The sequence below is a fragment of the Lonepinella sp. BR2271 genome (assembly GCF_051851515.1).
Taxonomy (GTDB): Bacteria; Pseudomonadota; Gammaproteobacteria; order Enterobacterales; family Pasteurellaceae; genus Lonepinella.
This window is the reverse complement of record NZ_JBPDVF010000004.1, coordinates 1-57,671: the sequence shown is the minus strand read 5'-3', so window position 1 is coordinate 57,671 and position 57,671 is coordinate 1. Positions and strand designations below refer to the sequence as shown.

Here is a 57,671-nt window from a genome sequence, read left to right as displayed (position 1 = left end):
AATGATTCGTAAAATGCAAGCCAGTACGGAAGTGTTAGCCCATGTGACAGGCAAAGTGGATACCAAAGAAAAATTTGAGGCCCATCGTTTAGAAATGGCTGAGCGTGAATGGGCGAGAATGAAAGCCAATAATTCGCAGGAATGTCGAAACTGTCATAATTTTGAAGATATGGACTTTACGCAACAAAAAGCGGTCGCCCAACAAATGCACGCCATGGCACAAGAACAGGGCAAAACCTGTATTGATTGCCATAAAGGCATTGCCCATCAGTTACCGCAAATGAAAGATGTGCAAAAAAGTTTTGTACCTGAAGATATGTTGAAAAAAGAACAATAAAATTCAATAAAAAATCACCGCACTTTTTTATCCATAACAATCCATACGTAACAGTATGGATTGTTATTATTCCCCCCGTGTCTGATACAACCGATACCCCACCATACCCGTAATTTTTTCCTTTAACAACTGCCAATTTTCTGGTGTTGTTAACTGTTTTTCTTTTTCGGTTTCCACATAAATTAAAGCGTTTTCTTTTAGCCAGTTATTTTGCTCTAATAAAATTATTGCTTGTTCCGCCAAACCAAAATGAAATGGTGGATCCAAAAATACCACATCAAACTGCGGTGTTTTTTGCGGTTGTTTTAGGTAATCTAAACTGTTTTGGTTAAGTACAACAGATTGATCTGTATCGCATTTCAAGGTGGCGAGATTTTTTTTCAGTTGGTTGGCAACGGTTTTATCCAACTCCACAAAAGTCACCTGTTTCGCTCCTCTTGATAGGCTTTCAAAACCCAGTGAGCCGCTGCCCGCAAAGCAGTCTAAACAGTGGCTATTCACAATGTAAGGTATTAACCAATTAAACAGCGTTTCTTTCACTCGATCACCCGTAGGGCGTAAACCTTGGGCGTTGAGTACGGGCAATTTTCGCCCCCGAAAACGGCCTGCGATAATGCGAACTTCGCCTTTCGTCGATTGAGTGGTCGATTTTGTGCTTTTTTTCATACAGATGTAAATAAAAAATGATAAACTATATAGATTTTGTATAGTTTAACAGATATTGAGAGATTTTTATGGCAGATGAGAAGAAAAAGGGCGGATTTTGGTCATGGTTGGGGCTTGGGAAAAAGCAACCTGAAAACCATGTTGATGAACCAATATCACCAACGGAAAAACAACAAGCTGTTGAAGAAGTTGTTGAGCAAACCACCCAACAAACAGAAAATATTGTTGATATCATTGAAGAAAAAATCGAAAACATCAGCGAAAATATCGATCATGCCATTGAAACGGTAAGCGAAAATTTAAGCGAAGACACCTTAAATTTAGTCGAAAATTTTGTTCATTCTGAAACCGCATTTATTTCTGAACAAAATAATACCGCACTTGAACCGGTCAAAACGGAACAAATTATTGCAGAGGTTATTGCTCCAGAAGAAAAGGATAATGCAGAAGATGGTGTTGAAGATATTGTTAAAGAAAGTGCGGTGGAATTTGAGCCTATTTTAGCGCAAGTTGAACAATCAGAAGAAATCACCGAACAAGAAAATAAAAGCGCTAAACCTGACATTCCAGAAACTGCCGTTACCCAAGAAAAACCAAGCGAGGGCGGTTTTTTCAGTCGTTTACTCAAAGGGTTAGTGAAAACCAAACAGAATATCGGTTCGGGTTTTCGTGCTTTCTTTTTAGGCAAAAAAATTGATGATGAACTGTTTGAAGAACTCGAAGAACAACTATTAATTGCCGATATTGGCGTGCCGACCACCAGCAAAATTATCCAAAATTTAGAACAACATGCCACTCGTCAACAGTTGAAAGATGCGGATTTGTTGTATCAACAACTCAAACAAGAAATGGCGGATATTCTTGCTCCAGTAGCACAACCTTTGCACATTGACACCAACAAAAAACCTTATGTGATTTTAATGGTCGGCGTGAACGGCGTGGGCAAAACCACCACAATCGGTAAACTCGCTCGTCAGTTCCAACAACAAGGTAAATCCGTGATGTTAGCGGCGGGTGACACGTTCCGTGCGGCGGCGGTAGAACAGTTGCAAGTGTGGGGCGAGCGTAATCATATTCCAGTGGTGGCACAAGCGACTGGCTCGGATTCAGCATCCGTCATTTTTGATGCCATGCAATCAGCGGCAGCGAAAAATATTGATATATTGATTGCTGATACTGCAGGGCGTTTGCAAAATAAAAATAATTTGATGGACGAGTTGAAAAAAATCGTGCGTGTGATGAAAAAATATGATGACACCGCACCGCACGAAATTATGCTCACTTTGGACGCAGGCACAGGGCAAAATGCCATTAGTCAGGCAAAATTATTTAATGAGGCTGTAGGACTGACTGGACTTTGTTTAACCAAATTAGATGGCACCGCCAAAGGTGGCGTGATTTTTGCTATTGCGGATCAATTTAATTTACCCATTCGTTATATTGGGGTGGGTGAAAAAATTGAAGATTTACGCACGTTTGATGCCAATGAATTCATTGATGCGTTATTTACGCAAGAAGATTAAGGGAAAGCCAAATGATCTATTTTCAAGATGTGAGCAAAGCCTATTTAGGGAGCAAACAATCTGCGTTACAAGGGATAAATTTTCATTTACCTGTGGGCAGCATGACCTATTTAACTGGGCATTCTGGAGCGGGTAAAAGCACGTTGTTAAAACTCATTATGGGCATGGAACGTGTTAATGGTGGGGAAATTTGGTTTAATGGTCATAAAATTTCTCGCCTTTCTAGCCATGAATTGCCATTTTTACGCCGTCAAATCGGCATGGTTCATCAAGATTATCGTTTATTGCCCGATCGTTCTATTTTAGATAATGTGGCATTGCCTTTAATTATTGCAGGCATGCACCCCAAAACGGCAAAAGAACGCGCATTGGCCATGTTAGACAGAGTGGGATTATACGACCGAGCCAATCATCAGCCGTTACATTTATCGGGCGGTGAACAGCAACGTGTCGATATTGCTCGAGCGGTGGTGCATAAACCGCAATTATTGCTGGCTGATGAACCCACTGGAAATCTTGACAATGCTCTTTCTTTTGATATTTTTAGCTTATTTGAAGAATTTAATAAAACCGGCATGACGGTGTTAATTGCCACCCACAATATTGGCTTAATTCAACAAAAACCAAAACCTTGCCTTGTGTTAGAACAAGGCTACTTGCGAGCATAGGGGAAAGCAAATGAGTTCAACACAAAAAGCCCCATTTTGGGTACAAATGCAATATGTTCTACGCAATGTGTGGGCCGATCTCTGCTTGAGAAAATACGGTACCTTATTGACAATTTTGGTGATTGCCGTGTCACTGACCATTCCGACCGTGAGTTTTTTACTCTGGAAAAACACCCACTTAGCCACCACCAAATTCTATCCAGAAACCGAATTAACGGTCTATTTGCATAAAAATCTGAATGCAGATGACGCTAACAATGTGGTGGAAAAAATCCGTGAGCAAAATGGCGTAGAAAGCCTAAATTATGTGTCTCGCCAAGAAAGTTTAAAAGAGTTTAAGGCTTGGTCTGGCTTTAATGAAGAGTTGGATATTTTAGATGATAACCCCTTACCGGCCGTGGTGATGATCCATCCAACATCAGAATTTCAAGGTTCCGAAAAACGTCAAGAATTACATAATAATTTAATGAACATCAAAGGGGTAGATGAAGTCCGCATGGATAATGATTGGCTGGAAAAACTCACGGCGATTACATGGCTGATTGCTCATGTGGCGATTTTTAGTGCGGTGTTAATGACCTTGGCGGTCTTTTTAGTGATCGGGAACAGTATTCGTTCTGATGTATATAGTAGCAAGGCGAATATTCAAGTGATGAAATTACTGGGTGCCACCGATCAATTTGTGCTACGTCCTTTCCTGTACACAGGCATTATCTACGGCTTTTTAGGTGCTTTATTTGCCTGTATTTTCAGTAGTTTCGTCATTGGTTATTTCACTAGTGCGGTGAAATATGTGACCGATATTTTTGCAGTCCAATTTGAATTGAATGGCTTAGGATTCGTAGAATTTGTATTCTTGTTGATTATTTGCTCCATTGTAGGTTATGCGTCAGCATGGATTGCGGCGACACGGCATATAAAAATGTTAGGAAAATGATAAAATATCTAATTTTTAAAGCCTAGTTTTAAAAATTGTTCTAACATAAATACTTATTTAATGATGAAAATTAACCAAAACCTAATTTTCATCATTTTTTATATAAAAAATACTTGATTTTATCAAGGTTATCTGTAATTTTATAACCATCAAACACAACATAACTTAAAGGAAATGCAAATATGAAAAATGTCGGTTTTATCGGTTGGCGTGGTATGGTTGGCTCGGTGTTAATGGATCGTATGGTTCAGGAAAACGATTTTGCCAATTTAAATCCTGTGTTCTTTACCACTTCGCAAGCAGGGCAAAAAGCCCCTGTGTTTGCAGGCAAAGAGGCAGGCGAATTGAAAAATGCCTTTGATATTGATGAACTCAAAAAATTAGATATTATCGTCACCTGTCAAGGGGGCGACTACACCAATGAAGTCTATCCAAAATTAAAGGCGACAGGTTGGGACGGCTATTGGGTGGATGCGGCATCCGCATTGCGTATGCAAGATGATGCGATTATTGTATTAGACCCTGTAAACCAACACGTGATCACCGACGGCTTGAAAAAAGGCATTAAAACTTTTGTAGGCGGTAACTGTACCGTGAGCTTGATGTTAATGGCAATTGGTGGCTTATTTGAAAAAAATTTAGTGGAATGGATTTCGGTCGCCACTTATCAAGCGGCTTCTGGTGCAGGGGCGAAAAATATGCGTGAGTTACTTGTACAAATGGGTCAATTAGAAGATTCAGTGAAAGCTGAGCTTGCTGATCCAGCGTCGTCTATTTTAGATATTGAACGCAAAGTCACCGCCAAAATGCGTGCTGACGATTTCCCTACGGATAACTTCGGGGCAGCGTTGGGTGGTAGCTTAATTCCATGGATTGATAAATTGTTACCAGAAAGTGGACAAACCAAAGAAGAATGGAAAGGTTATGCGGAAACTAATAAAATTTTAGGATTAAGCGATAATCCTATTCCTGTGGACGGTTTATGTGTCCGTATCGGCGCATTGCGTTGCCACAGCCAAGCGTTCACCATTAAACTCAAAAAAGACTTGCCATTAAGCGAAATTGAACAAATTTTAGCAAGCCATAATGAATGGGTGAAAGTGATTCCAAATGATAAAGAAACCACCTTGCGTGAGTTGACACCAGCGAAAGTCACAGGGACATTAAGCGTACCAGTAGGACGTTTACGTAAATTAGCCATGGGGCCTGAATATTTAGCGGCATTCACCGTGGGCGACCAATTATTATGGGGTGCGGCAGAGCCAGTACGCCGTATTTTAAATCAGTTGGTTTAATTTGACTTCTGGGGCGATATTCGCCCCTTTTTTAGAGAGGATAACAAAGATGAAAACAAAAATTAAGCATTTATTGGCCGCAGGTTTGGTGGCATTAACGCTAACGGCTTGTAATGAAGAAAGCAAGGATTATAGCGGTTCTTATGTGAATGAAGATACGATTATTACGTTTTCCAAATTAGGTAATAATGAATACAAGATGAATTTTAAATCAGATTTTGTAGATGTTAATAATTCAGGGTACGTGAAAGATAATAAATTCTACCATAGTAATAATTCCGTAATGGGTACTTTTAATAATAATACTTACGAGGTATTAAACGGAAAAACATACACAAAACAATAAAATCAACGTTACCAAAACAATGCAACGAGAACCCCATTTTTGCCAATTTGCGTTAGCTGAACTGTATCCTTTTGCACAACAATTCCCCATTCAATATCTTGTTGGAAAAAGGCATTGTCAGCTAGCCTATCGTCATTTTACCCAACCCCAAAGCGATCAACGAAAGTTGATCGTTCTGGTCAATGGTCGGGCTGAAAATATTTTGAAATGGTCTGAACTTGCCTATGATTTTTATCAGCAAGGGTTTGATGTCTTGGTTTTTGATCACCGTGGACAAGGTTATTCACAGCGGTTATTAACCGATCCTGAAAAAGGCCATTTAGATGAATTTCGCTTTTATGCAGACGATATGGCAAAAATTATCGAAAAATGCACCGCAGATTTTGCTTATCAACACCAATATATTGTGGCCCATTCTTTAGGCTGTTTAATTTCAAGTTATTATCTGGCCAACTATGATCACCAGATTAAAAGTGCGGTGCTTTCTTCGCCTTTTTTTGGCTTACCCTTAAAAAAACCGTTACGTGATGAAATGTTATTGAGTTTGATGATATTATTGGGCATGGGAGAACGTTATGTGTTTGGCAAAACAGCTTATAAACCTGCGGATTTAAAACAAAATGAACTCAGTTTCTGCAAAACTCGCATGAAATGGATGAATCGGATTAATCGCAAATTTAAACAAATTCATTTAGGCGGTCCGACTTTCCGTTGGGCACATTTATGTTTGCAAGCGATAAAACGCTTGCCTAAAATTCTGCCACAAATTGAAATTCCTGTGTTGATCTTGCAGGCGGAAAAAGACAACATTGTGGAGAATAAAAATATCGAAAAATTCACCGCACTTTTGCCAAAAGGGCAATTAATTCCAATCAACCAAGCCAAACATGAGATTTTATTTGAACGTGATGAGATTCGAAATGTGGCGTTAGAGCATATTTTTCAATTTATTCGTTAGTGCGTTCATCAATAGACAAAAAACCGCACATGATTTCTTAATCTAACAAGCATAAAATGTGCGGTGATTTATTTGCGATTAATTTAATTTTCCTTAATCAAATCGTAAATCTCATTATCTTTACGATCTAAATAATGGGTTGAAATAATCCGACGAATGGTGCGAGATTTGCCTCGGATTAGCAAAGTTTCCGTGGTCGCCAAATTACCCTCTCGTTGAATCCCTTTTAGCAATTCACCGTTGGTGATGCCGGTGGCTACAAAGGCAAGATTGTCATCTTTGGCTAAATCTTCTAAACGTAGAATCTGATTCACGGCAACGCCTTGTTGTTCACAACGGCGAATTTCCTCCTCGCCAATTTTTCGATTTTCGGGGCTGTCGCCTTTCACTTGATGACGTGGCAATAAACGGGCTTGCATATCGCCACCCAAAGCACGCACCGCTGCTGCTGTGACCACGCCCTCAGGGGCGCCGCCAATGCCATAAAGCATGTCCACACCGCCATTGGGCAAGCAACATAATAATGCGCCCGCTACATCACCATCAGGAATCGCAAACACTCGGGTGCCCACTTGCTGAATTTTCTTAATCACCTCATCATGACGAGGTTTAGCCAATACCATCACGGTTACTTGGCTCATGGATTTCCCCAATTTTTGCGCCACACGGCGGAGGTTTTGTTCAATCGGCAGACTTAAATCAATCATGCCTTGCATTTCCGGCCCCACCACCAATTTTTCCATATACATATCGGGCGCCCGCAAGAACGTCTCTTTTCCACCCGCTGCCAACACAGAAATGGCGTTTGCTTGCCCCATGGCGGTCATTCGGGTGCCATCAATCGGGTCTACCGCAATGGCCACTTGCTCGCCTTTTCCTGAGCCTAATTTCTCGCCAATATACAACATCGGCGCCTCGTCAATTTCACCCTCGCCGATCACCACTTCGGCATCCATCTCCATTTGATTCAGCATAAAGCGCATGGCTTTCACCGCTGCGTCGTCCGCCGCATTTTTATCCCCTCGCCCTAACCAAGCAAAAGCAGCCAGTGCGGCGGCCTCGGTAATACGTGAGAATTCAATCGATAATAATCTGTTCATGTTGCCATTTCCTCTGTTGGATTAAATTGCCGTTATTTTAGCACCAGTTTGCGCCCTGTGTTCTGGTGAGCATGAAAAAATTCGCTGTTCTGACCATTTTTTCTCATTTGCCACTTTTAAAAACGGGCATATATGGGTAGAATACCAAGCAACACTTACATTATTTTTTAAAGGAATTTATTATGTCATTAGAAATTTTAGATCAGCTAGAGGGTAAAATCCAACAAGCCGTTGAAACCATTCAATTACTTCAATTAGAAGTAGAAGAATTAAAAGACAGAAATCAACAAGCTCAACAAGCCTATGATGCGTTACGTAATGAAAATGAGCAATTAAAAGTCGAACATGATAGCTGGCAAGAACGTTTACGTTCATTGTTAGGACAGATTGATAACGTTTAAATATTATCTCAAAAATGAAAACCCACTTTCGTGGGTTTTTCTTTATGCTTAATACACCCCAAATACCGCCCGCAAATAACTGGCTACGGCTTCATCTTTATTCAAGCCGATTTTTTCGAATTGCGGTAAAGCGGTGAGTAATCTCGGATCAGCATTGGCCATAATGCAACCTTTGCCCACTTCTTCCAGCATTTCTTTATCATTCATGCCGTCGCCGAAAGCGATACATTGGGATAAATCGTAGTCACGTTGCTTTAATAGCTCGGAAAGTGCGGTGGCTTTTGACACGTTTTTATTCATCACTTCTAGGCATTGTGGTGTGGAATAAATAATGGCGGTTTGGTCGCCGTATTTTTCTTTTAAGCGTTGTTCTAAAGGCAATAGGTCTTCCAATGTACGTCCGATAAAAAAGATTTTTTGGCAATGTTTGCCATGATGTTTGGCAAAATCTACCACCTGATAAGTAAAGCCACTTTCTTGGTGATATTTGTTTAATTCGGGAATATCCACATTGATAAACCAGTCCTTGCCTTGATAGCTATTTAAACAAATTTTGTACGGATCAAAGGGTTCTTGCATTATGTCGAACGCCAGTTGTTCAGGTAAATAGTTGCTGTAAATTAACTCGCCTTGCAAATTATGCACTTCCGCACCGTTGGAGGTGATCATGGCGGCGTTTTCGATGTTCATTTTATTTAAAATAAATGCCACATCTGGATAGCCACGTCCTGTGGCGAGAACAATATCCACATTTTTAGCCGCCACTTTTTCAAGGGTCGCAGCGGTAAATTCACCGACCACATGATGAGCGTTTAACAAGGTGCCATCCATATCGGACACCACAGCACGGTAAGGCAAGTTTTGCATTTTTTATCCTTAAATCTGGTATTTTTTGAAATTATAGCAAAAATCACTAAAAAATGACCGCACTTTTCTCAATAAATAGTGGGAATAATAAGAAAGATCGTTATAATGAAGAAGATTACACTAAAACAATAACGAATTTGCAGGTACAACAATGAATGGAGCAAGATTAGTCACTGAATGTCTGAAAGCTCAGGGGGTCAACATTGTGTTTGGTTATCCCGGTGGAGCGATTATGCCTACGTATGATGCCCTTTATGATTGTGGCATTGAACATTTTCTGTGTCGTCATGAACAGGGTGCAGCCATGGAGGCCATTGGTTATGCCAGAGCCTTGGGCAACGGCACCGTGGGCGTGTGTATTGCCACCTCTGGCCCCGGTGCAGCCAACCTTGTCACCGGTTTGGGGGATGCGTTTATGGACAGCATTCCGGTGGTCGCTATTACAGGGCAAGTGGCTAGCCACTTAATCGGCACGGATGCGTTCCAAGAGGCGGACGTGTTGGGGTTGTCATTGGCTTGTACTAAACACAGTTTTATTGTGCAATCCGTAGATGAATTACCCGAGATTATCGCCAAAGCCTTTCAAATTGCTCGCAGTGGTCGCCCCGGTCCTGTCTTAGTGGATATTCCTCGTGATATTCAATTAGCACCCACCGAGGCGAAACCGGTGGTGTATCCGGCGTTAGCCCCACAAAAAGTCCCGACAAGTAAGCTCGAAAGTGCGGTGCAATTATTAAAAAATTCAAAGAAACCAGTGCTGTATATTGGCGGTGGAGTGGGTATGGCAAATGCCACAACGGCCTTACGTCAATTTATTGCGACGACCCAAATTCCTTGCGTGTCAACCTTAAAAGGCTTAGGCACGATTCCTGCCAATACCCCTTATTATATGGGCATGATTGGCATGCACGGCACGAAAGCCGCCAATTTAGCGGTGCAAGAGGCGGATTTATTGGTGGTGTTAGGGGCAAGATTTGATGACCGTGTGACAGGCAAATTAGACACTTTTGCCCCCCATGCCAAAGTGATTCATGGGGATATTGATGCGGCGGAAATTAATAAATTACGCACCGCAGATGTGGCGTTGCAAGGGGATTTAATTCAAATTCTGCAAGGTTTGAGCCAACCGTTAAGCATTCAACCTTGGCGTGACAATATTCAGCAGTTAAAACAACAATTTGATTTTACTTATGGAAAAAATCAAGGGGCAGGACATATCGAACCGACGTGGTTGTTGCATGAATTATCTGATAAAAAAGCCCCAACGGACATTATTGTGACTGACGTGGGACAACATCAAATGTGGTCAGCACAACATATTGATTATTACGCCCCAGAGAATTTTATTACTTCAGCAGGGTTCGGCACCATGGGCTTTGGCTTGCCGGCGGCTATCGGTGCCAAAATGGCACGTCCGCAAGATCAGTCGATTTTAGTTACCGGTGACGGCTCAATTATGATGAATATTCAAGAATTGGGGGCCGTGAAATCCTATAACGTGCCAGTGAAAATTGTGTTGTTAGATAACCAACGTTTAGGCATGGTGCGTCAATGGCAATCCTTATTTTTTAATGAACGCCACAGTTCCACGATTTTAGACGACAACCCAGATTTTGTCACGCTAGCGAAAGCCTTTGATATTGCCGGTGAACGTATTGAGAAAGCCAGTGAAGTAGATGCGGCGTTAGATCGTTTATTGCAATCACCCACCGCCTATTTCTTGCATGTTTGCATTCCACCTGAAGAATGTGTCTGGCCGTTAGTGCCACCGGGTGCATGCAATGCGGATATGTTAGAAAATTAATCGGGGAGGAAATATGTTATTACATGAATTAACCATTGTGGCTAATCCAAGTCCTGAAGTGCTTGAACGCATTTTACGTGTTGTCCGTCTGCGTGGGTATAGCGTGACCAAATTAACCATGAAATTGGAAAACGATAAAGTTTGGTTAGATTTTTGTGTGACCAGTACGAGAGAAATTCATTTGTTGATCAACCAATTAGCGAAATTGCATGATGTGGTTGATGTAAGTTGTGATTAATTAAAGGTTTTAACCCTCACCCCAACCCTCTCCCAAAGGGAGAGGGGGTTATACAATACAGTTCCCTCTCCCTCTGGGAGAGGGCTAGGGTGAGGGTAAAATTTCATAATATTTAAAAATTTTGGAGAGATTATCTATGCCTAAATTACGTTCAGCGACCTCAACACAGGGTCGCAATATGGCTGGTGCACGTTCCTTATGGCGTGCTACTGGTATGAAAGAGGGCGATTTCGGTAAACCGATTATTGCTGTGGTGAACTCGTTTACTCAATTTGTCCCTGGTCACGTTCACCTAAAAGATTTAGGGCAATTAGTGGCGGCAGAAATTGAAAAAGCAGGCGGGGTGGCGAAAGAATTTAATACGATTGCGGTGGATGATGGTATTGCCATGGGACATGGCGGTATGCTGTATTCTTTACCAAGCCGTGATTTAATTGCCGACAGCGTCGAATATATGGTGAACGCTCACTGTGCCGACGCCATGGTGTGTATTTCCAACTGCGACAAAATCACCCCAGGGATGTTAATGGCTGCCATGCGGTTAAATATTCCGGCGATTTTTGTCTCTGGCGGGCCAATGGAGGCGGGCAAAACCAAATTATCCGATCAATTAATTCGTTTGGACTTAGTAGATGCCATGATTGAGGCGGCGGATCCGAATGTCAGTGATGAGCGTATTGATGCCATTGAACGCAGTGCTTGCCCGACTTGTGGATCTTGTTCAGGTATGTTTACCGCAAACTCCATGAACTGTTTAACCGAGGCGCTTGGTTTGAGCTTACCGGGGAATGGCTCTTGTTTGGCGACGCACGCTGACCGTAAGGAATTATTCTTAAAAGCAGGTCGTCAAATTGTGGAGCTATGCAAACGTTATTATGAACAAGATGATGAAAGCGTGCTACCACGTTCCATTGCCACCTTTGATGCCTTTGAAAACGCCATGAGTTTAGATATTGCCATGGGCGGATCCAGTAATACCGTGTTGCATTTATTAGCCACGGCACAAGAGGCAGGGGTAGATTTTACCATGGCGGATATTGATCGCCTTTCTCGCAAGGTGCCTTGTTTAAGCAAAATTGCCCCGAATACCAATAAATACCACATGGAGGACGTCCATCGTGCTGGTGGGATTATGGGGCTTGTGGGCGAGTTAGATCGTGCAGGCTTAATTCATCGCCACACTAACACAGTGCTAGGTTTAACCCTTGAAGAACAGTTAAATCAATACGATATTATCCGTAACCGTGATCCAGAAAACTTAAAATTCTACCGTGCAGGTCCTGCGGGGATTCGCACCACTAAAGCATTCTCGCAAGACACTCGTTGGGATACGGTGGATGATGACCGTGTTAGTGGTTGTATCCGCAACAAAGAAAATGCCATTTCACAAGAGGGCGGTTTGGCCGTGTTATTCGGTAACATTGCCCAAGATGGTTGTATTGTGAAAACCGCAGGGGTGGATGAATCCATTTGGAATTTCACTGGCGAGGCCATTGTGTTTGAAAGCCAAGAAGACGCCGTATCGGGTATTCTTGGTGGCAAAGTCAAAGCGGGCCATATCGTAGTGATCCGTTACGAGGGGCCAAAAGGCGGCCCAGGTATGCAAGAAATGCTTTATCCGACGAGCTATTTAAAATCCATGGGATTGGGCAAAGCCTGTGCCTTGTTAACAGACGGCCGTTTCTCAGGTGGAACATCAGGGCTTTCCATTGGTCACTGTTCCCCAGAGGCCGCATCTGGCGGTGCCATTGGCTTAGTGCGTGATGGGGATAAAATCGCCATTGATATTCCAAACCGTGGCATTGAATTGTTGGTGTCTGAGCAAGAATTAGCCCAACGCCGTATTGAACAAGATGCCAAAGGCTGGCAACCTGCCAAGCGTGAACGTGAAGTGTCCTTTGCCTTAAAAGTATTCGGGCATTTTGCGACGTCAGCGGATAAAGGGGCGGTGCGAGATAAAAGCAAACTGTAATTTCCTTTCTTCGTTCCCTCTCCCTTTGGGAGAGGGCTAGGGTGAGGGTAAAATCATTTAAACAACCCTCACCCCGACCCTCCCCATAGGGAGTGGGGGATTTTTTTATAATAATTAACAATAAAACTGCGGTGAAAAAATGACAAATAATTTACCCAATCAACCCACAGGTTCAGACTATTTAAAAGCGGTATTAAGTTCCAAGGTCTATGAATTAGCACAAGTTACCCCCTTGCAACCCATGCAAAAATTATCGGAAAAATTGGGCAATCAAATTTTGGTGAAACGTGAAGATCGTCAACCTGTGCATAGTTTCAAATTGCGTGGTGCTTATGCCATGATTGCCGGTTTAACCGAACAACAAAAAGCGGTCGGCGTGATTACCGCCTCTGCAGGCAACCATGCTCAGGGTGTCGCCTTATCTGCTCAACATTTAGGTCTAAAAGCCTTAATTGTGATGCCACAAAATACACCCTCCATTAAAGTAGATGCAGTGCGTAGTTTTGGTGGCGAAGTCTTTTTATATGGTGCCAATTTTGATGAGGCTAAAGCCAAATCCATTGAGCTGTCGCAAACCAAACAAATGACCCTGATCCCACCATTCGATCACCCCGCTGTAATCGCAGGACAAGGTTCATTAGCCATGGAATTATTACAGCAAAATAGCCATATCGACCGTATTTTCGTCCCTGTTGGCGGTGGTGGTTTAGCGGCGGGAATTGCGGTGTTAATCAAGCAACTTTTACCTGAAATTAAAGTCATTGGTGTCGAAAGTAAAGACAGTGCTTGTTTATATGCCGCATTAAAAGCTGGTGAGCCAACAGACTTAGAGCGTGTCGGTTTATTTGCTGACGGTGTGGCGGTCAAACGTATTGGTGATGAAACATTCCGTCTTTGCCAACAATATCTTGATGATGTGGTGCTAGTGAACGGTGATGAAATTTGTGCGGCCATGAAAGATATGTTTGAAAATGTCCGTGCTGTGTCTGAACCCTCAGGGGCGTTGTCGTTAGCGGGTCTAAAAAAATACGTTAAACAACATAATATTCAGGGCGAAACCTTAGTCAACGTGCTATCTGGTGCTAACTTAAATTTCCATACCTTGCGTTATGTGTCTGAACGTTGTGAGATCGGCGAAAAACAAGAGGCATTGTTTGCCGTCACCATACCAGAACAACAGGGCAGTTTCTTGAGATTCTGTCAAATTCTTGGGCAAAATCCGGTGACGGAATTTAACTATCGTTATGCAGATGAAAAACAGGCCTGTATTTTTGTGGGCGTGCGTATTACCGGTGAACAAGAAAAACAAGCGATACTCAAACAGCTCCGTGATAATGGTTATAATGTACAAGATTTATCCGATGATGAAATAGCCAAAACCCATATTCGTTATATGATCGGTGGGCGTTCAAGTAGCCAGTTAAACGAACGTTTGTATAGTTTTGAATTCCCTGAACAAAAAGGAGCGTTGCTCAATTTCTTAGCCACCTTAAACACCACTAATACCAATATTTCACTTTTCCATTATCGAGCCCATGGTGCAGATTATGGCAATGTGTTAGCGGGTTTCCAAGTGGGAAAAGACAATCTTTCAGTATTTACGCAACAGCTCGAAAAAATCGGTTACAGCTATCAAGATGTGACGGAAAGTGTGGCTTATCGATATTTTTTGGTGGGCTAAAAACTGGCTGAAAAAGCACCGCGGTTTGTATCGATATTGCAAACAAGAACCACGCTGAATAGCGTGGTTCTTTTCTTTTCACGGTAACGTAATTAGAAACTGTATTTTGCAGTGGCGTAATAAGCACGACCTGATTCGTTGTAAGAACTTGCACCACTATTAGAACGTAAAATTTGTTTATCAAATAAGTTCGTTACACCAATACGAGTATTGAAATTTTTGGTAAATTGATAACCTGCATTTAATCCCCAAATAGCATAACTTCCTACGGTTGTAGTAGACATGCCCTCTAGATCCGTTCTTCTTTCAGGATTTGTACGAGGACGCTGTTTACCATATTGTGTGTAAGTTAAACCAACATCGAACGCTTCTGTCATCTGATAATTTACGTTGGAGTTAACAGTAAATTTTGGAATGATTGACAATGGGTTACCTGTGTTTTTGTTTTTAGAATGAATCATATAAGTCGCATTAGTCGACCATTTTAATTTATTATCCAATAAATTAAAGGTAAGATTCCCTTCCAATCCCTCAACAAGAGCATGTTTAATATTGACCCATTGATAAATTTCATTTCCAAGTTTAGAAAACCCGATTGCTTCATCACCTGCCGTGATTTTATTACGATAATCATTATGGAAATATGCCAAAGACGCATTGATATCACGATTATCAAATTCTAACCCAATTTCTTTATTCCAACTGGTTTCAGGTTTAAGATCATCATTACCTAATAAATAACAACTCACACTAGAATCCATTGCACAGCCACGTCCTGTACTTGCCAACAAATAATTTGAGTTACTTTGATAAAGGTTTGGTGCTTTATAGGCACGTGCAATACCCCCCTTCAATTTTAAGTTATGGGTAAGGTCATGGCTAAGGTTTACGCCACCACTCCAATTTGAACTCGAATTGGTATTGTAATCAAAACGCAAAGCAGGCGTTAAGAAAGTACGCTCAGATAAAGCAATATTATCTTCAACAAATGCCGCATATTCAGATTGGCTTGTATGTCCAGAACGAACCGCTGAAACACCAACGATACTATCTACCGCTCTCGTTCTATTATTCGTAATAAAACCTTGCGATGTTGATGCCTCATCATCTAGGCTAGAGTGAACCGCTTCTACGCCCAATGTGATGACTTGCGGTAACCCCCATTGTACAGGGATATGGAATTCACTGTTAAAGCGTGTATTTTTTAATTTGCTTTCTACAAAAGATTGGTTACCGTCATAAATGCCTTCAACCCCACCGGTTAAACCTTCTGGTAAACGACTGTTGACCGTTTGATCGAAACTAACATAACTATTAGAATCACCCCAGCCGTACTGACCTTTATGCGTTAAAGCATAAGATTGGCGATAAAGTCTAGCTGTTTCTGATCCTGCAAGCCCTGCAATACGAGGAATGAAAGTAGCACGTTGTCCAACATTACTATATTGTGAATCGTTGTTATAAATATTTCCTTGACGACTAAAACTGGCGTCTAAGGTTAATTTATGATTTGCGTTGATATTCCAATCTAATTGTCCTGCGATATCCTTATTACGAACACCTTCTTTACCCGCAACATAATTACTATTCGCTTCACTTACGACAGGCGCGTTAATGTCTGTCGCGTCTGCTTTTGTTTTATTCCAGTTACCATATAAGCGGAAAGATAATACGTCTTTAATAATTGGACCACTTAACGTAAAGCCCACACGGTTCGTATTACCTTCTTTTGAGTTTTCTGGCTGATTGATATAATAAGTTAAGCTACCGTGAAATTCGTTTGTCGCGGGTTTGGTTTTAATATTGACCACCCCACCCATTGCGCCTGAACCATAACGTGCAGCAGCTGGACCACGCAAGACTTCAATTGAATCTATCGCTTCCACAGGAACCCAGTTACTGTCACCGCGAGAGTTACGTTCACCATGCCAAGAATAACGCTCACCGTTACGAGAGGTAACCGGTTTACCATCTACCAAAATTAAGGTATTTTCAGGTCCCATACCACGTAAATCAATTTGGCGTTTATTACCACGCGCCCCCGTTGGAGAGTTACCGGTTAGATTAACCCCTGGCATGGTTCTCAAAATTTCAGATACATCATTCACCACAGGACGTTTTTCTAAATCTTGGCGAGTAATACGTGACACACCAAGAGATTGTTTCACCTGATCTTCCGCTGTCACATTGATTTGTTCTAATTGTGTTTCTGCCAATACAGCATTTACACTTAGCGTTCCGAGTATGGCTAAAGCAACATTGCTTTTGTTTAAAATTTTCATTAAAGTTCCTTAAAAAGAGTCAATAAAATCGGCTTTTTGCTTAGCTAAATCGATAAAGCAAAAAACAAGAATTATTATCGTTTTTTTTTGCGTAGTTAGTCAAGAACTAAATAAACAAAAATCAAAGAATTTGCATAAAAAACAACCCCCACACAATGTGTATGGGGGTTGTTAGTTGAAGAAAGATCAGAATGGATTATAAATCAGGAGCTTGAATATAAGGCAACATCCCTTTATCTAACATGCGCACAATACCACTACGGTGATCGTTGGCACCTAAGCCACGCAATTCAAAGGTCACGCCGATACTATGATCATATAGGGTATCTTTTTCATCACTATATTGACGCTTTGCATTTTCATTCACTAAGTAACGGCGCACACCAACACCCACCGCCCAACAACAGCTGTTATATTGCACGCCCGCATATTGTTCAACCGGTTTGTTTAAGGCCACATCATGATAATAACGGCCGACCGCCGCCCAATGATCCGCCACTTCCCAAGCGACTACCGCACCGATTTGTTGAATGTCTTGATGATATTTGTTTACGCTAGACGTCAAGTTTTGATTAATGTATTCCTGACTGGCGTAACGATAATTTAACTGCACCAGATTGTTACGTTCTGGATTATATTCTAAGGTGGAATTCACCAACGAAGTGGCATTTAAACGCGTATCATATTGATAACTGCCTTTCCAATGCCATTTATCATTGAATTTCCAGTTGCTTTCTAACGCCCAAGAAGATGAACGCCCTGTGGTGCTGTTATCAGTGCTATCGTCAATCCGAGAATCATTCAGATAAATAATTTGCCCTAAGGATAAATTAAAGCGTTCTTCTGCATTTTTATCGTAGAAACGCGTGGTGCCACCTAAAGTAAATTGATTAGCCGAAGCAATTCTATCCAATCCACTATAACGGCGATCACGGAACAGAGAATAATAATCTTGCTGTAACAAGGCAGAATCATAGCCTAAACCTAAATAACTGGAGTTTTGTTTTGAACCAATATTACTTTGATCTTTGTAAGGACGATATAAATATTGCACATGCGGTTCAATGGTTTGTGTATAGCCTTTAAATAAGGTTTTTTGGCTGGCTAATACGGTTTGTAAATCTACCTTGATTTGCGGTAACACACGATTCGCCGAACTTTGTGTATTCGCGTCTACGCCTGTTCCCGCTTTCTGCTGATAATGGGTGGCATAAAGTTTGGTTTCAATATTTAAACTGCCGTAACGATTGGATAATGGCACATTTAAACTCGGTTCCACATGATAACGCCATGCGGTTGGCATGCTTGAACTGTCATTATCAAAATGCACCGCCTGAGCAAATAATTTGAAATCTGCCCAACCGTTGGCTAACCCATTTTTATAATAGTTAAAATCAATTTGTGGTAAGGCGCGATAAGGGCCGATATCTACATCATCAAACACTTGGAATTTTTTAACAGAAACGGCAAAATTCCAGTTCGGTTGATAATAAGCCAAACGTGCGGTTTGATCCGCATAACCGTCCGTACTGCTGCCATACTCGGAATCAAAATCACTGAAATAACGTTTATCACTGACCTTGGTGTAATTCACGTTTAACCGCCAGTTATCCCATAATTTTGCGTTGTGAGCCCAATAAAATAAATGCCGTTTACGGTCATTATCGGATGTGGCATATTCATTGTAGCGATCTTTGCCTAAGTATTCACCGGCGATTTTGCCTTGTCCCAACACATTTAAATAACGAAACTCACCGTTCATTTGCCAGCCGCGGTGCGACATATATTTCGGGGTAAAGGTGGCGTCATAATTCGGGGCAATATTCCAATAAATCGGTTGAGCGTACCAATAACCGTCACGGCTCGAACTGCCGGCACTTGGCATTAACAAACCTGAACGACGGCGGTCACCAATTGGTAATTGTAAATAAGGCGTGTAGAAAATCGGTACGCCGGCCACTTTAAAGCGAGCATGCCACATTTCCGCATATTCTTCTTTCACATATTGCTTCATCTCGCTGGCATCCACTTGCCATGCGTTATCATCCGGTAAACAAGAGGTAAAGGTGGCATTTTTCAATAAACGATAGCCTTCTCGCATTTCCGAGCTTTCAGCTGTACCACGTCCCTGACGCCCCACTAATTGATAATGAGCATTGTCAATATCCGTATCTTTACTGTTTAAATGCACTTTGGCATTGTCGCCATTTATCTTAATTAAATCATCTTGATAATCAAAATTACCACGTGCATAAGCATAACGCTGTGCATTATCTCCCTCACCCGATTGCGTCACTTCCACTTCATTAGCTTGTAAATGACGCGCGCCTTGTTTGAAATCCACCGCACCGCTATAAAGCGCGCGACTTGGATTAACAATATCTGCTTGATCCGCCTCAATATACACTGGCTGATTGTTTGGATCGCCTTGCACGGTTTCGCCCGAAATTTGCGGTACGCCAGCCAAGCAACGCAAGCGTAAATCATCAATATTCGCCAAGCTACTGGTGCTGTAAAGTGCGGTCAAAATTGATAAAGAAAGGAATGTGTAGTAATTTTTCTTCATGGGTTAACCATTTTTATTTGATTAAAATTGGGTTGATTATACAAGAAAATCCCCCTAAAAAACACGCTATTTACAAAAACAATCATTCAAATGATCATTCACCAATCCCATCGATTGCATAAACGCATAGCAGGTGGTTTCCCCCACAAACACAAAGCCTTTTTTCTTCAGTGCTTTTGACATGGTTTTGGATATTTCGGTTTTGGCAGGTACCGCAGCCAAATTCGGCACATCATTGATTTGCGGTTGATGATCAACAAACGCCCAAATAAAATCGGCAAAATTTTCACCGCACTTTTGCATGGCTAAATAGGCTTGGGCATTTTTCACAATGGCCTCTAACTTGGCTCGATGACGAATTAAGCCCGAATTTTGCATTAAACGATCAATATCCTTTTCCGTCATAAGTGCAATCTTTTCCGGATCAAAATGATGAAAGGCTTGGCGATAATTTTCTCGTTTTTTTAACACGGTTATCCATGATAAACCCGCTTGTTGTCCCTCTAAGCAAAGTTTCTCAAATAATTTCTGCGGATCAAATTCAGGCTTGCCCCATTCCTTATCGTGATAATCTTGATAAATTGGCAAGTTCCCCGCCCAATCACAACGTTTGATCATTTTCATCCGCCAACTCCTGTAAAGTATTAAAATTGCGAAACGCCGTTTTCTGCTCAGAAAAATCCACCGCAACCGCCCCTTGTTCACACATAAATTGCAACATTCGCCGTTCACCTTGATCTAAATAAGCCGAAAGTGCGGGGCATAATTGACGAGAAACCAAACAAAATGTGGGATGTTCACGTTCGCCATCCGTGGCATACGCCACTAAAGGTTGTGAAATTAACACCGCACTTTTTAATTTCTCCAGTAAATTCAACGGCAAAAAAGGGCAATCGCAAGGCACAAATAACACATAATCGCTCGTTGCTCGTTTTAAACTGGTTAACATACCGCTTAATGGCCCTTGAAAATCCGCCAATTCGTCAGCAAAAACCGGTAAACCAAATTGCTGATACAGTTCAATATGGCGGTTTGCATTGATCGCAATCTCCGCAATTTGTGGCTGTAAACGGCGAATAATATGCACAACCAATGGCTCGCCAGCCAGAATTTGCAGCCCTTTATCCGCCCCTTGCATACGTCTTGCCTTGCCACCTGCTAAAATTACCGCACTTATCGTTATCATTGTTTGTCAATCGCCTTTAATTCAAGTATTATTTGCCAACCATTCTATATTAAGGAAAAGATTATGAAATGTCATCGTTTGAATGAAGTTTTGGAACTTTTACAACCCTATTGGTCTAATAAAGACCCTGACATGAGTTTAATGCAAATTTTACAAGCCATTGCAGATGAATCTGGCTTTGAAAAACCGCTGACTGAGTTATCTGATGAAGTGATTATTTATCAACTCAAAATGCACGGCAAAGACAAGCATGAACCCATTCCGGGGATCAAAAAAGACTATGAAGAAGATTTTAAAACCGCCTTGCTAAAAGCTCGTGGGATTTTAAAATAATATTGTAAGGAAACGGGAACATGAAAAAATTTCTTATTAGCGTAATTGCGGCTACCATGGCCATTGCCAGTGTGAATCTGTACGCCGCAGAATTAAAAGACGGCGAACAATACGTGACATTAAGCCGTCCACATTCAGAAAAAGCCGAAGTGATCGAATTCTTTTCTTTCTACTGTCCACATTGTTATGCCTTTGAAATGCAATATGCCATTCCAAAGAAAGTGCAAGACAGCTTGCCAGCAGATGCGAGCTTTAAACAATATCACGTGAATTTCTTAGGGCGTCAATCGGAAAACCTCACTCGTGCTTGGGCGTTGGCCATGGCATTAGGGGCAGAAAGTAAAGTGAAAACCGCTTTATTTGAGGCGGCACAAGCCGATAAATTAAGCAGTATGGCCGATATTCGCCAGATTTTTGTGGATAATGGCATTACAGCGGAACAATTTGACGGTGGTATCAACAGCTTTGCGGTCACCGCTTTAGTCAAAACCCAAACCAATTTAGCGGAACAGCTTGATGTGCGAGGTGTGCCGGATATGTATGTGAACGGAAAATTCCGAGTGAATCCAGAGGGATTATCTCGTGATGATTTCGTGGCAGATTATGTAGAAACTGTAAAACAATTATTGAAAAAATAACCGAGGAGTAGAGTATGGCAGAAAGTTTTAGTGTAGAACGTCGTTTTTTTGACGATAAAAATTACCCACGTGGTTTCGCTCGTCATGGCGATTATACTATCAAAGAATCGCAAGCCTTAGAGCAATATGGTCAAGCCTTTAAAGCCTTAGATGAAGGCACTCGCAAAGCCAAAACCGCTGAAGAAAAAAATTTCGTGGCCTTTTGTCGTGGCGAACGCCCGGCGGAAACCTTTTTTGAGAAAACGTGGAACAAATACCGCTCCAGAGTAAACACCATTAAACGTGTTTACACCCTTTCAGGCGTGGTGAGCGATAACTTAGATGAGTTTAATGCCAACGATTAATATACACAAGGCTTGAGCAATCAAGCCTTTATTTTCCCTGTTTTTTACCAAAAAGTGCGGTAAAAAAATACCGCACTTTGGAGTAAAATAGATTACAATAAGGCGAATTTAGAGAAACAAAAGGACAATATTATGATAATCGTCACTGGCGGAGCAGGCATGATCGGTAGCAATATCGTGAAAGCCTTAAATGAAATGGGCCGTACCGATATTTTAGTGGTGGATAACCTCAAAGACGGCACCAAATTTATTAATTTAGTGGATTTGGATATTGCAGATTATTGCGATAAAGACGATTTTATTGCCTCGATTATTGCGGGGGATGAATTAGGCGACATTGACGCCATTTTCCATGAGGGCGCTTGTTCCGCCACCACGGAATGGGACGGCAAATATTTAATGCACAATAATTACGAATATTCCAAAGAATTATTGCATTATTGCATTGACCGTGAAATCCCTTTCTTCTACGCCTCCAGTGCCGCCACCTACGGCGACAAAACCGAATTTGTGGAAGAACGCCAATTTGAGGGACCACTCAATGCTTATGGCTACTCCAAATTCTTGTTCGACCAATATGTGCGTGCTATTTTGCCAGAGGTGAGTTCACCTGTTTGTGGCTTTAAATATTTCAATGTGTATGGCCCGAGAGAACAACATAAAGGTTCTATGGCAAGCGTGGCATTCCATTTAAATAACCAAATCCTAAAAGGCGAAAATCCAAAATTATTTGCTGGTTCTGAGCATTTCTTGCGTGATTTTATCTATGTAGGTGATGTAGCCGCCGTGAATTTATGGGCATGGCAAGAGGGGATTTCAGGCATTTACAATCTTGGCACCGGCAAAGCGGAAAGTTTCCGTGAAGTGGCCGAGGCGGTGGTGAAACATCATGGTAAAGGCAAAATTGAAACCATTCCTTTCCCAGAACATTTAAAATCTCGCTATCAAGAATACACCCAAGCGGATTTAACCAAACTGCGTCAAGCGGGTTGTGATTATCAATTTAAATCCGTGGCAGAGGGTGTGGCGGAATATATGGTGTGGTTGAACAAGAAATAAAGCGGTCTGTCCATATTGATGATCGCTGAGAGGTCATTGTGGGGGCGTATGCCATACGCCCTTACATCTTATAGCGCAAAAGATACCGTTTTCCCCGTTGGCAATGCCACGGAAAGACTAAGCCGTCCTCCCATTGCCTCCACATAACGTTTAACTGACGACAAGCGAATATCGTTACCTCGTTTTTCCATTGCCACCACGGTCGGTTGACTGATGTTGAGTTCTTTGGCGAGCTGTTGTTGGGAAAGTTCAAGTTCTTGGCGGAGTTCGGCAAGTTGGAGTTCCATATACAAGCGTTCCGCCTTTTGTCTGATTTCTGCACGTTCTTCATCAGGCAATTCAGCTAAAATATCTTTGAAATTTGTAAATCCTTTCATTGTGTAATCTCCCCTTGTAAATTTTTTAAATAACGTTCATAAATAGTTTCCGCTTGGGTAATCATTGTAGTATAAAAGATTTTTTCATTTTTTCCCTTTTTATTCCCACCACAGAGAATAACAGCCCGCCTTAAGGGATCAAAAATAAAGAACAAACGAAAAACAGCCTGATTAGATTGCACTCGCAATTCTTTCATATTGGCATATTTTGTACTATGTAAGGTATCCACAAAAGGCCGTCCTAATTTGGGCCCTGACATGCTTAATAAATCAATAGCGGTCAATATTTTTTTCCTATCGCTATTACTTTGTTGTTTCAGCCAATATTTGATTTTAATTTTCCACAAGATGTGCATTTGAAACGCTGGATCTTATTTCTGATCCCGTATTTTTTCGTGGTATTTTTTAAACAAAATGGTCAATTTTTTTGTTCATAATTTTGAAAGCAAGTTAAAGCCTTATACTATAAGGCTTTAACTCACTACTTAGCAATCATTTTGTCTATTAAGCCAAAACCTACACCAACCTAAAAATTCACGCCCAATCCCATATAAAAGGTGCGGCCTGCTTCATTGTAGGTGTTGGCGCCACTACCGGTGCGGTAGAGGTTTTTGTCAAACACATTTTTCACCCCCGCTCGAATATTGAAATTCTTGTTGAAGTGATATTGTGCGCCCACCGACCAAATGGCGTAGGCAGGGCGTTCTTCACCTTGAACAAAGCCAGAACCATCATTGCGTAACACTTTGGTGTTTTGCCGTCCGTAGAAGGTGGCAGACACTTCGGTGTCGAGTTTGTCCGTTACCGCCCAATGGAAACTGCTGTTAATGGTGTATTTCGGCACAATGGACAACGGCTCGCCGGTGGTTTTGTTAATGGATTTGTTCATATAGGTGAAGTTATTATACCAACGGAACTTGTCATTAAACAAGAAGTTTAATGTCCCTTCTAAACCGCGCACTAAGGCTTTTGGCACATTGTGGTATTGGAAAATATACACATTCTGGGCCGAATCATGATTATAGAAGGTATGATTCACATCCACTTTATTGCGGTAATCATTGTTGAAATAGGTGATACTGCCGTTGAGCCAATCATTTTTATATTCCAAGCCAATTTCGCTGTTGATACTGCTTTCCGCTTTCAGGTTTTCATTGCCCTCAATGTAACAAGGTCCGTAACCATAACAGCCCCCGCCGACGCTATAAATCCGTGAATTTGGCGCCAGTTGGTGAATATTCGGCGATTTATAGGCACGCGCAATCCCGGTTTTTAAGGTCAGATTGTCGGTTAACTCATACCACATATTTAACGCCGGATTGACGCTCGATCCCACCACATTGTGATGTTCAAGGGACAAGGTCGGCACCACGGTCAATTTCTCCGTCACGCCAATATTATCTTCCACGTTAAAGCTCCAGCGTTTAGTGCGATAATTGGAATCGCGCCGTGTGTTGCCGCCAATGCCATAATGGGACACGCGTCCGATATTTGGATCGTCTAAATGGGCTTGCGCATAGCCTACGCTGAAGGTCAACACCTGTGGCATTTTGCTGTTAATTTCCACAAAAGTCTCGCTTTTCACGTCCCAACTGTGCAATTTGCTTTCCACCCATTCCCGCACGCGTTCAATGGAACCCTCGGACGCGCCGTTCAAGCCCTCGTTCAAGCGGTTATTGCTGGTGTGTTCATATTGCACATAGCTTTTATTGGACACATTGCCCCATTTGCCAGAATAGGTCAGCGAGGCGGTGTTGCGGGTCATAATATTGGTGGCATTGCCAATTAAATCGTCGGTGCGGTTATTGGCATTGGACCCCAATAAGGAGGAATGGCTGGAGGTGCTACGTTGCGAATCGCCGGCGTAAATATTATTTTGTCGGCTGTAACCGTATTCAACATCAAAAAGATGATTTTCATTTGGGCTATAACGCAACAACACATTGGCGTCGCGGTTTTGCACGCCTTCGCGTCCGGCGTAAAAGGTACTTGGCAAGCGGTGATAGCGTTCTGCATAAGGAATCACATTGATATACCACGCGTCCGCGTCGGTTTTGTTGTAGTTGCCGTATAAACGCAAGCCCCAATGTTCGCCGAGCGGGGTCATGATATTTAAATTCACTCGGCGGTTGTCGCCTTCTTCTTCGTTATAAGGGCGGGCGTAATAGGTGTTTAAACTGCCGGAGAAATGGTCGAATTGTTTTTTGGTGATAATATTCACCACCCCGCCCGCGGCGCCGTCACCATAGTGTGCGGCTGAAGGGCCGCGGAACACTTCAATGCGTTCAATCAATTCCGCCGGCACCCAGTTGGAATCCCCGCGGGTGTCCCGCTCGCCACGGCGACTGTATCGCACGGAATTACGCGAACGCACCGGTTTGCCGTCCACTAAAATTAAAGTATTTTCCGGCCCCATACCGCGCAAATCGATTTGGCGATTATTGCCCCGCTGTCCCGAGGCGGAGTTTCCGGTGAGGTTTACCCCCGGTTGTTTACGCACGATTTCTGAAATATCGTTGGCCACGCCTTGTTTTTCGATTTCTGCTGCGCGCACTTCGGAGGAACCAAGGCTTTGTTTAAGCTGTTCTTCCGCGGTGACTTGAATGGTGTCCAGTTGAACACTTTGTTCTGCAAAGGCCGTGGCGGTGCAACCGAGCAACAGGGCGCAAGTGAGTTTATTGAGTTTGAATTTCATGGGTTCTTCCTTGTTTTATAATGATTTACCCTCACCCTAACCCTCTCCCAAAGGGAGAGGGGACGGTTTTCTGTTTTCTGAGAAAAAGTGCGGTGAAAAATAAACCTGTTTTTTTAACTGCGCTTTAAATATGAAAACCGCCATTCAACACTCTCCCAAAGGAGAGGGGGCGATTTTCTGTTTTCTAAGAAAATGTGCGGTGAAAAATAAACCTGCTTTTTTAACCGCGCTTTAAATATGAAAACCGCCATTCAACACTCTCCCAAAGGGGAGGGGATGGTTTTCTGTTTTCTAAGAAAATGTGCGGTGAAAAATAAACCTGTTTTTAACCGCGCTTTAAATATGAAAACCGCCATTCAACACTCTCCCAAAGGAGAGGGGACGGTTTTCTGTTTTCTGAGAAAAAGTGCGGTGAAAAATAAACCTGTTTTTTTTAACCGCGCTTTAAATATTAAAACCGCCATTCAACTCCCTCTCCCTTTGGGAGAGGGCGGGGGTGAGGGTATTTAACCGTTATTGTTTGGTTGCACCAAATACGCCATTAACATGGTCAGAAACACCATCTACTGCTTTTCCATCTTTATGGAACTCACCAATCATTTCATCTGCATGATCGCCAACGAAAATCCCTTTCATTGTATATCCGCTGTCTTTATCTGTGCCAGCGAAACTTGCTCCATTCATATTGGACGTTAATTTGATGTCTTTACCAGCATAATCAAAGAACATTTTCACACGTTCATCTTGATAATCTTGTTCAATATTTTTTACGAGCATGTTAGTACTTGCAATTTTGGCATCTGGTGTTACAGTTCCCGTAATTTTTTTATTGGCAAAATCGGCTTTAAAATCAACAGTACCTGTCATACCACTATTGTAGGTATATTCACCTTTACCCCACTCACCCTCTTTATTGGTAAGTCGGATAATTTGCACGGAGGATAATCCTTTGTAACTGACTTCCCCTTCGGTTGGAATATTGGCTTTCGGTGTGGTAGTGCCATAATATAACATGTTACTACCACTGTTACTTCGTCTCATCACCGTACCTTCTTTTAAGTTAAGCAGATAGGTATTATTTGCATTATCAACGTAGATATAACCTAATCCATCGTAATAAACTAAATTATTGGTAACAGTACTATAATCGGCATTTCTTCCATTTTTCTGTACATTGTCATCTTTCAGTAACTCATCAAGTTTAGGAGGGACAAATGATTCTCTATCTTTCCGGTTTTCATCACTTTGAGATATATAATGAACAAATATTCTCTCCCCATATTCTTCTATGGAAGTAACATCAAAGATGTCATTAACAACTTGATAGTGACTTTTTTCATGATCTGGAATAGGAGTGTAGTATGAACTCCGTCTTACCCCAACAAGTTTGCTATCCTCAACTTCTGGCACTACCTCTGGCTCGACAATGCCTGATGTATCTCCCTCGGTGGCTTTTCTCGCCCCATAAGACCCTAACAGATTTTTATCGGTATTAGAAAATACCCCTGCCATTTCTTGCGCATTTTCACCATAGAATTGTCCGTTGGTCGCCGTGCCGTCTTTGGTACCAGTAAAGCGGTTGCCTTCAATTTTGGCGGATAAGGAAATGGGATCAAAATTGTTGCTTTCCACAGGATCGAAGAAATACGTCCCCGCGGAAGGCGTAATTGTACCTGCAAGGGATTTGTTCGCAAAATCCACTTCAAATTGTGCGTCTCCTGCACGGATATTTTTCACCGCATGGTTATGGTTGTTATGGTCTCGATCGTAGTATTTGCCCGCTTCATCTACGGACAAAATAGCACGCCCTTTATAAGTGGCTGAACCAGCATTTGGAATTTGTGACTTATCAGTAGCATAACCTTGCGCATACACATAATCGCCTTTTTTTGATCCATCTGATGTTGCGACGGTCATACCCCATTGTGCAGTGTCAAGGTTGGTACCGTAAATCCGCATGGAGGCTAAATAACCCCATTTATTGGAGCCTGCTCTGTCACCGTCACTAAAATCAAAGAAATCTTGGTTAGCTTTTCTGGCTTCAGCTAAACGCTCCGTCATATTCGCGGTATCCCACACGGCTTTTTCGTCTTTTTCTACCACTTCGGTATCTTTGCTTAAACTCAAATGTTCCGTATTGGCCATGCTAGTATCTGCTACCGCATGTGAAGATTGGTTAATTGGCGCTTCCGCTTTGCCACCATGTAACCGTTCCGCATAGCTTCCTGTCACGGTTAAGGTGCCGGCCGCAATTTTGCCACGCGGATATTCTGCGGTGGAAAGTTTGGCTTCGGAAGAGTCTACAAGGTCTGATGGCTGGACAGTTGGACCAGAGCCATTCCCCGTGCCACTACCCGTGCCTCCACCCGTACCACTACCAGTGCCCGTGCCATTGTCTGAAACTTGTGGCACGCCGTTGTTCACTTCAACGGGGTGACTGCTTGAGCAAGCGGTTAAAACAGAAGCTAAACAGATCGCAGAAGCGATTGCGGTTAATTTGAATGGATTAAAATGGCTTGATTGATTGATTGATTGATTGATTGATTGATTGATTGATAGTGTAAGTCACGCATTGCTAAAATTCTCCATGTGATTTTCAAATTTTTTTTCCGTTAAATCTGAAAACCAATCCGTTAAATTAGCATTCAAACTTAACATCTCGGCGCTAATGGTAACGATTCTTTTTTGTGATTGCAAATAGAAATAGATCTCATTTGTAAATTTTTTTTGAATTTTGTGAGCTGAACCGATAAAGCGTTGTTCAAAATTAACGCAAAATACGTATATTTTTTGTGGTTTTTAAGCAAAAATGGGGATTTTTTATGGGGAAAGAGAAAAGTGCGGTGGAAAAAGGCGAAGTTTAGAAATGGAACCCTCACCCTAACCCTCTCCCAAAGGGAGAGGGGACTGAACGGGGGAAGTGTTTAGATTGATGACTTATCCAACGATAATCCCCTCTCCCTTTGGGAGAGGGCTAGGGTGAGGGTAAAAAAAACAAAAGGACATGAAACCTGTCCTGTTCACGGTTTTGGTGATTAAACTAATCCTTTAAAATAGCTTCCACAATATCTTGCACTTCGGACAAAATATAATCAGGGGCGGTTTCAATTTTTTTCGCTCCTCTATTTCTAAAATCAATGATCCTTGCCTGATAGGCTAAAACGACACCTTGTGTTTTACAGGCTGTCCCGCTTAATGTCACCGCAAAACCATGTTCACGCGCAAGCCCTGCATTTCCTTGTGTAATGGGGGCGATCATCATAAAACCCAACTGGTGAAAATCACTGTCGCTCAATACCAAAGCGGGGCGATATTCTCCCTGTATTTCTTTCCCAACAACAGGATTTAAACAGATCATAATAATATCACCCCGTTTAAAAAAATGGGTTCTTGGCATTTAAATTTCCTCCCCAACAGGTTCAAGCAAATCCCATTCATCACAAACTGGTAAGGTATCCATTGATGTCATGGCAATGCGTTCCGCTAGGGTTAATCTTTTTTGTTTTGGTTTAGTTGGGACAACAACTAATTTGATCGTTTGATCATCAATTCTGGCTAATTCCAAGAAATCGCCCACTTCTAAATTCATGGTTTGAGTAAAATCTTTTGGCAAACGAATGGCTTTACTATTGCCCCATGTTTTAACTTGCAATCTCATATTCATTTTATTTCCCCTGTATCATTAAATGATATTTTACAATGATGTAAGGGGATAAGCAATGATTACAAAAACAAAAGGACACAAAACGTGTCCTATTTTAAGCCTCAACCTTAATGTTTCTCTTTGTCCTTATCTTTATTTGAAACACTATCTTTTGAAAGACGACTGGCAAAAATCGCTCCTGCAAACATTATTCCAACAAACACCATTAATCCTGGTGTCCATTCGTTAACCCAACTTCCCATATTTATTCTCCTCTTTCTGTTGATGAAATCTTCTTCCCATGTATAGCCCCAAATAAGCACCTGCACTCAGTAAAATAGAATTACCTATTTTTCCTAGCATTGACATATCTCCATATAGCATAACAGGAACGGCTAAAATTGCAACTTTCGCGATATCTACACTGAGCTTGGCCCAATCATTTAAAGTGTCGTTTTCGTAGGGTTGACGAAATAAATTAAACATACCCATTTTCTCCTTGTTGGTGATCAACTAGCGTTCACTCTAGCAAATTCTCGAAAGCATGCCAGTTTCTTGTGCGTTTTTTGGAATCAAGATCACAAAAATAAAAAAATCTGTACCCTAAACAGATACAGATTTGTTAAAAACCGCGGTTTATTTTGCGTTAATTTTAGTGATGACTTCCACCACTCACACGCGGTGCATTTTCATCAAACTCAGGTAACGGTTTGTGTTCGCTTGCAATGTAAGAGTAAATCACTGGCAAGACGAATAAGGTAAACAATGTACCGATAGCCAAACCTGCCACGATGACAATACCCATACTGAAACGCATGACCGCACCGGCACCGCTGGCATAAAGCAACGGAATCAAGCCGGCAATCATGGCTGCGGTGGTCATTAAGATTGGGCGTAAACGTTGACGGGCGGCGGTCACAATTGCGTCAATTCGGCTTGCGCCATGATGTAATTGTTCTTCTAATGCCACTTCACACATTAAGATACCGTGTTTAGTGATTAAGCCGACCAAGGTAATCAAACCGACTTCAGAGTAAATGTTGAGTGTCACCCCTGTGACGCCTAATAGGCTGAGGATATTTAACACTAACAAGGCGCCACTTAAGGCTAACGGCACGGAGATCAAGATCACCGTGGCGTCACGCCAGCTTTCAAATTGGATGGCTAACACTAAGAAGATGATGACAACCGCAAGGGCGAAAGTCACACCAAGGGAGCTACCTTCTTGTACTAACTGACGAGATTCGCCTTTAAAGTCATAGGTATAACCTTTTGGTAACTCTTTTGCTGCAGCTTGTAACCAAGCCACGGCGTCCCCCACTTTGGTGGTTGGCGCAGGTACGGCACTAATCGTCGCTGCATTTAACTGACTGAATTTACCCAAGGAAACCGGTTGGGGTTCAAGGGTAAAGTTAAGCAAGCTACTTAATGGTACACTGGTACCGTCTGACGCAGACACATAATAGTTATTAAAGGCTTCTGGTGATAAACGATCATCACGTTTTACTTGTGAAATCACTTTATAGGCACGGCCGTCAATATCCACGCGCGTAATGGTGGCAGCAGATAAATAACTGCCTAAGGTGTTAGAAATCGCTGACATGCTCACGCCATAGGCACCCGCTTTTTCTTTGTCCACGGTAATGGTCATTTGCGCGGTATCGTATGTTAAGTCAACATTCATAAACACGAATAAGCCCGAATCACGCATTTTTTGCATAAATTCTTGTGAAACCTGAGCTAACTCTTTATTGTCATTTGGGGTCATTAACACTATCCCAACGCTTGCCCCTTGCTCCCCTGTATCAATTTCAGGCATGGCGAAGTTGGTAATCGAGAGTTCTGGAATGGCTTTTGCTTTGGCATTTAACTCATTCATGACTTCCGGTTGTTTACGGCTACGCTCTTTCCAATCTTTTAACGTGGTGATAATCAAGGCTTTATTGGATGTCGGCGCCCCTGCAATCACCAACGAGAATTGGTTTTCTTCGGTTTCATTGATAATGTGTTCATATTGTTTGGCGGCTTGTTGAATATAATCCACGTTCATATTCGACGGTGCAAACGCCAAACTCATAAATGCCCCTTTATCTTCTGCCGGCGTTAATTCGCTGGAAAGGGAATTTAATAATACGGGAATCGTACCGAAAATGATCACGGAGAATAACAAAATCGCTTTACGAGACGCCATGATCAGGTGTAACAAATAACCATAAATATCGGTCACTTTATTTAGCGTACGATTAACACGTTGTTCAAAACTGCTGTGCTGATCGGTCAACATGGCACCTGACATCATTGGTGATAAGGTTAATGCCACCACACCTGAAATAAATACCGAACCGGCAAGGGTTAAGGCAAATTCTTTAAACAATGTCCCTGTAATACCGCCCATTAATGCCATTGGGGAATACACCGCAATTAAGGCAATGGTCATGGAAATAACCGGCGTGGCAATTTCACGTGTCCCGATAATCGCCGCACGGAATGGGGTTTCACCTTCTTTGATATGACGGTCTACGTTTTCCAATACCACAATGGCGTCGTCCACCACCAACCCGATAGCTAAAATCATGGCTAATAAGGTCATCAAGTTAATGGAGAAACCAAAACCTTGCATTAAGAACAATACCCCAATGATGGAAATTGGAATGGTGATAATGGGAATAATAATGGCACGGAATGAACCGATAAACGCTAAGATAACGATTAATACAATCACCACGGCTTCCACAATGGTATGGATTACGTCATTAATCGAGCTGTTAATGGCAATAGTACGGTCATAAAGAATAACGGATGAAATACTATCCGGCATTTGTTTTTTAATTTGTTCATACACAGGATAAACATCATTGGCCACGTCTAATGGGTTGGCGTCCGAGGTCGGTTCAATCCCGATAACCACCGATTCACGACCATTTGCACTGGAACGTGTATCATCACTTTCTTTATTTAACTCAACGGTGGCCACATCACGCAAACGCACAAGGTCGGTGCCATCTGTGTCAATAATTAAGTTGCTCAGTTGTTCAATGGTGGTCGTGGTGGTTTCGACTTTATTTTTGTAAACATTGTAGTAACCGTTTGAGCTACCTGCCGCGGTTTGAATGTTATTGGCGGCTAACGCACTCATGACTTGTGGCGCAGACAGATTTTGCGAGGCCATTTTTTGTGGGTCAAGCCAAATACGCATAGCATATTCTGCTCCCCCATAAATATTGACTTTTGCTACCCCTTGCACCGTAAACAACTGCGGTTTTACCACACGTTGAATATAGTCGGTCACTTGGCTTGAATCGAGTTTATCCGATAAAAAACCAATATACATCAAGCCCGAACCACCCGTTGAGGAGGTAATGGATGGGTCATCAATATCACTTGGCAATTCAGATCGCACCGAGTTAACTTTTGCTAACACATCCGCCAACGCAGCACTCGGATCGGTATTTAATTTCATTTTCACCGTAATCTGAGATGAACTCGGACTACTGATGGAAGATAAATAGTCAATATTATCCGCCTGCGCAATGGCTTCTTCCAATTTAGATGTCACAAAGGCTTGAATCAAATTGGCATCCGCCCCCGCATAAGTGGTACTTACCGTGATTACCGTGGTGGTCATTTTTGGATATTCACGCACCGACAATTTCGAAATTGCTTGCAGACCGAGAATTACGATCAACAAACTAATCGAAATCGCCAAAATCGGGCGTTTAATAAAAATATCAGTAAATTTCATTCATTTACACCCTTAAATTATAAATTGGTTTTGTCGGCTGGTTGCTCTGTACCCACGCCATCTTTATCCTTAACAACCACTAAACTGCCGTTGCTAATACGTTGGAAACCGGCGGTAACAACTTTATCACCAATGTTTAAATCACCCGGATTAATATGGGCATAAATGCCTTGGCGATCTAAGGTTTTCACCGTCACTTGTTTCACACGATAGGTTTTGTCTAATGTCGGACTATCGGCTAATTTTTGTTTATCTTCATCACTTAAGGGTTGCAACACATAAGCAAATTCACCGTACATATTGTAGCTTACGGCCACTTGTGGAATTACCACTTGGTTGTATTTTGTCGGCATGGCAATATTTAAGCGAGTGAACATACCGGAAAGTAATTTGTGACCGTCAGTTGGTTCAAAGGTCGCTTGCACATCCACTAAACCAGTAGATGAACTGATACCCGCGTCAATGGCTGTGACACGTGCGGCAAAGGTTTCACCCAAACGCGCGTCTGCGGTAGCGGTGACTTTTTGACCCACTTTAATGTTTTCTAACAGTTTTTGTGATAGGGCAAAATCCACTTTCATAGATGAAGTATCTTCTACACGCACAATCTCGGTGGCCACGGTGATATATTGTCCTTCATTGACTTTCACAATCCCCAATTTACCCGCAAAAGGTGCCACGATTTTACGACGTTCAACGGCGGCTTTTAAGGAATTGATGGTGGCCACCACTTGATCATAGCTGGCTTTCGCATTATCAAATTCGGTTTGCGAAACAGATTGGGTTTTCAATAAGTTAGCATAACGTTGATAAGTTAAGCGAAGTGCCGGTAATTGGGCTTCGGTCGCACGCAAGGTGGCCACTTCCACATCATTATCTAATTCAACCAACACATCCCCTTTATTCACTGTTTGGCCTGATTGAACGAGAATACGTTTCACGGTGCCAGAGGCCTCTGCACTTAACATTGCCCCTTGATTCGGACGAACAAGACCGGTTGAGGTAATCACTGGCGTCCATTCTTTAGCCGTAATTTCCATGGCGGTCACAGGATTGACTGATTCCGGCATATTGGCAATAGCATTGGCAATCATTTTGTTTTTAAACATATTCATACCAATTACACCGATAAAAATAATGACCGCCACGAGCAAACCCACTTTCAATAAGAAAGCATGGCTACGTTTTGGCTTATTTGTTTGAATTTGGGTCATAAAAACTCCGTAAATAACTAACTAATTAAATTTCTTTTTGAATAGAACGCCACGTTCTTTCAATAATCACATCTAAGATTTCATCCGAAAGGGCGTTTTTATCGCGAGAATCTAACATTCTAAAGGATAATTTCACCGCACTTTCTAAACTAATGGAAAACAAAATATCCGCGGGTAAATCACAAATTACCTCCGCTTGTTTTGCTTTATTACAAAAACTTGTCCAAAGATTTTGGTTATCCAATTCCTGACAAATTTCATTAAATTTGGGTAAGGCACGATATTGATGAATATTGGCCACCATCATTTGATTTTTTAACAAATGCGACCAGATGTTTAACCACATTTGTTTATATTGCTCAAAAAAAGGCTTGCTTTCGTCCACGTTTCTGGCAATTTCTCGTTGAAAGCTGGAAAACACACGCCGAGCAAACTGCTCTAACAATTCTTCTTTACTTTTAAAGTAAATATAAATTGTACCAGCAGATATGTTGGCTTCTTTCGCAATTTTTTGCATGGAAAGATAAGGCAAGCCATATTCCGCCATTAATTTTTCCGTTGCAATAAAAATCTGCTCCGCCATTTCTGATTCAGGATGTTGCATAAAATCCCATAACTAATTGATTAAAAACAATAAACTAGCCTAAATCGGCTAGTTTACGCAATTTACTCCATTTACAATGAATGAACGTTCGTTCATTTTAATGATTTTCAAAAATTAAGCAACAAAAAAGACAGAAATTTTTTCTGTCTTTTTATTCTGTCCTCTGTCCTCTGATCTACATCCCAATTACCACACAACCTGTTATCGAGCTGGCTTGTTGTTGTGCAGACACCGCGGCCGGACGATCACCAATCGGCCCCACCACCACACGGTTCCATTTACCGCTTTCGGTAATCCGTGCATTCAAGCCTGCCATGGCTAAACGGGCTTGTAAACTTTCTGCTTTTGCACGGTCATTAAAGGCGCCGCATTGTAGACCAAATTTACCCGTATTTTTAGGCGTTTCGGTTTTCTTGCTTTCCGCTTTTTTAGCGGTTTCTGCTTTCGCTTGTTCCGCTTTCGCTTGCTCCGCTTTTTTCTGCTCGGCTTTACGTTGTTCCGCTAATTTTTTCTCGGCCACTTGACGTTCTTGTTCCGCTTTTAGTTTACTTTCCTCACTCACCTCGGCCGGTTTCGCATCCACCACATTGGCTGTTGCTTGCGTTGCTGCACTTTCTGCGGCCGCCGCTTTTGCGGCCTCGGCTTGTTTGAGTTTTTCCAAAGCAGCCTGTCTGGCTTGTTCTTCTTCCTGTAAACGTTTTAACTCGGCTTTTTGACTGGCGTTTAATTCGGCGGGCTGATTATGCGTAATAGAACGGCTTTCCAATTCTTTAATATAAGAAAAGGTTTCCTCAATACGGCTTGGCAACTGGCTTTTATGTTTTTCTTCTTGGCTGGCTGTTGGGGTTTTCTGTACCACTGGCTCTGGTGCTTTTTCTTTCAACAAATAAAGCGCGACCCCAAATACCAACACAATGCCAATGGCAAGGGTTAATAAGAGTGATTTATTGACGCCTGATTTTTTCTTTCTTGAACCGCTACGCGCGGCGTAATCCCGTTGTGCCACAATAATATTCCGATAATAGGTTGTTTGAACAGTAATAATGATAAAATAATCGCTAATTTTACTCAATTATTGCGCATTTGGCTAGAAAATTACGACAGATCTTGCGGATCCACGTCTAAATTTAACCGCACTTGCCCCGATTTTTCAACAGGCATCGTATAAAAATCCCGTAAGGCTTGCTGTAATACACGACGCTGCGGGTGTTGCAACAGCAACTGCCAACGATATTGATCCGCTTTTTTGGCAAAAGGTGCCGGCATGGCGCCGAGAATTTGTAACTGCGGTTGATTTTTGGCCTGTTTCCATTGCAAGAAATAATCAGCGATTTGTTGTAAACAACGCTCTGCCTCAGCACTTTGGCGACTTTGTGCCTTAAATAAGGCTTGCGAACTAAAGGGCGGTAAGCCCATTATTTTGCGGGTTTGCAAGGCCTCTTGCGCAAAAGCTGGATAGCCTTGTTGCAATAAGCATTGTAATAACGGGTGTTCAGGATAATGGGTTTGTAATACCACTTCGCCTTGCTTTTCTGCCCGTCCCGCACGCCCTGCCACTTGAATATAAAGCTGTGCCAAACGTTCTTCCGCGCGAAAATCCACCGAAAACAGCCCACTGTCCACATTGATTAACGCCACCAAGGTCACATTGGGGAAATGATGCCCTTTGGCTAACATTTGTGTGCCAATGAGAATCTGGCTTTTCCCTTGTTGAATATCGTTTAAATGGCTTTCCAATTTGCCTTTGCGCGCCGTGCTGTCTCGATCAATTCGAGTAATGCCGTATTGTGGAAAACGTTCTTGTAGCGTCTGTTCTAACTGCTCCGTGCCTTGCCCTGTGGTGACCAAATTGGTTGAGCCACAATGGGCACATTGCCGTGGAATGGGGCGTTGTGAGGCACAATGATGACAACGCATAGCACGCTGATGTTGATGATAGGTTAACGGCTTGTCGCAATGTTGGCATTCCGCCATCCAACCGCATTCATGGCATAACAAAACAGGAGCAAAGCCACGGCGATTTAAAAACAGCAATACCTGATTGCCTTTTTGTAAATGCTCGTCCATTTTCTTCAATAAGCTAATGGATAACCCATTGATGACATTCTGTCTTTTTAAATCAATGGCCTGACTCTGCACCATGCTCGCATTTCCCGCCCGCTTGGATAACAATAAATGTTGGTATTTACCCATAAGGGCATTTTGTACCGTTTCTAAACTCGGCGTCGCACTGCCCATCAATACTGGAATGCCTAACTGTTTTGCATACACCACCGCCAAATCTCGAGCGTGGTAGCGCCAACCGTCTTGTTGTTTGAAAGAGCTGTCATGTTCTTCATCTAAAATAATCAGCCCTAACGCAGCAAATTGCGTGAACAACGCCGATCTCGTGCCAATAATCACCGCACTTTGCCCCGTTTTCGCCCGTTGCCACACATTCAAACGTTGCGTATCGTTTAAGTTGGAATGCAAAACGTCAATTTCCACATGAAAACGAGATTGAAACCGTTGCACCGTTTGTGGCGTCAAGCCAATTTCAGGCACCAATACCAACACTTGCTTGCCTTTTTTTAGGGTTTCTTCGATCAGTTGTAAATAAATTTCCGTCTTGCCCGACCCCGTCACCCCGTCTAACAAAAACGCCCCAAACCCTTGCTGAAACATCACCTGAGTAAACGCTAACGCCTGTTGCTTATTTAACGTTAACCGATTTTCCGCTTTCGCCACAGGCAAATCACCTAAGGTTTGTTGCCACGTTTTTATCTGAACAAGTTGCTCAATTTCTTCAATAAATTGCTTTTCTTTTAAAGCAGACCAAATGGCTGAACTAAAATCATTATTGCCTTTTTCCAACGCTGACACCGTCAAGGCTTGCAACGCCTCTTGTTGTTTTTTAGCACGTGCCAATGCGCGAGATTGCAAGGCTTGCTCACCAAGTGCGGTGATTTTCCACAAAATTTTCGATTTTTGCGCCGCACTTTCACCGTTCCGCAATTTCACTGGTAACGCCGAAAATAACACTTCACCAAGCGGCGCATGATAATAATTTGCCGCCCAATGCAATAATTTCCATGATTGCTCGCTAAAAATAGATTGTTCATCAAGTACTTCGATTACTTGTTTGAGTTGTTCTGGTGGCAAATCCGACGTTTCGGGCAGTTCTACCACCACGCCCACTAATTTTCGTGCGCCAAAAGGCACAAGCACTCGCACGCAGATTTGAATGCTTACCTTTTGTGGTAAAAGGTAATCAAAACAACGCATAAGCGGAACATTTAAAGCGACACGAACAATTTGCATTTATTTTTCTCTGTGGAATAAAATTGATCGGTATTATAGCGGAAAATTTTAAGATATAATCAGCTCAGTTTTTATTTTTTAGAACGATTTTATGAGAATAATTTTATGAGCCTATTTAAAAAATTATTAGTGGCGTTATTACCGAATAGACAAGACAAGACAAGACAAGACAAGACAAGACAAGACAAGACAAGACAAGACAAGACAAGACAAATGAAACATTTCAGCCTCAGCATGTCAAGTCAATTTTGTTTCGCCCTTTAGGTTATGCACTAGGTGATGCCGTAGTGCATACTGCCCATCTAAAACAACTCAAGTCCGCTTTTCCACAAGCCAAAATTGGTGTATTGGTTAGCCCAACTAATCAAGCGATTTTTGCCCATTGCCCGGTTGTCGACCAGTTGATCCCACGAAAATTAGGGAATTATTTGAAACAGCGTAAACAATGGGATTTATTATTGGATTTTGAAAATAATTTCAATTCATCCTCTTTATTTGCCGATTTGCTGCTCAAGCCAAAATGGATTTGGATCTTTCGCAAATATAATAAAAAGCACTATAATCTCAATAACATAAAAAATTATGACTACCATTCACCGCAAGCAGATAATGCGCCGTTAAGCCATTATTTAAGCCATTCTTTCCTCGCTGAAATCGTAGATTTACCCGCACCTTGCAGTGACATTCAGATGCCCGAAAAAATACCTGAAAATATTACCGCACTTTGGTCAACACACAAAATACGTCTATTGCTTTGCCCTCAAGGAAGTAAACGCCAGATCCCACCACAAGAACTTGCGACTTTTTTACGGAAAGCAATATCTGAGGATCTATGCAAAAAAGTACAATGCCTACTAAGCTACACCGCCACCGCCAATGAATATGCACAAACATTGTGTCAAGCAGCCCCAGAAATAGCCATACAATGCTCCCCAAAAACGAGCTTAACCGAATTTTTCAGTTTGATAGCGAGTAGTGATTTCGTCATTGCGGTAGACGGAGGATCACTCCATTTAGCTTGTGCGTTCAACAAACCGTTAATTAGTTTTTTCGCCAACTGTGAACCTAATTTAGGACAGTGGACGCCATTGATCAATCCCAATCTTGCGATCCCTCATTATCGTATCCTTACTAAAGAAAAAATCGCCCACTCAAATAATACCAAAGATTTTGATATGGAAGATGGAATTCATTGGTTTAAGACATATTTGCACAAAATCTCCCTTGAATAATTCCTTTTTTTCGGTATAATTTGTCATCTTTTTCGTGCTTTCAGAATTTGAATCAAAAATTCGATAGCGTATTATTAATCACATGTGGTGTTTGAATATTCAATTCGGATAGTTCTTATAGCGACATGGCTTCAATTTGAGGTTTTCTATGAAACAAGGTATTCACCCAGAATATAAAGAAGTGACTGCAACATGTTCTTGCGGTAACGTAATCAAAACTCGCTCAACTGTGGGCAAAGATTTAAACTTAGACGTTTGTGGCAACTGTCATCCATTTTACACAGGAAAACAACGTGTGGTTGACACGGGTGGTCGTGTAGAACGTTTCAACAAACGTTTCAGTATTCCAGGTACAAAATAATCTGTTTTTGGATTCTATTTGATAAAATTAACCCCAGTGAAAACTGGGGTTTTGTTATAGCTAAACGTTGTCTAGCTATAATAAAAAGGGTTTTGCGGTAAGGCAAAACCCTTTTTTTGTGTTGCAAGGTATTAACTTAACCAGAACAAATAACCAAAGGTTGCAATCACAAACACGCAGACGAGATTTAAAATAATCCCCACACGTACCATTTCACTTTGTTTCACTTCACCGGTACCAAACACAATAGCATTCGGCGGTGTGGCCACTGGCAACATAAAGGCACAAGAGGCACCTAAACCGATAATTAAGGCTAACCCAATCGGTGGCATACCTAAGGCTTCGGCGATAGAAATAAAGATTGGCACTAACAAGGCGGCACTGGCGGTATTGGAGGTAAATTCGGTTAAGAAAATAATAAAGGCCGCCACCACTAAGCCGATAATGTAGTAATGTCCACCTTGAATGGCAAACACGATACCGTCCGCCATGATTTTACTCGCACCGGAATCTTTTAACACCGCACTCAACGTCAAGCCACCGCCGAACAGCATTAATACACCCCATTCAGTATTGTCTTGAATTTGTTTCCAAGAGGCCACATTAAAGACCACAATTAACACCGCAGCCAATAACGCCACCACGCTGTCAAAGCTAGCAATTTTGCCCTCTAAACCGAGCAAACCGGCTAACATTGGATTAATGGAACTACTGAATACCCAACAAAGAGCCACCGCTACAAAGATAATTAAGGTAATTACCCGATCTTTGGTCATGCTAATTTGCTCAAAGGTTTGAGAAAAACGCACGTTTAAATTCGGTTTAAACACGATATAAAGGGTACCAATCATTAATGGCATTAACACAATCATAATCGGTAACCCATACCATAACCAATCCGCAAAGGTGAGATGTAATTGCGAGGCCACAATGGCATTCGGTGGGCTACCCACTAAGGTACCCATACCGCCGATACTGGCACTGTATGCAATCCCTAATAACACGAAAATATAGGTGCCATGTTCTCTTTCACGATCTAACTGACTTAATACGCCCATGGCAAGTGGCAACATCATGGCTGCGGTGGCCGTGTTGCTGATCCACATGGACAGGAATGCCGTTACGCTAAACAAATAGAGTGTGGCAACAAATAAGCGTCCTCGTGCTAAGGCCATAATACGGTTAGCAATTAAGCGATCCAGTTTCTGAATATGCAATGCAGTGGCTAAGGCAAACCCACCAAAGAACAAGAAAATGGTGGGGTCAGCAAAGGCCACTAAGGCATTTTTGGTGGTGACTAAGCCTAATCCGATAGCCAGAATAGGGATGATAATTGCCGTAATCGTCACATGCAATGCCTCGGTGAGCCATAAAATCGCCACAAACGCCAGCAAGGCAAGGCCTTTGTTCGCTTTTGGATCAAAGGGCAACACATTGAGTAACACAAAAAATAAAACAATATCTAACAGCAGAATAATCCCTTTCGGGTTTAGGCTGTTTTTTTTCTCAGGGGTGAACTCCATCATAATCTCCTTGTATTGAATCAATCAACAATATCACGTTAGCAACTTGTTAAAAAAAAGCAATACTTTTTTTATGGATTTGTGACGGCGATCATAAAATAAAAAAGTGCGGTTAAAAATTTTTCAAAATTTAACCGCACTTCATGACTATTTTGTGTGTTATTCGCTTTCTAGCTCATCTAAATCTAAAGGTTCTTGGGATAAGATAATACCGGTTAAATCCGCATACACATGATCTTCAGGGAAGAACGTCACGCCGGCAAAATTCACTGGCACATCACTTTCCCCTTGACTATCTTCATCTGCACCCACTGGAATTGGGGCGAGAGCATGAATACCAATCTCAATATTTTCTAATTCTGCAAGTTGACGAATGGCACCATAAACGATAATGCCCTCCCAACGGTTATCTGCCGCTAATTGGGCCAATTCTGCGTCAATTAAGGCTCGACGCACCGCACCGCCACCGTCAATGACAAGCACTCGACCGGCACCGTCCTCTTCTAAAATTTCTGCAATCAAGCCATTTTTCTCAAAACATTTCACCGTGGTGACTTTGCCGTAAAAATTTGTCACGCCACCAAAACTGGAAAAAATCGGATCCACCACATCCACTTGATCAAGATAAATATCACAGAGTAAAGACGTATCAATTTGCATAGCATTTTCCTTATATCAAAATTTTCGTTTAGTATATGCCCGATCTTATAAAATTAGCAAGCCTAAACTGAATAAAACCGTGCTAAGTAAAGCCAACATTGACATTTTACCTAACATTGGACGCAATGCCATCGGATCCTTTTGTTGGTAAACAAAGCGAGCATGTTTAGCTAATAACAAGGCAATCACCGCAATAATAACCAGCAATAATGGCTTATGCACAATCGCAAAAACAGCATAACAAAGCACCGCACTGGCTAATAATAGACAGTGATAAATCCGTCCATTTTCAGGGCCAATACGCACAATTAAGGTGTTTTTGCCTGCTTTGCGATCTTGTTCAATATCACGTAAATTATTGATATTTAACACCGCAGTAGAGAGAAAACCACAGGCGGCGGCCGGTAAGAATATCGACCAATCTAGGCTATGGGCTTGCAAATAGTAAGTACCGCACACAGCTAATAAACCAAAAAACAGGAACACCGAAATATCCCCTAAGCCTAAATAACCATAGGGTTTTTTGCCCACCGTGTAGGTAATGGCGGCGAAAATGGCTAAGATGCCGAGAATTGCAAAGGCAATCAAATCTTGCGTGGTTTCATAGGCAATCGCAATTAAACTGGCACCAGAAACAAAACTGGCAATACAAACCGCAATCAAGCCATTGCGTAATTGGGTGGCGGTCATTTGACCTTGCTGAATGCCACGCAACGGCCCGATACGTTCTGCGGTATCGGAGCCTTTTTGATAATCGCCATAATCGTTAGCAAAATTGGAGACGATTTGTAACAAGGTCGCCGTGAGCAAACAAAGTAGCGTGACCGACCAACTCAAGGTGCCATGCCATTGTGCTAAGGCGGAACCGGTTAAAATAATTGCCACCGCTAAAGGTAAGGTTTTAGGCCGAATGGTATCGAACCAAGTTTTTATTGTCGCCATGAATGTAAAAATTCCAAAAAAAATACACCGCACTTTGGGCGGTTATCGGGTAAGATAAGGGCATGTATTTTAGCATAGATTACACAAGATGTTGAACTTAAAACCGGTGGCGGTGATCCACACGCCCTATCAAGAAAAATTTGCCGTGCCACGTCAACCGAACTTAGTGCAAGATGGCACCGGCGTGGTGGAATTATTGCCGCCTTATAATGTGCCTGAAACCGTCAGGGGGCTGGAACAATTTAGCCATTTATGGTTGATTTTCCAATTTGATAAAATCGCACAAGATAAATGGCAACCCACCGTCCGACCGCCACGCTTAGGGGGCAATCAACGAGTAGGCGTATTTGCCTCACGTTCTACCCACCGCCCAAATCCGTTAGGTTTATCGAAAGTGGAACTACGTAAAATTGAATGTTCACAAGGCAAAGTGTTGTTACATCTTGGTGCGGTGGATCTGGTCAATGGCACGCCCATTTTTGATATCAAACCTTATATTGCCTATGCCGATAGCGAGCCTAGGGCAATTTCGGGTTTTGCACAACAGAAACCGTCCGCCTTATTACAGGTAAAATTCAGCCCAAACGCTCAAACTGCGGTGCAAAAAATCGAAACATTTCAACCGCACTTTGGGCGATTTATTACGGAAGTGTTGCAACAGGATCCTCGTCCTGCTTATCAGCAAGGGCAAGTTTCGGATCGGATTTATGGCGTGCATTTAATTAATTATAATGTGAAATTTCAAATAACAGAAAAAGAGATCGTGGAAGTTGTGGAAGTGGTGGAAATTGAGAATGTGATAAAAAAGCCTGTCAACTGACAGGCTCCATTTGAAAAATTAAAGGGTGACGTCTAACTTATTATAGGATCTTACCGCTTTGTCCAACGCTTTTTCCACGCTTTCATCACGTGCTAAAATGACCCCTAAACGGCGGTGTCCGTTCACTTCGCCTTTGCCGAAAATGCGTAAATCGGTGTTTGGTTCGCTTAAGACTTCCGCTAAATTGCCAAATTGTACTTGATTGGATTTGCCCTCTACCACAATGGCTTTTGAGGCAGACGGACTGATCAAGTTGATTTGTGGAATCGGCAAGCCGAGAATTGCCCGAGCATGTAACGCAAACTCTGAAAGTTCTTGTGAAATTAACGTCACCATGCCGGTGTCGTGCGGGCGTGGTGAGACTTCGTTGAAAATCACCTCATCCCCACAGACAAACATTTCCACCCCGAAAATCCCACGTCCACCTAAAGCTCCAGTGATTTTTTCCGCAATGGTTTGGGCTTTTTGTAACGCAATGTCTGACATGGCTTGCGGTTGCCAACTTTCACGGTAATCGCCATCTTCTTGGCGGTGCCCGATTGGGGCTAAGAATGATGTACCGCCAATATGACGAACGGTGAGCAGGGTGATTTCATAATCAAATTTAACGAATCCCTCTACAATCACACGTCCCGCTCCAGCACGTCCGCCTTGTTGCGCATAATCCCAAGCCAGTTTGACATCATCAAAAGATTTCACTACCGATTGACCGTGACCAGAAGAGGACATAATCGGTTTGACCACACAAGGCACCCCGATTTTTTGCACCGCACTTTCAAAGTCCGCAAGGTTATCCACAAATTGATAAGGCGAGGTAGGCAAGCCCAATTCTTCCGACGCCAAACGGCGAATGCCCTCACGGTTCATGGTGAGTTTGGTGGCTTTGGCGGTCGGAATCACGTTAAAGCCTTGTTGCTCCAATTCCACCAGCGTATCGGTGGCAATGGCCTCCACTTCGGGAACGATATAATCTGGCTGTTCTTTTTCCACTAGCTCACGCAAGGCGTTGCCGTCTAACATAGAAATAGTGTAAGCACGGTGAGCCACTTGTTGAGCGGGTGCATTTTCATAGCGATCCACGGCGATCACTTCCACGCCCAAACGCATTAATTCAATCACCACTTCTTTGCCAAGCTCACCTGAACCCAACATCATGACTTTGGTCGCTTTTGTCGTTAAAGGGGTACCGAGAGTTGTCATCTTGTTTTTCCTTATGCTTGTGGATAAAGCAGTTTCTCGTCTAACATTAAATCTTCATTTTTATTAATGCCAATGCCTTTATCAATCACATGTTGTACTGCTTTGTGAGCGTCCGCTAAGGAATGTTCTTTGAATGAACCGCATTGATATTCGTTGATTTCAGGAATGGTGTTTTGATCTTTGACCGCTAACGCATCGTGCATGGCTTTTAACCAAGCGTCCGCCACACGCTGTTCGTCAGGCGTACCAATTAACGACATATAAAAACCGGTGCGACAGCCCATAGGTGAAATATCAATAATTTCCACGTTATCGCTATTTAAATGATCACGCATAAAGCCAGCGAATAAATGTTCAAGGGTGTGGATCCCACGTGGGGAAATAATTTCTTTATTCGGTTGGCAAAAACGCAGGTCAAACACCGTGATAATATCGCCTTTTGGCGTGGTCATGGTTTTGGCAATGCGTACCGCAGGAGCGTGCATAATGGTGTGATCGACTTTGAAACTATCAAGTAATGGCATATTTTTTCCTTTTTTTTAAAAAAGCTTGAACTTTATGGGATTGTGCAAGTCTTATATTACAAGCAACTTGCAGTTGTATAATAAAAAAATTGGTTCCTTAGGTTATATTTGCCCCTCTTTGTGAGGGGCTTTTTTTGTTATTGTTTTGTGTAAACACTTCCACTATTTGTAATTGTGTAGCTGTTTCCGTCAAATATTCCGATTAATTCATTTTTTGAATTATATAATCGATTTTCTTTTGCAAAGGCGTTTGTACTGGATTTCACAATTTTAAAATCAGCTGTTAAAACGTACTCATTATCTTTGATTTTTTCTAATGTTATTGTGTAGTTATCTTTTTTATAGATCCCACTATAATCGACAGTTTCAGCGTGACATACAACTGACAATAAAGCCACAGCACTTGCAATAAACAAATTTCTTAATTTCATTTTATTTTTCCCTTTGTGATATTTAAAGATTGTTTATATTCTACACATTTACGCCCAAAAAGTATAACCGATCACGATACTCAATAAAAATAAATAGCGTAAGCCTTTGCCGATCAGCATACATAGCAGGCTTTGCCAGACATTTAGCCGTAACCAACCTGCCACGGCACAAAGTAAATCGCCCAAAACAGGCACCCAACTTAACAGCAATAATAGCGAGCCATAACGAGAAAAGTTGGCTAAAATCCACCGCACTTTGCTTTGTTGAGCGAGCGTTATTTCTGGAAAAGGAAAGCAACGCCCGATCCAATAAGTGGTTAAACTCCCTAGTGTGTTGCCCAAGGTGGCAGTGGCCAATAATTGCAGAATAGGCAAACTAAAATACTGCTCGGCGATAATCTGTATTTTGGCACTGAGAGCGAGAAAAACGATTTCTGAATTGCCGGGTAGCACTGTGGCGCTTAAAAATGCACTGAAAAACATCAAATACAGACTATGTTCGCCTAACAGTGCGGTGAAAAAATCAACCATTTTTTGGCTTATTTGGCGTTGATAATTTGATTAATTCGGACATCAAATACGTCCATTCCGCCTGCTAATCCTGCCTGTACGCCGAGATCCGCATCTTCAAACACCAAACAGCGAGTGGGATCGACATTGAGTAATTCAGCACAACGTAAAAATGTTTCGGGATGGGGTTTGTGATGTGTCACTTGATCCGCATTTACCACCGCATTGAAATATTGACGTAAATTGAATTTATCCAGTAATAAATCCACCATCACGCCATGTGAACCCGTACCGAGTGCCATGGGGATTTTACCAAAATTGGCTTTGATAATGTCAAAGGCGGGGAGTAGGCTAGCATTTTGTTCCACCATTTCAAAGCCGAATTGGCGTTTTAAACGGATCATTTCATCAAGGTGTTGTTCTGGGATATTGTGGCGTTTCATGGTTTCTTGGGCAATAATCGACACCGTGGCCCCGCCGAGTTCGTACATAATTTCGCCAGTAATTGGGTAACCTAAGATTTCGCCTACTTTTTGCCAAGCAAGCGCATGGCTCGGCATGGTGTCAATGATGGTGCCGTCCATGTCAAAGATAAGTGCGGTGTAATGTTGGAGTGTGTTTTGATCGAGCATGTTTGTTTCCTGTTGGGGATCTTTTGGGGTATTTTGCTATAAAATGGGGGAGATGTAATTAGTTTTTTTGTTTTTTATTGCAAATTTTGGTTTTTTTAAATCGGATTTCGCCCGATGGGCGACCATACTTTCTTTTGCTTGTGCAAAAGAAAGTAGGCAAAGAAAAGCACACCCCGACTTCACCGCTTTTCTTTGCTCGTTTGGCATTTTCTTAACGCTAAATTTTGAACTCGCTGCGCTCAAACATGCAAAATTTAGCTAAAAATGCCAAGTCGCAAAGGCGGTTCAGACGGGGCCCCAATTTTTGATCGAGTGTGGGTAAGAGTGCGGTGAGAAAATAGATATTTTTTAAGCTACGGAGTAGCGTCTCCATGCTTAACCCAGTACGAGAGTGCTAGGTATTCAATTCCACGGTATTTTGTTACTGCACCAATGGGGGCCCCATGTTTGCCGCCTGAAAATATTTTAATTTGTAGGAAAATGGCGTCTGTCTGAGCGAAGCGAGTTCAGCCATTTTCCGTTAAGCAAATTAAAGTATTTTCAGGAAACAAGGCAAAGTTGGGGTGTGTTTCTTTTTGCTTACTTTTGCTTTGCACAAGCAAAGAAAAAGTAAGTCGCCATCGGCGAAACCGATCTAAGTATAAACACAAAAATGAAATAAAAAGAAAAAGAAAAATGGCGCACCCGAAAGGATTCGAACCTTTGACCGCTCGGTTCGTAGCCGAGTACTCTATCCAGCTGAGCTACGGGTGCGTAAAATTTCGGCGTATTTTAATCAATCTTCTGCGTGACTGCGTTTCGCCGTGCTAATGCACTGTCTTCAACTTGTCACTTGAGCCTTGATTAAACTACTTGAAATTTGAGTTTTATTTTAATCTAAACCAATTCCACCTAGAGTAAAAATGAAATGGCGCACCCGAAAGGATTCGAACCTTTGACCGCTCGGTTCGTAGCCGAGTACTCTATCCAGCTGAGCTACGGGTGCAGATTATCATAAAATTAACTTGTTAAAACCAGAAAAATGGCGGTGAAAGAGGGATTCGAACCCTCGATGGAGCTTTTAACCCCATACTCCCTTAGCAGGGGAGCGCCTTCAGCCTGCTCGGCCATCTCACCGCAACTGGTTTGTGGGCGATATGATACGGTTTTCTGCCAACAAGTCAAACGCTTTTTGTTAAAAATTGTCTGTTTGTTTAAATCCTCTACAATTTAATTCGATTTCTTTTGTGCATTGGCGAGCATTGCACGTAAGTTGGCGATATTGGTTTCCGCTTTTTGTTGTTTTTGCTGTTCCGTTAATGGCGGTTTATCCCGTTCCCATTGCACGTCATCTGCGGGCAGTTCAAGCAGAAAACGACTGGGTTCGGGTTTGATTAATTCGCCATATTGACGGCGTTCTTTGCATAGCGTAAAGCGTAATGTTTGTTGCGCTCGGGTAATGCCTACATAGGCTAAACGGCGTTCTTCGTCAATATTATCTTCATCAACGCTGGTTTGATGGGGCAATAATCCCTCCTCCATGCCAATTAAAAAAACATGCGGAAATTCAAGGCCTTTTGAGGCGTGTAAGGTCATTAATTGCACTTGATCGCTGCTGTCGTCATCTTCCGCACGATCTAACATATCTCGCAGGGTTAAATTGGTGACCACCTGATTTAAACTCATGGGTTCATTGACCTCGTCGCCTTTTAACATGGCGCCGATCCAATCGAACAGGGTGGCGACGTTTTTACTTTGCATTTCGGCCGCTTTGGGGCTGTTGGCGGTTTCGTATAAATATTCTTCATATTGAATTTGCGCCAACATCCGTTTAACGGCACGTTCGGGTTCCGCACGTAATAATTCGTCATTCAGTTCGACAATCCAACGGCCAAAGCCTTGCAACGCATTGTAGGCTCGAGGCGTGATACGGTGAATCAGTTCAAATTCAAAAATCGCTGCAAATAAGCTAATATGCTTTTCATGGGCGAGTAAGCCCAGTTTTTCTAAGGTCGCCGTACCAATTTCACGTTTTGGTGTGTTTACAATGCGCAAAAAAGCAGCGTCATCATCTTGGTTCACCAATAAACGCAAATAAGCCATCATATCTTTAATTTCTGCTCGGCTAAAGAATGAGGTGCCACCTGAAATTTTGTAAGGAATGCGGTTTTGCATTAGCACTTTTTCTAATAAGCGAGATTGGTGATTGCCCCGATATAAAATGGCATAATCTTTGTATTTGGTACGGCGAGTAAAACGGTGGGCGATCAATTCAGCGACCACACGCTCGGCCTCGTGTTCTTCATTTTTGGCCTCAATCACTTCTAATTTGTCGCCTTGACCAAGATTAGAAAACAGTTTTTTATCAAATACATGGTCATTATTATCAATCAAAATATTGGCGCAATGTAAAATGCGTTGGGTGGAACGGTAATTTTGTTCTAATTTAATCACATTCAGTTTGGGAAAATCATCTCGTAACCGCATCATATTTTGCGGTCTGGCGCCTCGCCATGAATAAATTGACTGATCGTCATCCCCCACCACGGTAAAATTCGCTCGGCTACCGACCAATAATTTAATCAGTTCATATTGGCTGGTGTTGGTGTCTTGATATTCATCCACCAATAAATAGCGAATTTTATTCTGCCATTTTGACCGCACTTCTTCATTTTGTCGGAACAGCAAGGTAGGCAACATAATCAGATCGTCAAAATCAAGGGCGTTATAGGCGCGAATTTGTTTGGCGTAGCGGTCGTAACATTGCGCAAAAATTTGGTATTTTTGATCCCGAGCCAAAGCAAGCGCCGTCTCTGGCATGATTAAATCATTTTTCCAGTTGGAAATGGCGGACACCAGTTGGCGTAATAACTCCTTATCTTGTTGCAGTTCATCTGCGGTGAGTTCTTTTAATAAGGCCATTTGATCATGTTCATCAAACAGCGTCATATTGGCTTTAAAACCCAGTTGCTGATATTCCTGTTTAATAATGGTAAAACCCAAGGTATGAAAAGTCGAAATGGTTAAGCCTTTGGTTTTCTCTTTGCCAATAGAATGCGCAACCCGTTCTTTCATTTCTCGTGCGGCTTTGTTGGTAAAGGTTACCGCCGCAATGTGTTTGGGCAAATGGCCACATTGCTCAATTAAATAGGCAATTTTGTTAATAATCACCCTTGTTTTACCGGAACCCGCCCCCGCTAACACTAAGCAAGGGCCACGGCTAAATTCGACGGCTTGTTGTTGTTGTGGATTCAGTTTCATGCTTATTCTTGTGACCAAACATAGGGTAATAATGCCGTATCTAACAGAAAAGAAAGCGGCAAGTCTAAAATCGGCAAGCCCCATTTTTGGGCTTGTTTCCAATCAAATTTTGTGCCGTCATAGGCTTGATATTTTTCCGTGGGATCGACTAATTGCACAATCGTCCCACAGCCTGTCAGGCTCGCCGTGGAGAAAAGTGCGGTTAAAATAAATAAAGTTTTTTTCACGTGAGGTTATTTTTTTAAGTTAAATCTGGCGTCTATTATACGCTAATTTTGATCTGGCTCACAAATTTCAAAAATTCCATTGGAAAACGCGATTGATGAGGTATAGAATTAACAGAAATTCCTTGACATATTCCCTAAGGATGTAGCCAAAATGAAACAAACAAACAATCTAGTTTTTTTTTAACTAAATCGCCTTTCAAATTTTCTTCTTTATTTCTCGCGTTATGTGTTACACCAGCCCTGTCTTATGCTGCCACTTACAAGGCTACTTGTGAGAGTAATACTTGTTTTTTTACTAACGAAGATCAACAATCTTGGCAATATGCTCCAAATACTGTTTTTCAGAATACTCCCATAGAGGATGTTTATGATTTAGAACCTATTGCTGCAGCTACGGATGATTTAGACATTTCCTTTAATCAAGATGGACCCGATTATGCTGACGGAGATGGTTTGTTTTATTTTGGCGTGAGAAATTATGATAAAAATGTGAAGGTGTCCTTTACTTTTTTAGATAAGCTACTGATTGGAGGCGGTGATTTTTGGTTGGAAGGTGTTAATACTACCTTGGACAATCCTACTATTGGGTGTGATACAGGTATGTCACCGACTTGTGGAGAGCGTTTTATATTTAAGGATAGTACGATCACGATTAATAATCCAAAGATAATCGGTGATATAGATTTTCATGTTGACGCTCTAAGTGGTAGTACGGTGGTAGTTAATTCGTTGGAAACATCTAACAACGTTTATTTTCATTCTGAACCAAATTCCTCCCTTACAGGCTCCAACATCATCTATATCAATCCTGAACACATACGGAATTTATGGACTGTTCAAGCCGGTGCAAAGGCAAAATTTGATAATAGTGATATTGAAATCCCAAGAGTTTTTAATATTATAGGATCATCAACAGATGATACGGTAATAGATATTACCAATACCACCATTAAAGCCGACAATATTGCTGAAGTTAATGGAAATGGCGAAAACGTTCATATCAATGTGACGGGTAGCCATTTAAGCGGTGATATCACAGGTTCTGCCCCGAATGTGACGTTAACGCAAGGCAATTGGACACCGAAGAACGATAACAGTGTAAACAATTTAAATATGGACGCTCAATCAAGTCTTGATTTGAGCCAAGCAACGGATCAATATAACACGTTTACCATCAATAAAAATTTAACCGGCTCTGGCACGTTTATCCTTGATGGCGATCTCGTCAGTGGCAACAGTGACAAAATTCACATCAAAGGCGAAAGTAGTGGACATTTTAATGTCACCTTGAATACCACCGATTTTGTGCCAATCAATCCTCATAGTAAATTCACCTTGATTGACGTGGAATCGCCTGAACAAAGCCATGCGACCTTTAGCCTGAAAAACCGCTTTGAAGATCTTGGGGCATATCGTTACCGTATGTATCAAGAGAACCATGATTGGTTATACGGCAACCGCCATGGCGAATTAAGTGAATGGTCCAATGCGTTAGTGTCGCTCCGTCAAGCAGAATTACTTCACCTTGAACAAAGTTTAGTTGGCATTCATGATCGTTTAGGCGAGTTAAAACAAGGTAAACAAAATAACGTTTGGGTGCGTAGCAATTACTCTCGCTTTGATTTTGACAGTACCGCAGTAGACAGCGAAAGCCGTACATCAGGCTTTAGCCAAAAATATTATAGTTTACAACTTGGTGCGGACATCGCTTTGCATGATCTTGTGCGCGTGGGCGGATTTGTCGGTACCGCACGTTCTAATGTGGATTACAACGGCGACTACGGCGAAGGCAGATTAACTAGCCAAATGGCCGGACTTTATGCCACCTTGCAAACCGATAACGGTTGGTATTGGGACAATATCGCCAAATTTGAACGCGTGAAAGTCAAATCCGACGGCGTAGACAGCCACAACTTTAACGCATACAGCCTTTCAACCGAAGTGGGCAAAGCCTTCAATTTGGCCAGTTGGACGGTCACGCCAAACGCGCAATTCGTGTGGACCAAAACCAATTCTGTTGAAAATCAAACCGCACTTTCCGCTTTAACTAGCCGAGCAGGCGTACGCGTCGCCAAAGCCTTTGCATGGGATAGCATGACCATTCAGCCTTATGCCGAAGTGAACATGCTCAACGTGAAAAACAACGACAGCACCGTCTACGTCAACACGCGTCCATTTAACGTGGCTCAAAGTGGCAACCGCGTTGAAACCGCCCTCGGCGTAAACGCGCAAACCGGCAACCACCGTTTTGGTCTAGAAATGAAACGCGCCAATGGCAACCGCGTGGATGAAAAATTAGCGGTGCAAGCGGTGTATCGTTATAGTTGGTAATTCAGATTAACGTTAAATTGGGGCGGTCAATAAACCGCCCTATTTATATCAATTCAAAATATCTTGTCAAAAAGATCCGCACTTCCTCGCTTTAAAAATAGACTTTCGGCAGCGTACAGATTAAAATTGTTGATAATTTGTCGTATTTTTTATTTTTAGGAACGTTAATTTATGAAAAACATTGTCATTGTCGGAGGCGGTGCTGGCGGATTAGAGCTAGCGACTTTCTTGGGGCATAAACTCGGTAAAAAGCAAAAAGCCAATGTGGTTTTAGTTGACCGTAATCAAACCCACCTGTGGAAACCTTTATTGCACGAAGTGGCCACGGGCGTATTAGATTCTGAAACTGACGCCGTGAGTTTCCGTGCCCATGCCTTTAACCATCATTTCCATTTTGAGCAAGGCGCCATTGCACGTATTGATCGTGCCAATAAATATATTGAATTAGCGCCGGTTTACGGCGCCGAGGGAGATGTGATTGTGGTGGCACGTCGTATTCCTTACGATTATTTAGTGTTGTCGATTGGCAGTAAATCGAATGATTTCCATACCAAAGGCGTGGCGGAAAACTGTATTTTCCTTGATTCGCCAAATCAAGCCTTACGTTTCCAACACAAGATGTTGGAGCTTTTCTTAAAATTCTCCGAAAACAATGCCTTATCTGAAATTGGTGAAGATGAAAGTAAGCAAACTTTAGTGCAAGAAGATAAAGTGAATATTGCGATTGTGGGTGGCGGCGCCACGGGTGTAGAGCTTTCCGCAGAATTATTTAATGCGGCCAAACATTTATCTTCTTATGGTTACGGTAAAATTCGCAGCGATTGCTTGCAAGTCACCTTGATTGAGGCGGGCAGTCGCTTATTGCCTGCTTTGCCTGAACGTATTTCCGATTCAGTGCGCATGGAATTAGCCGATTTAGGCGTGAATGTCAGAACCGATACCATGATTACCGAAGCCACGCCAAACAGCTTGCTGACCAAAGACGGTGGCGAAATTAAAGCCGATTTAATGGTGTGGGCAGCGGGTGTGCGAGTGTCTACTGTGACCCAACAATTTGACGGTTTAGAAGTGAATCGCATTAATCAATTATGCGTGAAAGATACCTTACAAACGACCTTGGACGATAGCGTGTTCGCTATTGGTGACTGCGCTTTCTTATTACAAAAAGACGGCACGCCTGTGCCACCACGGGGACAAGCAGCCACTCAAATGGCCACGGTTTGTGGGCAAAATATTGTGGCGTTATTTGAGGGCAAAACCACACTGAAAGCCTTTGAATTTCGGGATAAAGGATCCTTAGTTTCGTTGTCAAAATTCACCGCACTTGGGAACATTACCACAGGCAAAAAAAGCTCGTTAACGGTGGAGGGAAACTTGGCTCGTTTAGCCTATATTTCTCTTTATCGTTTGCACCAACAACGTTTGCACGGTTGTTTTAAAGTGGGCTTAATTATTTTGATTGGACGTTTAAATCGCTTTATTCGTCCGTCGTTGAAATTGTATTAATGCCGTGAGAAAGCTAAATCATTTTGGTGATTTAGCTTTTTTCTATGCCTTTTTTATCCAATATTGATAGGGGAGGTTTTCGGTTTCCGAATGTAATAATTGGTGATCCATAAATTGACAGAAACTGGGGATATCTCGGGTGGTGGCGGGATCGTCGGCAATTACCCGTAATACCTCGCCTGTTGCCATATGGCGAATTTGTTTACGCACCAACATCACGGGTTCTGGGCAGCGTAAGCCTTGCGTATCAAGGGTGTAATCTAGGGTGATGTCATTCATTATAATCATTTTTCATTGCGTTCATGTTTCGTATATAATAGCCTGAAGTTTGGCATGGGTCAAAATTTAAGGGGCGCCAGTTTTGCCCGCAACATGATAGAATAGGATCACTGTGAAGATGATTTATCGTTTTACCGAACAAGAGTAGCTATATTGTGCATATTTTATCCATTATTCGAATAGTTGGCATTTTGATAATGTGTTTCTCATTATCCATGTTTGTCCCTGCGTTCGTGGCCTTAATTTACGGTGACGGTGGCGGTAAGGCGTTTATTGAAACCTTTGTGTTTAGCCTGTTGTTAGGCGCATTATTATGGCGATCCTGTTATCAGCATAAAGAAGAATTACGTTCCCGAGAGGGGTTTTTGATTGTCGTGATGTTCTGGTTTTTGTTGTGTGGTCTGTCGGTGATTCCGTTTCTCTTTTTTGATGAATTGAACATTGACTTTGCACAAGCCATTTTTGAAGCCATTTCAGCGGTAACCACCACAGGGGCAACGGCCATTTCTGGCTTAGATGACTTGCCTAAATCCATTTTATTTTATCGCCAATTTTTGCAATGGATTGGCGGGATCGGGTTGATCGTATTGGTGGTGGCCGTGACGCCGTTGTTAGGTATCGGGGGCGGTCAGTTATACCGTGCGGAATCAGCAAGTCCACTGAAAGATCAGAAAACCTTGCCTCGCATTGGCGAAATGGCTAAATTACTTTGGATGATTTATGGGGGCTTAACCCTGTTATGTACCTTAACCTATTGGCTTGCGGGCATGACATTCTTTGATGCGATTTGCCATAGTTTCTCGACGGTGTCTAACGGCGGATTATCCACCCATGACGCCAATTTGGGCTATTTCCAAAACTCCACGATTTACTTATTGTCTGCGTTTTTCATGCTCTTTACCGGCTGTAACTTCGGTTTGCATGTGCGAGCATTGATGAACCGAAAATATCAATCTATGTGGCGAACCTATTTTAGTGATCCAGAATTTCGTTTCTTCTGTTTGGTGCAGTGTGCGTTAATTGCCATGATGACCATTGGACTGTATGTTTCCTATCAAGGCCTCTCCTTTTTTGACGCTTTTTCACAAGGCTCTGCCCAGATGTCATCCATGTCAATGACGGCGGGATTTACCTTGTTTAATTTAAATGAACTGCCGACCTTTTTGTCCATGTTACTTGTTTTTGCCGCCATTCTCGGCGGTTGTGCGGGTTCCACATCAGGCGGGTTGAAAATGATCCGAGTGTTGGTTATCTGGTTACAACTTAAACGTGAAATTAAATTTTTAGTGCACCCGAATTTGGTGGTGCCAATTAAATTAGGCGGTACGTTATTATCTTCCCGAGTGATCGAGGGCATTTGGGCGTTTCTGATTGCCTTTTTCTTAACCTATTGGGTTTGTGTTTTTGGGGTGATTTTATGTGGTATGGATCCCCTTGACGCATTGGTGGCGATCTTCTCCACCTTAACTAACGTGGGGCCGGGATTGGGTTCCGCCAGTGTGGGATTTGCCGAGGCCTCCAACAGTGCGAAATATGTATTATCTTTTGCTATGATTGCAGGGCGACTTGAGATTTTCTCCTTATTAATTTTATTTAGTCCCTCTTTTTGGAAAACCTAATGAAAACCTTGATTTTGTATTCAAGCCATGATGGGCAAACCCGAAAAATTGCTGAATTTATTGCCTCTCGTTTATCTGGTGAAGTGGAAGTGCGGTCAATTTTGGATCAGTTTTCCTTGGATGTGGATCGGATTATTATTGGTGCCTCAATACGTTATGGCTATTTTAATCAGCAAGTCTATAAATTTATCGAAAAAAACACCGCACTTTTGAATGCAAAACCCAGCGCCTTTTTTGGGGTGAATTTGACGGCTAGAAAAGCGGATAAAAATACACCAGAAACCAATGTTTACGTCCGTAAGTTTTTAGCCCGAATCCCTTGGACGCCCACAATTTCCGCTGTCTTTGCCGGTGCGTTACTTTATCCAAGGTATCATTGGTTTGATCGCATGATGATCCGATTTATCATGAAAATAACCGGTGGCGAAACCGATACTACAAAAGAAATTGAGTATACGGATTGGGATCGGGTACAGGCTTTCTCCAACCAGTTTGAGGCGTTGAAGTAATCACCAGTTATTGCCTGTTTTTCTGGCATTTTATTGTGGATTGATTAATAAAAATGCAATTAAAATTTTTTTGATAAAAAGATCTTGCAGCGCAGAAAAATATCCCTATAATGCACCTCCGCACCGCAAGGTTGGCGAGTCAAGATAAAGCAAATCATTCATTTGCTTGATAAGATCGAAAAAAGTAAAAAAGATCGCTTGACACAAATGAAATAAATTTATATCATTTCAAACCTTGCATAAATGCAATCGTTCTTTAACAACTTATCAGACAATCTGTGTGGGCACTTGTTGATTGACTTGTTTTAAAAAATTAAATAAAACTTGAAGTCTTAATAGGTGCTTAACT

Annotated in this window: 55 protein-coding genes, 3 tRNA genes and 1 pseudogene (1 of these 59 running past the window's edge); 24 read left to right on the top strand and 35 right to left on the bottom strand. The window is 42.1% G+C overall.

Annotation, left to right across the window (positions count from 1 at the left end; genetic code table 11):
* Positions 1-337, top strand: partial view of a NapC/NirT family cytochrome c gene (locus ACTG7X_RS04630; RefSeq protein ID WP_439240585.1) — the 3' portion only. The gene continues 272 nt to the left of window position 1, outside the view; 337 of the gene's 609 nt are visible here — the last part of the coding sequence; its start codon lies beyond the left edge, outside the window; the stop codon is at positions 335-337.
* A gap of 66 nt (positions 338-403) precedes the next feature.
* Here the strand turns inward: ACTG7X_RS04630 and rsmD are convergent, their stop codons facing one another.
* Positions 404-1,003, bottom strand: coding sequence for a 16S rRNA (guanine(966)-N(2))-methyltransferase RsmD (gene rsmD / locus ACTG7X_RS04625; RefSeq protein ID WP_439257350.1), 600 nt, complete (start codon positions 1,001-1,003; stop codon positions 404-406).
* A gap of 68 nt (positions 1,004-1,071) precedes the next feature.
* Here rsmD and ftsY point away from each other — a divergent pair, with 68 nt between their 5' ends.
* From ftsY to ACTG7X_RS04595, 6 genes are all read left to right on the top strand, one after another.
* Positions 1,072-2,526 carry a signal recognition particle-docking protein FtsY gene (gene ftsY, locus ACTG7X_RS04620; RefSeq protein ID WP_439257349.1) on the top strand — a complete coding sequence of 485 codons (1,455 nt, stop codon included), beginning with the start codon at positions 1,072-1,074 and terminating at the stop codon, positions 2,524-2,526.
* 11 nt (positions 2,527-2,537) lie between these two features.
* Complete coding sequence (gene ftsE / locus ACTG7X_RS04615; protein ID WP_439257348.1) at positions 2,538-3,194, top strand: cell division ATP-binding protein FtsE; 657 nt, start codon at positions 2,538-2,540, stop codon at positions 3,192-3,194.
* 10 nt (positions 3,195-3,204) lie between these two features.
* Positions 3,205-4,131 (top strand): permease-like cell division protein FtsX, encoded by a 927-nt coding sequence (ftsX, locus tag ACTG7X_RS04610; protein ID WP_439257347.1) that lies wholly within the window; start codon positions 3,205-3,207, stop codon positions 4,129-4,131.
* Between the two features lie 182 nt (positions 4,132-4,313).
* Positions 4,314-5,426, top strand: coding sequence for an aspartate-semialdehyde dehydrogenase (gene asd, locus ACTG7X_RS04605; RefSeq protein WP_439257346.1), 1,113 nt, complete (start codon positions 4,314-4,316; stop codon positions 5,424-5,426).
* A gap of 49 nt (positions 5,427-5,475) precedes the next feature.
* Positions 5,476-5,772, top strand: coding sequence for a hypothetical protein (locus ACTG7X_RS04600; protein WP_439257345.1), 297 nt, complete (start codon positions 5,476-5,478; stop codon positions 5,770-5,772).
* A gap of 19 nt (positions 5,773-5,791) precedes the next feature.
* Positions 5,792-6,730, top strand: coding sequence for an alpha/beta fold hydrolase (locus tag ACTG7X_RS04595; RefSeq protein WP_439257344.1), 939 nt, complete (start codon positions 5,792-5,794; stop codon positions 6,728-6,730).
* 83 nt (positions 6,731-6,813) lie between these two features.
* On the opposite strand, the gene glpX is transcribed toward ACTG7X_RS04595, so the two are convergent.
* Positions 6,814-7,830, bottom strand: a complete 1,017-nt coding sequence (gene glpX / locus ACTG7X_RS04590) for a class II fructose-bisphosphatase (RefSeq protein WP_439257343.1) — start codon at positions 7,828-7,830, stop codon at positions 6,814-6,816.
* Between the two features lie 182 nt (positions 7,831-8,012).
* On the opposite strand from glpX, the gene zapB reads away from it, so the two are divergent.
* Entirely contained in the window at positions 8,013-8,231 is a 219-nt protein-coding gene (zapB, locus tag ACTG7X_RS04585; protein ID WP_439257342.1) for a cell division protein ZapB, read from the top strand.
* Positions 8,232-8,279: 48 nt separating this feature from the next.
* On the opposite strand, the gene ACTG7X_RS04580 is transcribed toward zapB, so the two are convergent.
* Entirely contained in the window at positions 8,280-9,098 is an 819-nt protein-coding gene (locus tag ACTG7X_RS04580; RefSeq protein WP_439257341.1) for a Cof-type HAD-IIB family hydrolase, read from the bottom strand.
* Positions 9,099-9,249: 151 nt separating this feature from the next.
* Here ACTG7X_RS04580 and ilvG point away from each other — a divergent pair, with 151 nt between their 5' ends.
* The 4 genes from ilvG (at position 9,250) to ilvA (ending at position 14,793) form a co-directional block, all read left to right on the top strand.
* Positions 9,250-10,902 carry an acetolactate synthase 2 catalytic subunit gene (gene ilvG, locus ACTG7X_RS04575; protein WP_439257340.1) on the top strand — a complete coding sequence of 551 codons (1,653 nt, stop codon included), beginning with the start codon at positions 9,250-9,252 and terminating at the stop codon, positions 10,900-10,902.
* A 13-nt stretch (positions 10,903-10,915) separates the two neighbouring features.
* Positions 10,916-11,140: an acetolactate synthase 2 small subunit gene (gene ilvM, locus ACTG7X_RS04570; RefSeq protein ID WP_439240333.1), complete on the top strand. Its 225-nt coding sequence runs from the start codon at positions 10,916-10,918 to the stop codon at positions 11,138-11,140.
* A gap of 136 nt (positions 11,141-11,276) precedes the next feature.
* On the top strand, positions 11,277-13,112 hold the full coding sequence (gene ilvD, locus ACTG7X_RS04565; RefSeq protein WP_439257339.1) for a dihydroxy-acid dehydratase: 1,836 nt from the start codon (positions 11,277-11,279) through the stop codon (positions 13,110-13,112).
* Positions 13,113-13,251: 139 nt separating this feature from the next.
* Positions 13,252-14,793, top strand: a complete 1,542-nt coding sequence (gene ilvA / locus ACTG7X_RS04560; RefSeq protein ID WP_439257338.1) for a threonine ammonia-lyase, biosynthetic — start codon at positions 13,252-13,254, stop codon at positions 14,791-14,793.
* A 92-nt stretch (positions 14,794-14,885) separates the two neighbouring features.
* Here ilvA and ACTG7X_RS04555 read toward each other — a convergent pair whose 3' ends face one another.
* From ACTG7X_RS04555 to mobA, 4 genes are all read right to left on the bottom strand, one after another.
* Positions 14,886-17,009, bottom strand: a complete 2,124-nt coding sequence (locus tag ACTG7X_RS04555) for a FepA family TonB-dependent siderophore receptor (RefSeq protein ID WP_439257337.1) — start codon at positions 17,007-17,009, stop codon at positions 14,886-14,888.
* Positions 17,010-17,271: 262 nt separating this feature from the next.
* Positions 17,272-19,641 carry an LPS assembly protein LptD gene (gene lptD / locus ACTG7X_RS04550; protein ID WP_439257336.1) on the bottom strand — a complete coding sequence of 790 codons (2,370 nt, stop codon included), beginning with the start codon at positions 19,639-19,641 and terminating at the stop codon, positions 17,272-17,274.
* Between the two features lie 66 nt (positions 19,642-19,707).
* On the bottom strand, positions 19,708-20,259 hold the full coding sequence (locus ACTG7X_RS04545) for a DNA-3-methyladenine glycosylase I (RefSeq protein WP_439257529.1): 552 nt from the start codon (positions 20,257-20,259) through the stop codon (positions 19,708-19,710).
* Positions 20,243-20,827, bottom strand: a complete 585-nt coding sequence (gene mobA / locus ACTG7X_RS04540; RefSeq protein WP_439257335.1) for a molybdenum cofactor guanylyltransferase MobA — start codon at positions 20,825-20,827, stop codon at positions 20,243-20,245. Before mobA ends, ACTG7X_RS04545 begins: the two co-directional genes overlap by 17 nt.
* A gap of 63 nt (positions 20,828-20,890) precedes the next feature.
* Here mobA and ACTG7X_RS04535 point away from each other — a divergent pair, with 63 nt between their 5' ends.
* The 4 genes from ACTG7X_RS04535 to rfaD all read left to right on the top strand — a co-directional run bounded on the left by ACTG7X_RS04535 (position 20,891) and on the right by rfaD (position 23,201).
* Positions 20,891-21,160 (top strand): YihD family protein, encoded by a 270-nt coding sequence (locus tag ACTG7X_RS04535; protein WP_439240525.1) that lies wholly within the window; start codon positions 20,891-20,893, stop codon positions 21,158-21,160.
* A 20-nt stretch (positions 21,161-21,180) separates the two neighbouring features.
* A complete protein-coding gene (gene dsbA / locus ACTG7X_RS04530) occupies positions 21,181-21,798 on the top strand; it encodes a thiol:disulfide interchange protein DsbA (protein ID WP_439257334.1) in 618 nt (205 codons plus the stop codon).
* A 14-nt stretch (positions 21,799-21,812) separates the two neighbouring features.
* Entirely contained in the window at positions 21,813-22,142 is a 330-nt protein-coding gene (locus tag ACTG7X_RS04525; protein WP_439257333.1) for a DUF413 domain-containing protein, read from the top strand.
* Between the two features lie 132 nt (positions 22,143-22,274).
* A complete protein-coding gene (rfaD, locus tag ACTG7X_RS04520; RefSeq protein WP_439257332.1) occupies positions 22,275-23,201 on the top strand; it encodes an ADP-glyceromanno-heptose 6-epimerase in 927 nt (308 codons plus the stop codon).
* A 68-nt stretch (positions 23,202-23,269) separates the two neighbouring features.
* Here the strand turns inward: rfaD and ACTG7X_RS04515 are convergent, their stop codons facing one another.
* The 4 genes and pseudogenes from ACTG7X_RS04515 to ACTG7X_RS04500 form a co-directional block, all read right to left on the bottom strand.
* Complete coding sequence (locus ACTG7X_RS04515; protein WP_439257331.1) at positions 23,270-23,578, bottom strand: helix-turn-helix domain-containing protein; 309 nt, start codon at positions 23,576-23,578, stop codon at positions 23,270-23,272.
* On the bottom strand, positions 23,575-23,934 hold the full coding sequence (locus ACTG7X_RS04510; protein ID WP_439257330.1) for a type II toxin-antitoxin system RelE/ParE family toxin: 360 nt from the start codon (positions 23,932-23,934) through the stop codon (positions 23,575-23,577). The genes ACTG7X_RS04515 and ACTG7X_RS04510 overlap by 4 nt, the downstream gene beginning before the upstream one ends.
* Positions 23,895-23,984: pseudogene (locus ACTG7X_RS04505) on the bottom strand (transposase-like zinc-binding domain-containing protein); the annotation flags it as partial. The gene ACTG7X_RS04510 and the pseudogene ACTG7X_RS04505, both read right to left, overlap by 40 nt.
* 120 nt (positions 23,985-24,104) lie before the next feature.
* The gene (locus tag ACTG7X_RS04500; protein ID WP_439257329.1) at positions 24,105-26,273 is read right to left on the bottom strand and encodes a FepA family TonB-dependent siderophore receptor; all 2,169 of its coding nucleotides are present in this window, start codon (positions 26,271-26,273) and stop codon (positions 24,105-24,107) included.
* 306 nt (positions 26,274-26,579) lie between these two features.
* On the opposite strand from ACTG7X_RS04500, the gene ACTG7X_RS04495 reads away from it, so the two are divergent.
* The gene (locus ACTG7X_RS04495; protein WP_439257328.1) at positions 26,580-26,783 is read left to right on the top strand and encodes a hypothetical protein; all 204 of its coding nucleotides are present in this window, start codon (positions 26,580-26,582) and stop codon (positions 26,781-26,783) included.
* A gap of 3 nt (positions 26,784-26,786) precedes the next feature.
* Here ACTG7X_RS04495 and ACTG7X_RS04490 read toward each other — a convergent pair whose 3' ends face one another.
* The 10 genes from ACTG7X_RS04490 to priA form a co-directional block, all read right to left on the bottom strand.
* Positions 26,787-28,685 carry a transferrin-binding protein-like solute binding protein gene (locus ACTG7X_RS04490; protein WP_439257327.1) on the bottom strand — a complete coding sequence of 633 codons (1,899 nt, stop codon included), beginning with the start codon at positions 28,683-28,685 and terminating at the stop codon, positions 26,787-26,789.
* A gap of 628 nt (positions 28,686-29,313) precedes the next feature.
* Positions 29,314-29,670 (bottom strand): type II toxin-antitoxin system PemK/MazF family toxin, encoded by a 357-nt coding sequence (locus tag ACTG7X_RS04485; RefSeq protein WP_439257326.1) that lies wholly within the window; start codon positions 29,668-29,670, stop codon positions 29,314-29,316.
* Positions 29,671-29,937, bottom strand: a complete 267-nt coding sequence (locus ACTG7X_RS04480; protein WP_439257325.1) for an AbrB/MazE/SpoVT family DNA-binding domain-containing protein — start codon at positions 29,935-29,937, stop codon at positions 29,671-29,673.
* Positions 29,938-30,044: 107 nt separating this feature from the next.
* Entirely contained in the window at positions 30,045-30,179 is a 135-nt protein-coding gene (locus tag ACTG7X_RS04475) for a hypothetical protein (RefSeq protein WP_439257324.1), read from the bottom strand.
* A complete protein-coding gene (locus tag ACTG7X_RS04470) occupies positions 30,163-30,402 on the bottom strand; it encodes a hypothetical protein (protein WP_439257323.1) in 240 nt (79 codons plus the stop codon). The genes ACTG7X_RS04475 and ACTG7X_RS04470 overlap by 17 nt, the downstream gene beginning before the upstream one ends.
* 166 nt (positions 30,403-30,568) lie before the next feature.
* Positions 30,569-33,658 carry a multidrug efflux RND transporter permease subunit AcrB gene (acrB, locus tag ACTG7X_RS04465; RefSeq protein ID WP_439257322.1) on the bottom strand — a complete coding sequence of 1,030 codons (3,090 nt, stop codon included), beginning with the start codon at positions 33,656-33,658 and terminating at the stop codon, positions 30,569-30,571.
* A 17-nt stretch (positions 33,659-33,675) separates the two neighbouring features.
* Complete coding sequence (locus ACTG7X_RS04460; RefSeq protein ID WP_439257321.1) at positions 33,676-34,872, bottom strand: efflux RND transporter periplasmic adaptor subunit; 1,197 nt, start codon at positions 34,870-34,872, stop codon at positions 33,676-33,678.
* 25 nt (positions 34,873-34,897) lie between these two features.
* Positions 34,898-35,476, bottom strand: a complete 579-nt coding sequence (locus ACTG7X_RS04455; protein ID WP_439257320.1) for a TetR/AcrR family transcriptional regulator — start codon at positions 35,474-35,476, stop codon at positions 34,898-34,900.
* Positions 35,477-35,651: 175 nt separating this feature from the next.
* Positions 35,652-36,548 (bottom strand): cell division protein FtsN, encoded by an 897-nt coding sequence (gene ftsN / locus ACTG7X_RS04450; protein ID WP_439257319.1) that lies wholly within the window; start codon positions 36,546-36,548, stop codon positions 35,652-35,654.
* A 23-nt stretch (positions 36,549-36,571) separates the two neighbouring features.
* Positions 36,572-38,776: a primosomal protein N' gene (priA, locus tag ACTG7X_RS04445; protein WP_439257318.1), complete on the bottom strand. Its 2,205-nt coding sequence runs from the start codon at positions 38,774-38,776 to the stop codon at positions 36,572-36,574.
* 248 nt (positions 38,777-39,024) lie between these two features.
* Between priA and ACTG7X_RS04440 the strand changes: the two genes are divergently transcribed.
* Both ACTG7X_RS04440 and rpmE read left to right on the top strand, forming a co-directional pair.
* Complete coding sequence (locus tag ACTG7X_RS04440) at positions 39,025-40,008, top strand: glycosyltransferase family 9 protein (protein WP_439257317.1); 984 nt, start codon at positions 39,025-39,027, stop codon at positions 40,006-40,008.
* 148 nt (positions 40,009-40,156) lie between these two features.
* Positions 40,157-40,369 carry a 50S ribosomal protein L31 gene (gene rpmE, locus ACTG7X_RS04435; protein ID WP_386692041.1) on the top strand — a complete coding sequence of 71 codons (213 nt, stop codon included), beginning with the start codon at positions 40,157-40,159 and terminating at the stop codon, positions 40,367-40,369.
* 131 nt (positions 40,370-40,500) lie between these two features.
* Here the strand turns inward: rpmE and ACTG7X_RS04430 are convergent, their stop codons facing one another.
* From ACTG7X_RS04430 to ACTG7X_RS04420, 3 genes are all read right to left on the bottom strand, one after another.
* On the bottom strand, positions 40,501-41,892 hold the full coding sequence (locus tag ACTG7X_RS04430; protein WP_439257528.1) for a DASS family sodium-coupled anion symporter: 1,392 nt from the start codon (positions 41,890-41,892) through the stop codon (positions 40,501-40,503).
* Between the two features lie 159 nt (positions 41,893-42,051).
* The gene (gene rraA / locus ACTG7X_RS04425) at positions 42,052-42,552 is read right to left on the bottom strand and encodes a ribonuclease E activity regulator RraA (RefSeq protein ID WP_439243110.1); all 501 of its coding nucleotides are present in this window, start codon (positions 42,550-42,552) and stop codon (positions 42,052-42,054) included.
* Between the two features lie 45 nt (positions 42,553-42,597).
* On the bottom strand, positions 42,598-43,494 hold the full coding sequence (locus ACTG7X_RS04420; protein ID WP_439257316.1) for a 1,4-dihydroxy-2-naphthoate polyprenyltransferase: 897 nt from the start codon (positions 43,492-43,494) through the stop codon (positions 42,598-42,600).
* Positions 43,495-43,582: 88 nt separating this feature from the next.
* Here ACTG7X_RS04420 and tsaA point away from each other — a divergent pair, with 88 nt between their 5' ends.
* On the top strand, positions 43,583-44,314 hold the full coding sequence (tsaA, locus tag ACTG7X_RS04415) for a tRNA (N6-threonylcarbamoyladenosine(37)-N6)-methyltransferase TrmO (RefSeq protein WP_439257315.1): 732 nt from the start codon (positions 43,583-43,585) through the stop codon (positions 44,312-44,314).
* An 18-nt stretch (positions 44,315-44,332) separates the two neighbouring features.
* On the opposite strand, the gene purT is transcribed toward tsaA, so the two are convergent.
* The 10 genes from purT to ACTG7X_RS04365 form a co-directional block, all read right to left on the bottom strand.
* Positions 44,333-45,514: a formate-dependent phosphoribosylglycinamide formyltransferase gene (gene purT, locus ACTG7X_RS04410; RefSeq protein ID WP_439257314.1), complete on the bottom strand. Its 1,182-nt coding sequence runs from the start codon at positions 45,512-45,514 to the stop codon at positions 44,333-44,335.
* 11 nt (positions 45,515-45,525) lie between these two features.
* Positions 45,526-46,038: an S-ribosylhomocysteine lyase gene (gene luxS / locus ACTG7X_RS04405; RefSeq protein WP_439243102.1), complete on the bottom strand. Its 513-nt coding sequence runs from the start codon at positions 46,036-46,038 to the stop codon at positions 45,526-45,528.
* A 137-nt stretch (positions 46,039-46,175) separates the two neighbouring features.
* Positions 46,176-46,469 (bottom strand): hypothetical protein, encoded by a 294-nt coding sequence (locus ACTG7X_RS04400; RefSeq protein WP_439257313.1) that lies wholly within the window; start codon positions 46,467-46,469, stop codon positions 46,176-46,178.
* Between the two features lie 48 nt (positions 46,470-46,517).
* On the bottom strand, positions 46,518-47,000 hold the full coding sequence (locus tag ACTG7X_RS04395; protein WP_439257312.1) for a YqaA family protein: 483 nt from the start codon (positions 46,998-47,000) through the stop codon (positions 46,518-46,520).
* 8 nt (positions 47,001-47,008) lie between these two features.
* Positions 47,009-47,611, bottom strand: a complete 603-nt coding sequence (locus tag ACTG7X_RS04390) for a beta-phosphoglucomutase family hydrolase (RefSeq protein ID WP_439257311.1) — start codon at positions 47,609-47,611, stop codon at positions 47,009-47,011.
* 676 nt (positions 47,612-48,287) lie between these two features.
* Positions 48,288-48,364 (bottom strand) — tRNA-Arg (locus tag ACTG7X_RS04385).
* A 155-nt stretch (positions 48,365-48,519) separates the two neighbouring features.
* Positions 48,520-48,596 (bottom strand) — tRNA-Arg (locus ACTG7X_RS04380).
* Between the two features lie 37 nt (positions 48,597-48,633).
* A tRNA-Ser gene (locus ACTG7X_RS04375) sits at positions 48,634-48,727 on the bottom strand.
* Positions 48,728-48,820: 93 nt separating this feature from the next.
* Entirely contained in the window at positions 48,821-50,851 is a 2,031-nt protein-coding gene (rep, locus tag ACTG7X_RS04370) for a DNA helicase Rep (protein WP_439257310.1), read from the bottom strand.
* 2 nt (positions 50,852-50,853) lie between these two features.
* A complete protein-coding gene (locus tag ACTG7X_RS04365; RefSeq protein ID WP_439243090.1) occupies positions 50,854-51,078 on the bottom strand; it encodes a YceK/YidQ family lipoprotein in 225 nt (74 codons plus the stop codon).
* A 453-nt stretch (positions 51,079-51,531) separates the two neighbouring features.
* On the opposite strand from ACTG7X_RS04365, the gene ACTG7X_RS04360 reads away from it, so the two are divergent.
* Positions 51,532-53,409: an autotransporter outer membrane beta-barrel domain-containing protein gene (locus ACTG7X_RS04360; protein WP_439257309.1), complete on the top strand. Its 1,878-nt coding sequence runs from the start codon at positions 51,532-51,534 to the stop codon at positions 53,407-53,409.
* A 171-nt stretch (positions 53,410-53,580) separates the two neighbouring features.
* Complete coding sequence (locus tag ACTG7X_RS04355) at positions 53,581-54,915, top strand: NAD(P)/FAD-dependent oxidoreductase (protein WP_439243088.1); 1,335 nt, start codon at positions 53,581-53,583, stop codon at positions 54,913-54,915.
* 42 nt (positions 54,916-54,957) lie between these two features.
* On the opposite strand, the gene tusA is transcribed toward ACTG7X_RS04355, so the two are convergent.
* On the bottom strand, positions 54,958-55,194 hold the full coding sequence (gene tusA, locus ACTG7X_RS04350) for a sulfurtransferase TusA (protein WP_439257308.1): 237 nt from the start codon (positions 55,192-55,194) through the stop codon (positions 54,958-54,960).
* Positions 55,195-55,349: 155 nt separating this feature from the next.
* Between tusA and ACTG7X_RS04345 the strand changes: the two genes are divergently transcribed.
* Both ACTG7X_RS04345 and hemG read left to right on the top strand, forming a co-directional pair.
* Entirely contained in the window at positions 55,350-56,813 is a 1,464-nt protein-coding gene (locus ACTG7X_RS04345) for a TrkH family potassium uptake protein (protein WP_439257307.1), read from the top strand.
* The gene (gene hemG, locus ACTG7X_RS04340) at positions 56,813-57,322 is read left to right on the top strand and encodes a menaquinone-dependent protoporphyrinogen IX dehydrogenase (protein ID WP_439257306.1); all 510 of its coding nucleotides are present in this window, start codon (positions 56,813-56,815) and stop codon (positions 57,320-57,322) included. Before ACTG7X_RS04345 ends, hemG begins: the two co-directional genes overlap by 1 nt.
* The last annotated feature ends 349 nt before the right edge of the window (positions 57,323-57,671 follow it).

What these genes read in the sequence shown, in the direction of transcription:
- rsmD (WP_439257350.1), bottom strand. Translation starts at nt 1,003, where the DNA reads ATGAAAAAAAGCACAAAATCGACCACTCAATCGACGAAAGGCGAAGTT.
- ftsY (WP_439257349.1), top strand. Translation starts at nt 1,072, where the DNA reads ATGGCAGATGAGAAGAAAAAGGGCGGATTTTGGTCATGGTTGGGGCTT.
- ftsE (WP_439257348.1), top strand. Translation starts at nt 2,538, where the DNA reads ATGATCTATTTTCAAGATGTGAGCAAAGCCTATTTAGGGAGCAAACAA.
- ftsX (WP_439257347.1), top strand. Translation starts at nt 3,205, where the DNA reads ATGAGTTCAACACAAAAAGCCCCATTTTGGGTACAAATGCAATATGTT.
- asd (WP_439257346.1), top strand. Translation starts at nt 4,314, where the DNA reads ATGAAAAATGTCGGTTTTATCGGTTGGCGTGGTATGGTTGGCTCGGTG.
- ACTG7X_RS04600 (WP_439257345.1), top strand. Translation starts at nt 5,476, where the DNA reads ATGAAAACAAAAATTAAGCATTTATTGGCCGCAGGTTTGGTGGCATTA.
- ACTG7X_RS04595 (WP_439257344.1), top strand. Translation starts at nt 5,792, where the DNA reads ATGCAACGAGAACCCCATTTTTGCCAATTTGCGTTAGCTGAACTGTAT.
- glpX (WP_439257343.1), bottom strand. Translation starts at nt 7,830, where the DNA reads ATGAACAGATTATTATCGATTGAATTCTCACGTATTACCGAGGCCGCC.
- zapB (WP_439257342.1), top strand. Translation starts at nt 8,013, where the DNA reads ATGTCATTAGAAATTTTAGATCAGCTAGAGGGTAAAATCCAACAAGCC.
- ACTG7X_RS04580 (WP_439257341.1), bottom strand. Translation starts at nt 9,098, where the DNA reads ATGCAAAACTTGCCTTACCGTGCTGTGGTGTCCGATATGGATGGCACC.
- ilvG (WP_439257340.1), top strand. Translation starts at nt 9,250, where the DNA reads ATGAATGGAGCAAGATTAGTCACTGAATGTCTGAAAGCTCAGGGGGTC.
- ilvM (WP_439240333.1), top strand. Translation starts at nt 10,916, where the DNA reads ATGTTATTACATGAATTAACCATTGTGGCTAATCCAAGTCCTGAAGTG.
- ilvD (WP_439257339.1), top strand. Translation starts at nt 11,277, where the DNA reads ATGCCTAAATTACGTTCAGCGACCTCAACACAGGGTCGCAATATGGCT.
- ilvA (WP_439257338.1), top strand. Translation starts at nt 13,252, where the DNA reads ATGACAAATAATTTACCCAATCAACCCACAGGTTCAGACTATTTAAAA.
- lptD (WP_439257336.1), bottom strand. Translation starts at nt 19,641, where the DNA reads ATGAAGAAAAATTACTACACATTCCTTTCTTTATCAATTTTGACCGCA.
- ACTG7X_RS04545 (WP_439257529.1), bottom strand. Translation starts at nt 20,259, where the DNA reads ATGATCAAACGTTGTGATTGGGCGGGGAACTTGCCAATTTATCAAGAT.
- mobA (WP_439257335.1), bottom strand. Translation starts at nt 20,827, where the DNA reads ATGATAACGATAAGTGCGGTAATTTTAGCAGGTGGCAAGGCAAGACGT.
- ACTG7X_RS04535 (WP_439240525.1), top strand. Translation starts at nt 20,891, where the DNA reads ATGAAATGTCATCGTTTGAATGAAGTTTTGGAACTTTTACAACCCTAT.
- dsbA (WP_439257334.1), top strand. Translation starts at nt 21,181, where the DNA reads ATGAAAAAATTTCTTATTAGCGTAATTGCGGCTACCATGGCCATTGCC.
- ACTG7X_RS04525 (WP_439257333.1), top strand. Translation starts at nt 21,813, where the DNA reads ATGGCAGAAAGTTTTAGTGTAGAACGTCGTTTTTTTGACGATAAAAAT.
- rfaD (WP_439257332.1), top strand. Translation starts at nt 22,275, where the DNA reads ATGATAATCGTCACTGGCGGAGCAGGCATGATCGGTAGCAATATCGTG.
- ACTG7X_RS04515 (WP_439257331.1), bottom strand. Translation starts at nt 23,578, where the DNA reads ATGAAAGGATTTACAAATTTCAAAGATATTTTAGCTGAATTGCCTGAT.
- ACTG7X_RS04510 (WP_439257330.1), bottom strand. Translation starts at nt 23,934, where the DNA reads ATGCACATCTTGTGGAAAATTAAAATCAAATATTGGCTGAAACAACAA.
- ACTG7X_RS04500 (WP_439257329.1), bottom strand. Translation starts at nt 26,273, where the DNA reads ATGAAATTCAAACTCAATAAACTCACTTGCGCCCTGTTGCTCGGTTGC.
- ACTG7X_RS04485 (WP_439257326.1), bottom strand. Translation starts at nt 29,670, where the DNA reads ATGCCAAGAACCCATTTTTTTAAACGGGGTGATATTATTATGATCTGT.
- ACTG7X_RS04480 (WP_439257325.1), bottom strand. Translation starts at nt 29,937, where the DNA reads ATGAATATGAGATTGCAAGTTAAAACATGGGGCAATAGTAAAGCCATT.
- ACTG7X_RS04475 (WP_439257324.1), bottom strand. Translation starts at nt 30,179, where the DNA reads ATGGGAAGTTGGGTTAACGAATGGACACCAGGATTAATGGTGTTTGTT.
- ACTG7X_RS04470 (WP_439257323.1), bottom strand. Translation starts at nt 30,402, where the DNA reads ATGTTTAATTTATTTCGTCAACCCTACGAAAACGACACTTTAAATGAT.
- acrB (WP_439257322.1), bottom strand. Translation starts at nt 33,658, where the DNA reads ATGAAATTTACTGATATTTTTATTAAACGCCCGATTTTGGCGATTTCG.
- ACTG7X_RS04460 (WP_439257321.1), bottom strand. Translation starts at nt 34,872, where the DNA reads ATGACCCAAATTCAAACAAATAAGCCAAAACGTAGCCATGCTTTCTTA.
- ACTG7X_RS04455 (WP_439257320.1), bottom strand. Translation starts at nt 35,476, where the DNA reads ATGCAACATCCTGAATCAGAAATGGCGGAGCAGATTTTTATTGCAACG.
- priA (WP_439257318.1), bottom strand. Translation starts at nt 38,776, where the DNA reads ATGCAAATTGTTCGTGTCGCTTTAAATGTTCCGCTTATGCGTTGTTTT.
- rpmE (WP_386692041.1), top strand. Translation starts at nt 40,157, where the DNA reads ATGAAACAAGGTATTCACCCAGAATATAAAGAAGTGACTGCAACATGT.
- ACTG7X_RS04430 (WP_439257528.1), bottom strand. Translation starts at nt 41,892, where the DNA reads ATGGAGTTCACCCCTGAGAAAAAAAACAGCCTAAACCCGAAAGGGATT.
- rraA (WP_439243110.1), bottom strand. Translation starts at nt 42,552, where the DNA reads ATGCAAATTGATACGTCTTTACTCTGTGATATTTATCTTGATCAAGTG.
- ACTG7X_RS04420 (WP_439257316.1), bottom strand. Translation starts at nt 43,494, where the DNA reads ATGGCGACAATAAAAACTTGGTTCGATACCATTCGGCCTAAAACCTTA.
- tsaA (WP_439257315.1), top strand. Translation starts at nt 43,583, where the DNA reads ATGTTGAACTTAAAACCGGTGGCGGTGATCCACACGCCCTATCAAGAA.
- purT (WP_439257314.1), bottom strand. Translation starts at nt 45,514, where the DNA reads ATGACAACTCTCGGTACCCCTTTAACGACAAAAGCGACCAAAGTCATG.
- luxS (WP_439243102.1), bottom strand. Translation starts at nt 46,038, where the DNA reads ATGCCATTACTTGATAGTTTCAAAGTCGATCACACCATTATGCACGCT.
- ACTG7X_RS04400 (WP_439257313.1), bottom strand. Translation starts at nt 46,469, where the DNA reads ATGAAATTAAGAAATTTGTTTATTGCAAGTGCTGTGGCTTTATTGTCA.
- ACTG7X_RS04395 (WP_439257312.1), bottom strand. Translation starts at nt 47,000, where the DNA reads ATGGTTGATTTTTTCACCGCACTGTTAGGCGAACATAGTCTGTATTTG.
- ACTG7X_RS04390 (WP_439257311.1), bottom strand. Translation starts at nt 47,611, where the DNA reads ATGCTCGATCAAAACACACTCCAACATTACACCGCACTTATCTTTGAC.
- rep (WP_439257310.1), bottom strand. Translation starts at nt 50,851, where the DNA reads ATGAAACTGAATCCACAACAACAACAAGCCGTCGAATTTAGCCGTGGC.
- ACTG7X_RS04355 (WP_439243088.1), top strand. Translation starts at nt 53,581, where the DNA reads ATGAAAAACATTGTCATTGTCGGAGGCGGTGCTGGCGGATTAGAGCTA.
- tusA (WP_439257308.1), bottom strand. Translation starts at nt 55,194, where the DNA reads ATGAATGACATCACCCTAGATTACACCCTTGATACGCAAGGCTTACGC.
- hemG (WP_439257306.1), top strand. Translation starts at nt 56,813, where the DNA reads ATGAAAACCTTGATTTTGTATTCAAGCCATGATGGGCAAACCCGAAAA.